The organism is Streptomyces sp. NPDC101219, from assembly GCF_044767675.1.
GTDB lineage: Bacteria > Actinomycetota > Actinomycetes > Streptomycetales > Streptomycetaceae > Streptomyces.
The window spans coordinates 463,913-519,718 of record NZ_JBIWOK010000003.1; the positions used below are offsets into that span (position 1 = coordinate 463,913).

At 73.1% G+C, this 55,806-nt stretch carries 49 protein-coding genes, 1 tRNA gene and 2 pseudogenes; 34 read left to right on the forward strand and 18 right to left on the reverse strand.

The genetic code is table 11. The features are described from left to right. Positions 1-318: 318 nt before the first annotated feature. The 6 genes from eno to ACIRPP_RS08300 all read left to right on the forward strand — a co-directional run bounded on the left by eno (position 319) and on the right by ACIRPP_RS08300 (position 7,214). Entirely contained in the window at positions 319-1,599 is a 1,281-nt protein-coding gene (gene eno, locus ACIRPP_RS08275; protein ID WP_403639028.1) for a phosphopyruvate hydratase, read from the forward strand. A gap of 111 nt (positions 1,600-1,710) precedes the next feature. Further along, positions 1,711-2,187 (forward strand): septum formation initiator family protein, encoded by a 477-nt coding sequence (locus tag ACIRPP_RS08280; protein WP_403639030.1) that lies wholly within the window; start codon positions 1,711-1,713, stop codon positions 2,185-2,187. A gap of 98 nt (positions 2,188-2,285) precedes the next feature. Beyond that, on the forward strand, positions 2,286-2,834 hold the full coding sequence (locus ACIRPP_RS08285; RefSeq protein ID WP_164442152.1) for a DUF501 domain-containing protein: 549 nt from the start codon (positions 2,286-2,288) through the stop codon (positions 2,832-2,834). After that, positions 2,831-3,787: a Ppx/GppA phosphatase family protein gene (locus ACIRPP_RS08290; RefSeq protein ID WP_164349915.1), complete on the forward strand. Its 957-nt coding sequence runs from the start codon at positions 2,831-2,833 to the stop codon at positions 3,785-3,787. The genes ACIRPP_RS08285 and ACIRPP_RS08290 overlap by 4 nt, the downstream gene beginning before the upstream one ends. A 466-nt stretch (positions 3,788-4,253) precedes the next feature. Further along, on the forward strand, positions 4,254-5,636 hold the full coding sequence (locus ACIRPP_RS08295) for an NAD(P)/FAD-dependent oxidoreductase (RefSeq protein WP_403639032.1): 1,383 nt from the start codon (positions 4,254-4,256) through the stop codon (positions 5,634-5,636). Positions 5,637-5,915: 279 nt separating this feature from the next. Further along, positions 5,916-7,214, forward strand: coding sequence for a class I SAM-dependent methyltransferase (locus tag ACIRPP_RS08300; protein ID WP_403639034.1), 1,299 nt, complete (start codon positions 5,916-5,918; stop codon positions 7,212-7,214). Between the two features lie 83 nt (positions 7,215-7,297). Here the strand turns inward: ACIRPP_RS08300 and ACIRPP_RS08305 are convergent, their stop codons facing one another. Next, positions 7,298-9,826, reverse strand: a complete 2,529-nt coding sequence (locus ACIRPP_RS08305) for an ABC transporter permease (protein WP_403639036.1) — start codon at positions 9,824-9,826, stop codon at positions 7,298-7,300. A 197-nt stretch (positions 9,827-10,023) separates the two neighbouring features. Next, entirely contained in the window at positions 10,024-10,794 is a 771-nt protein-coding gene (locus ACIRPP_RS08310) for an ABC transporter ATP-binding protein (RefSeq protein ID WP_403639038.1), read from the reverse strand. A gap of 392 nt (positions 10,795-11,186) precedes the next feature. Between ACIRPP_RS08310 and ACIRPP_RS08315 the strand changes: the two genes are divergently transcribed. The 3 genes from ACIRPP_RS08315 (at position 11,187) to ACIRPP_RS08325 (ending at position 13,890) form a co-directional block, all read left to right on the forward strand. Continuing rightward, positions 11,187-11,273: transfer RNA gene (locus ACIRPP_RS08315), tRNA-Leu, on the forward strand. Positions 11,274-11,606: 333 nt separating this feature from the next. Beyond that, a complete protein-coding gene (locus tag ACIRPP_RS08320; RefSeq protein WP_403639040.1) occupies positions 11,607-12,791 on the forward strand; it encodes an RCC1 domain-containing protein in 1,185 nt (394 codons plus the stop codon). 190 nt (positions 12,792-12,981) lie between these two features. Continuing rightward, the gene (locus tag ACIRPP_RS08325) at positions 12,982-13,890 is read left to right on the forward strand and encodes a Bax inhibitor-1/YccA family protein (RefSeq protein WP_403639042.1); all 909 of its coding nucleotides are present in this window, start codon (positions 12,982-12,984) and stop codon (positions 13,888-13,890) included. A 111-nt stretch (positions 13,891-14,001) separates the two neighbouring features. Here ACIRPP_RS08325 and ACIRPP_RS08330 read toward each other — a convergent pair whose 3' ends face one another. Further along, positions 14,002-14,229: a DUF4287 domain-containing protein gene (locus tag ACIRPP_RS08330; RefSeq protein ID WP_164337825.1), complete on the reverse strand. Its 228-nt coding sequence runs from the start codon at positions 14,227-14,229 to the stop codon at positions 14,002-14,004. Between the two features lie 102 nt (positions 14,230-14,331). Here ACIRPP_RS08330 and ACIRPP_RS08335 point away from each other — a divergent pair, with 102 nt between their 5' ends. Beyond that, complete coding sequence (locus tag ACIRPP_RS08335; RefSeq protein ID WP_164346484.1) at positions 14,332-14,643, forward strand: hypothetical protein; 312 nt, start codon at positions 14,332-14,334, stop codon at positions 14,641-14,643. 129 nt (positions 14,644-14,772) lie between these two features. Here the strand turns inward: ACIRPP_RS08335 and ACIRPP_RS08340 are convergent, their stop codons facing one another. The 3 genes from ACIRPP_RS08340 to ACIRPP_RS08350 form a co-directional block, all read right to left on the reverse strand. Beyond that, positions 14,773-15,552, reverse strand: coding sequence for a hypothetical protein (locus tag ACIRPP_RS08340; RefSeq protein ID WP_403639044.1), 780 nt, complete (start codon positions 15,550-15,552; stop codon positions 14,773-14,775). Between the two features lie 285 nt (positions 15,553-15,837). Beyond that, on the reverse strand, positions 15,838-17,058 hold the full coding sequence (locus ACIRPP_RS08345; RefSeq protein WP_403639046.1) for an acetyl-CoA C-acetyltransferase: 1,221 nt from the start codon (positions 17,056-17,058) through the stop codon (positions 15,838-15,840). A gap of 549 nt (positions 17,059-17,607) precedes the next feature. Further along, positions 17,608-18,645, reverse strand: a complete 1,038-nt coding sequence (locus ACIRPP_RS08350) for an SGNH/GDSL hydrolase family protein (RefSeq protein WP_403639048.1) — start codon at positions 18,643-18,645, stop codon at positions 17,608-17,610. A 182-nt stretch (positions 18,646-18,827) separates the two neighbouring features. Here ACIRPP_RS08350 and ACIRPP_RS08355 point away from each other — a divergent pair, with 182 nt between their 5' ends. Beyond that, positions 18,828-20,216, forward strand: a complete 1,389-nt coding sequence (locus tag ACIRPP_RS08355; RefSeq protein WP_192233423.1) for a cystathionine beta-synthase — start codon at positions 18,828-18,830, stop codon at positions 20,214-20,216. Between the two features lie 672 nt (positions 20,217-20,888). On the opposite strand, the gene ACIRPP_RS08360 is transcribed toward ACIRPP_RS08355, so the two are convergent. Next, on the reverse strand, positions 20,889-21,311 hold the full coding sequence (locus tag ACIRPP_RS08360; protein WP_403639183.1) for a hypothetical protein: 423 nt from the start codon (positions 21,309-21,311) through the stop codon (positions 20,889-20,891). 183 nt (positions 21,312-21,494) lie between these two features. On the opposite strand from ACIRPP_RS08360, the gene ACIRPP_RS08365 reads away from it, so the two are divergent. The 3 genes from ACIRPP_RS08365 to ACIRPP_RS08375 all read left to right on the forward strand — a co-directional run bounded on the left by ACIRPP_RS08365 (position 21,495) and on the right by ACIRPP_RS08375 (position 23,723). Then, a complete protein-coding gene (locus ACIRPP_RS08365; RefSeq protein WP_403639050.1) occupies positions 21,495-22,037 on the forward strand; it encodes a GNAT family N-acetyltransferase in 543 nt (180 codons plus the stop codon). A gap of 81 nt (positions 22,038-22,118) precedes the next feature. Beyond that, complete coding sequence (locus tag ACIRPP_RS08370; protein WP_403639052.1) at positions 22,119-22,961, forward strand: MurR/RpiR family transcriptional regulator; 843 nt, start codon at positions 22,119-22,121, stop codon at positions 22,959-22,961. A 174-nt stretch (positions 22,962-23,135) separates the two neighbouring features. Continuing rightward, entirely contained in the window at positions 23,136-23,723 is a 588-nt protein-coding gene (locus tag ACIRPP_RS08375; protein WP_403639054.1) for a hypothetical protein, read from the forward strand. A gap of 45 nt (positions 23,724-23,768) precedes the next feature. On the opposite strand, the gene ACIRPP_RS08380 is transcribed toward ACIRPP_RS08375, so the two are convergent. Beyond that, complete coding sequence (locus tag ACIRPP_RS08380; protein ID WP_403639056.1) at positions 23,769-25,451, reverse strand: diaminopimelate decarboxylase; 1,683 nt, start codon at positions 25,449-25,451, stop codon at positions 23,769-23,771. Positions 25,452-25,570: 119 nt separating this feature from the next. Between ACIRPP_RS08380 and hutU the strand changes: the two genes are divergently transcribed. The 4 genes from hutU to hutI are packed head-to-tail and all read left to right on the forward strand — an operon-like array spanning position 25,571 to position 31,027. Next, positions 25,571-27,235 (forward strand): urocanate hydratase, encoded by a 1,665-nt coding sequence (gene hutU / locus ACIRPP_RS08385; RefSeq protein ID WP_403639058.1) that lies wholly within the window; start codon positions 25,571-25,573, stop codon positions 27,233-27,235. Continuing rightward, positions 27,232-28,449, forward strand: coding sequence for an allantoate amidohydrolase (locus ACIRPP_RS08390; RefSeq protein WP_403639060.1), 1,218 nt, complete (start codon positions 27,232-27,234; stop codon positions 28,447-28,449). Before hutU ends, ACIRPP_RS08390 begins: the two co-directional genes overlap by 4 nt. Continuing rightward, on the forward strand, positions 28,446-29,810 hold the full coding sequence (locus tag ACIRPP_RS08395) for a formimidoylglutamate deiminase (RefSeq protein WP_403639185.1): 1,365 nt from the start codon (positions 28,446-28,448) through the stop codon (positions 29,808-29,810). The genes ACIRPP_RS08390 and ACIRPP_RS08395 overlap by 4 nt, the downstream gene beginning before the upstream one ends. A gap of 41 nt (positions 29,811-29,851) precedes the next feature. Beyond that, positions 29,852-31,027, forward strand: coding sequence for an imidazolonepropionase (hutI, locus tag ACIRPP_RS08400; protein WP_403639062.1), 1,176 nt, complete (start codon positions 29,852-29,854; stop codon positions 31,025-31,027). A gap of 54 nt (positions 31,028-31,081) precedes the next feature. On the opposite strand, the gene ACIRPP_RS08405 is transcribed toward hutI, so the two are convergent. Together ACIRPP_RS08405 and ACIRPP_RS08410 are read right to left on the reverse strand one after the other, a co-directional pair. Further along, positions 31,082-32,686, reverse strand: a complete 1,605-nt coding sequence (locus ACIRPP_RS08405) for a ricin-type beta-trefoil lectin domain protein (protein WP_403639064.1) — start codon at positions 32,684-32,686, stop codon at positions 31,082-31,084. A gap of 193 nt (positions 32,687-32,879) precedes the next feature. After that, positions 32,880-33,806 carry an RNA polymerase sigma factor SigF gene (locus ACIRPP_RS08410; protein ID WP_164332999.1) on the reverse strand — a complete coding sequence of 309 codons (927 nt, stop codon included), beginning with the start codon at positions 33,804-33,806 and terminating at the stop codon, positions 32,880-32,882. Between the two features lie 239 nt (positions 33,807-34,045). Here ACIRPP_RS08410 and ACIRPP_RS08415 point away from each other — a divergent pair, with 239 nt between their 5' ends. The 5 genes and pseudogenes from ACIRPP_RS08415 (at position 34,046) to ACIRPP_RS08435 (ending at position 37,632) form a co-directional block, all read left to right on the forward strand. Beyond that, positions 34,046-34,423 carry an STAS domain-containing protein gene (locus tag ACIRPP_RS08415; RefSeq protein WP_164333000.1) on the forward strand — a complete coding sequence of 126 codons (378 nt, stop codon included), beginning with the start codon at positions 34,046-34,048 and terminating at the stop codon, positions 34,421-34,423. 250 nt (positions 34,424-34,673) lie between these two features. Continuing rightward, positions 34,674-35,276, forward strand: coding sequence for an ATP-binding protein (locus ACIRPP_RS08420; RefSeq protein WP_403639066.1), 603 nt, complete (start codon positions 34,674-34,676; stop codon positions 35,274-35,276). 156 nt (positions 35,277-35,432) lie between these two features. After that, the gene (locus ACIRPP_RS08425) at positions 35,433-36,146 is read left to right on the forward strand and encodes an LPXTG cell wall anchor domain-containing protein (RefSeq protein WP_403639068.1); all 714 of its coding nucleotides are present in this window, start codon (positions 35,433-35,435) and stop codon (positions 36,144-36,146) included. 44 nt (positions 36,147-36,190) lie between these two features. Continuing rightward, positions 36,191-37,081: pseudogene (locus ACIRPP_RS08430) on the forward strand (hypothetical protein); the annotation flags it as partial. Positions 37,082-37,272: 191 nt separating this feature from the next. Beyond that, complete coding sequence (locus tag ACIRPP_RS08435; protein WP_362101777.1) at positions 37,273-37,632, forward strand: hypothetical protein; 360 nt, start codon at positions 37,273-37,275, stop codon at positions 37,630-37,632. Positions 37,633-37,707: 75 nt separating this feature from the next. Here ACIRPP_RS08435 and ACIRPP_RS08440 read toward each other — a convergent pair whose 3' ends face one another. Further along, on the reverse strand, positions 37,708-39,246 hold the full coding sequence (locus ACIRPP_RS08440; protein ID WP_403639070.1) for a peptide MFS transporter: 1,539 nt from the start codon (positions 39,244-39,246) through the stop codon (positions 37,708-37,710). 543 nt (positions 39,247-39,789) lie between these two features. Here ACIRPP_RS08440 and ACIRPP_RS08445 point away from each other — a divergent pair. Continuing rightward, positions 39,790-40,467, forward strand: a complete 678-nt coding sequence (locus tag ACIRPP_RS08445; protein ID WP_403639072.1) for a response regulator transcription factor — start codon at positions 39,790-39,792, stop codon at positions 40,465-40,467. 46 nt (positions 40,468-40,513) lie between these two features. Next, complete coding sequence (locus tag ACIRPP_RS08450; protein WP_403639074.1) at positions 40,514-41,788, forward strand: ATP-binding protein; 1,275 nt, start codon at positions 40,514-40,516, stop codon at positions 41,786-41,788. Positions 41,789-41,809: 21 nt separating this feature from the next. On the opposite strand, the gene ACIRPP_RS08455 is transcribed toward ACIRPP_RS08450, so the two are convergent. Beyond that, on the reverse strand, positions 41,810-42,307 hold the full coding sequence (locus ACIRPP_RS08455) for a GtrA family protein (RefSeq protein WP_403639187.1): 498 nt from the start codon (positions 42,305-42,307) through the stop codon (positions 41,810-41,812). A gap of 209 nt (positions 42,308-42,516) precedes the next feature. Between ACIRPP_RS08455 and ACIRPP_RS08460 the strand changes: the two genes are divergently transcribed. The 4 genes from ACIRPP_RS08460 to ACIRPP_RS08475 all read left to right on the forward strand — a co-directional run bounded on the left by ACIRPP_RS08460 (position 42,517) and on the right by ACIRPP_RS08475 (position 46,704). Next, the gene (locus ACIRPP_RS08460; RefSeq protein ID WP_403639076.1) at positions 42,517-43,656 is read left to right on the forward strand and encodes a 5-(carboxyamino)imidazole ribonucleotide synthase; all 1,140 of its coding nucleotides are present in this window, start codon (positions 42,517-42,519) and stop codon (positions 43,654-43,656) included. Continuing rightward, the gene (purE, locus tag ACIRPP_RS08465; RefSeq protein WP_403639077.1) at positions 43,653-44,183 is read left to right on the forward strand and encodes a 5-(carboxyamino)imidazole ribonucleotide mutase; all 531 of its coding nucleotides are present in this window, start codon (positions 43,653-43,655) and stop codon (positions 44,181-44,183) included. The genes ACIRPP_RS08460 and purE overlap by 4 nt, the downstream gene beginning before the upstream one ends. 14 nt (positions 44,184-44,197) lie before the next feature. Beyond that, positions 44,198-45,376, forward strand: a complete 1,179-nt coding sequence (locus ACIRPP_RS08470; protein ID WP_403639079.1) for a dipeptidase — start codon at positions 44,198-44,200, stop codon at positions 45,374-45,376. A gap of 182 nt (positions 45,377-45,558) precedes the next feature. After that, the gene (locus tag ACIRPP_RS08475) at positions 45,559-46,704 is read left to right on the forward strand and encodes a dipeptidase (protein WP_403639081.1); all 1,146 of its coding nucleotides are present in this window, start codon (positions 45,559-45,561) and stop codon (positions 46,702-46,704) included. A 24-nt stretch (positions 46,705-46,728) separates the two neighbouring features. Here the strand turns inward: ACIRPP_RS08475 and ACIRPP_RS08480 are convergent, their stop codons facing one another. Both ACIRPP_RS08480 and ACIRPP_RS08485 read right to left on the reverse strand, forming a co-directional pair. Further along, a complete protein-coding gene (locus tag ACIRPP_RS08480) occupies positions 46,729-47,121 on the reverse strand; it encodes a VOC family protein (protein WP_164351252.1) in 393 nt (130 codons plus the stop codon). A gap of 14 nt (positions 47,122-47,135) precedes the next feature. Beyond that, positions 47,136-47,495: a VOC family protein gene (locus tag ACIRPP_RS08485; RefSeq protein WP_403639083.1), complete on the reverse strand. Its 360-nt coding sequence runs from the start codon at positions 47,493-47,495 to the stop codon at positions 47,136-47,138. 109 nt (positions 47,496-47,604) lie between these two features. Between ACIRPP_RS08485 and ACIRPP_RS08490 the strand changes: the two genes are divergently transcribed. Continuing rightward, positions 47,605-48,114, forward strand: a complete 510-nt coding sequence (locus ACIRPP_RS08490) for a CGNR zinc finger domain-containing protein (RefSeq protein ID WP_403639085.1) — start codon at positions 47,605-47,607, stop codon at positions 48,112-48,114. A 261-nt stretch (positions 48,115-48,375) separates the two neighbouring features. Here ACIRPP_RS08490 and ACIRPP_RS08495 read toward each other — a convergent pair whose 3' ends face one another. Further along, positions 48,376-49,719, reverse strand: coding sequence for a UDP-glucose dehydrogenase family protein (locus ACIRPP_RS08495; RefSeq protein WP_403639087.1), 1,344 nt, complete (start codon positions 49,717-49,719; stop codon positions 48,376-48,378). A 188-nt stretch (positions 49,720-49,907) separates the two neighbouring features. Between ACIRPP_RS08495 and ACIRPP_RS08500 the strand changes: the two genes are divergently transcribed. Continuing rightward, positions 49,908-51,065, forward strand: a complete 1,158-nt coding sequence (locus ACIRPP_RS08500) for an acyl-CoA dehydrogenase (RefSeq protein ID WP_403639089.1) — start codon at positions 49,908-49,910, stop codon at positions 51,063-51,065. A gap of 77 nt (positions 51,066-51,142) precedes the next feature. On the opposite strand, the gene ACIRPP_RS08505 is transcribed toward ACIRPP_RS08500, so the two are convergent. Then, on the reverse strand, positions 51,143-51,787 hold the full coding sequence (locus tag ACIRPP_RS08505) for a dihydrofolate reductase family protein (RefSeq protein ID WP_403639189.1): 645 nt from the start codon (positions 51,785-51,787) through the stop codon (positions 51,143-51,145). Positions 51,788-51,862: 75 nt separating this feature from the next. Further along, positions 51,863-53,026: a phosphatidylserine/phosphatidylglycerophosphate/cardiolipin synthase family protein gene (locus ACIRPP_RS08510; protein WP_403639091.1), complete on the reverse strand. Its 1,164-nt coding sequence runs from the start codon at positions 53,024-53,026 to the stop codon at positions 51,863-51,865. A gap of 241 nt (positions 53,027-53,267) precedes the next feature. On the opposite strand from ACIRPP_RS08510, the gene ACIRPP_RS08515 reads away from it, so the two are divergent. After that, positions 53,268-53,633 (forward strand): four-helix bundle copper-binding protein, encoded by a 366-nt coding sequence (locus ACIRPP_RS08515; protein ID WP_403639093.1) that lies wholly within the window; start codon positions 53,268-53,270, stop codon positions 53,631-53,633. A gap of 68 nt (positions 53,634-53,701) precedes the next feature. Here ACIRPP_RS08515 and ACIRPP_RS08520 read toward each other — a convergent pair whose 3' ends face one another. Beyond that, positions 53,702-54,988 carry an LCP family protein gene (locus ACIRPP_RS08520; RefSeq protein ID WP_403639095.1) on the reverse strand — a complete coding sequence of 429 codons (1,287 nt, stop codon included), beginning with the start codon at positions 54,986-54,988 and terminating at the stop codon, positions 53,702-53,704. Positions 54,989-55,105: 117 nt separating this feature from the next. Here ACIRPP_RS08520 and ACIRPP_RS08525 point away from each other — a divergent pair, with 117 nt between their 5' ends. Together ACIRPP_RS08525 and ACIRPP_RS08530 are read left to right on the forward strand one after the other, a co-directional pair. Further along, positions 55,106-55,663: an acyl-CoA thioesterase gene (locus ACIRPP_RS08525; RefSeq protein WP_403639097.1), complete on the forward strand. Its 558-nt coding sequence runs from the start codon at positions 55,106-55,108 to the stop codon at positions 55,661-55,663. Positions 55,664-55,711: 48 nt separating this feature from the next. Beyond that, a pseudogene (locus tag ACIRPP_RS08530) lies at positions 55,712-55,806 on the forward strand (acyl-CoA thioesterase); the annotation flags it as partial.

A 55,806-nucleotide genomic window follows, 5' to 3' on the forward strand; every position in this document is an offset into this window, starting at 1 on the left:
CCGCCCCCCCCCCCACGGGCTCCCTGCCCCGGTGCGTGTTCCCCCGTACGCACCGGGGCGGGGTCATGTCCGGGCTCCCTGCGGGGCTCCTTCGCGGGGAACGGTCCCGGGCACTTTCCGGTCACGGTTGGCGGAACCTTCTTTGTTCCGCGAAGAAACAATCTAAGCTCTGCTCTGTCCCCGCGGCACCCCCGGGCGCGAGCCACGGATGTCCATGGGGTGGGCGACCGGATGGCCGATCGCCCGGAGCCGGTTAGGCTCGGTCTCGCAGAGCCACCGAGGCTCTGCCCACGCGTCACATCCAAGAAGGAGATGCTCGTGCCGTCCATCGACGTCGTCGTAGCCCGGGAAATCCTGGACTCCCGAGGCAACCCCACGGTCGAGGTCGAGGTCGGCCTCGACGACGGCAGCACGGGTCGTGCCGCCGTCCCCTCCGGTGCCTCCACGGGCGCCTTCGAGGCCGTCGAGCTGCGGGACGGTGACCCCGACCGCTACCAGGGCAAGGGCGTGGAGAAGGCCGTCCTGGCCGTCATCGAGCAGATCGGCCCGGAGCTGGTCGGCTACGACGCCACCGAGCAGCGCCTGATCGACCAGGCGATGTTCGACCTGGACGCCACCGACAACAAGGGCTCCCTCGGCGCCAACGCCATCCTGGGCGTCTCCCTGGCCGTCGCGCACGCCGCCTCCGAGGCGAGCGACCTGCCGCTGTTCCGCTACCTGGGCGGCCCGAACGCGCACCTGCTGCCGGTGCCGATGATGAACATCCTGAACGGCGGCTCGCACGCCGACTCCAACGTGGACATCCAGGAGTTCATGATCGCCCCCATCGGGGCGGAGTCCTTCTCCGAGGCCCTGCGCTGGGGCACCGAGGTCTACCACACGCTGAAGAAGGTCCTGAAGAGCAAGGGCCTGGCCACCGGCCTCGGCGACGAGGGCGGCTTCGCCCCGAACCTCGGCTCCAACCGCGAGGCCCTCGACCTCATCCTCGAGGCGATCAAGGAGGCCGGCTACACCCCCGGCGAGCAGATCGCCCTCGCCCTCGACGTGGCCGCGTCCGAGTTCTACAAGGACGGCTCCTACGTCTTCGAGGGCAAGGAGCGCACGGCCGCCGAGATGACCGAGTACTACGCCGAGCTCGTCGAGGCGTACCCGCTCGTGTCCATCGAGGACCCGCTGTTCGAGGACGACTGGGACGGCTGGAAGACCATCACCGCGAATCTGGGCGACAAGGTGCAGCTCGTCGGCGACGACCTGTTCGTCACCAACCCCGAGCGCCTGGCCCGCGGCATCGACGAGGCCGCCGCCAACGCCCTGCTGGTCAAGGTCAACCAGATCGGCTCGCTCACCGAGACCCTGGACGCCGTCGAGCTGGCCCAGCGCAACGGCTTCAAGTGCATGATGTCGCACCGTTCCGGCGAGACCGAGGACGTCACCATCGCCGACCTGGCCGTCGCCACCAACTGCGGCCAGATCAAGACCGGCGCCCCGGCCCGCTCCGAGCGCGTCGCCAAGTACAACCAGCTGCTGCGCATCGAGGAGATCCTCGACGACGCCGCGGTGTACGCCGGCCGCAGCGCCTTCCCCCGCTTCAAGGGCTGAGCGCCCGCTCCACAGGAAGCGTCGTCGTCACGTCCCCGTGCCCGGTCCCGTACCGTGTGCGGGGACGTACGCACGTAGACCCACGGACGACGGCGAACCGGAGGCGGGCACATGGCGGTGAAGGACCGGGACCGTTTCTCCACCGCGACCAGGATCCGGCTCATCGGTGAGCAGACCGCGGCCCGGGTCTACCGCTCGCAGACCAAGCGGCAGGCGCGCCGCTCCCGGCTCACCGGCCGGGCCGCGCTGCTCGCCCTGGTGATCTGCTCGCTGATCGTGGCCCTCGCCTACCCGATGCGGCAGTACGTCTCCCAGCGCGCCGAGATCGCCGACCTCCAGCGGCAGCAGGAGGAGGCCCGGCAGCGCGTCGAGGAACTGCGCGACCTGAAGGCACGCTGGCAGGACGACGCCTACGCCGAGCAGGAGATCCGCCGCCGGCTGCACTACGTCATGCCGGGCGAGACCGGCTTCGTCGTCGTCGACCCGGGCCCGGCGAAGCAGTCGCGCACCGACACGCGGGCCGCCGACCGCCCCTGGTACGCGAACGTCTGGGACGGGGTCGACAAGGCCGACGCCGCCGACCGGTGACCCCGCGCCCGTGACCGACGCCGCCGACCGGTGATCCCGCCCCGTGACCGCCGCCGTCCGGCGGCCTGGCACCCGTGACACCCCGAAGAAAGACAACGATGGACACTCCTCCGCCCACGACCCCGCGCACCGAGCCCACCGACGCGGACGTCGCGGCCTTCCGCCAGCAGCTCGGCCGGCCCCCACGCGGACTGCGCGCGATCGCCCACCGCTGCCCCTGCGGGCAGCCGGACGTCGTCGAGACGGCACCGAGGCTGCCCGACGGCACCCCCTTCCCCACGCTCTACTACCTGACCTGCCCCCGCGCCTCCTCGGCGATCGGGACGCTGGAGGCGAACGGCGTGATGAAGGAGATGACCGAGCGGCTGGCCACCGACCCGGAGCTGGCGGCGGCCTACCGGGCGGCGCACGAGGACTACATCCGGCGCCGCGACGAGATCGAGGTGCTGAAGGACTTCCCCAGCGCGGGCGGCATGCCCGACCGCGTGAAGTGCCTGCACGTGCTGGTCGCCCACTCGCTGGCCGCCGGCCCCGGAGTCAACCCGCTGGGCGACGAGGCGCTCGCCATGCTCCCCGAGTGGTGGCGCAAGGGCCCGTGCGTGACGCCGGAGGGTACGGCCGCCGCGGAGCAGGAGGGCGCCCGGTGAGCAGGGTCGCCGCCATCGACTGCGGTACGAACTCGATCCGTCTGCTGGTGGCCGACGCGCACCCCGGGACCGGTGAACTGACCGACCTGGACCGGCGCATGACGATCGTGCGGCTCGGCGAGGGCGTCGACCGCACGGGCCGGCTGGCGCCGCAGGCGCTGGAGCGGACCTTCGCCGCCTGCCGCGCGTACGCGGAGATCATCGAGCGGCACGGCGCGGAACGCACCCGCTTCGTCGCCACCTCCGCCTCCCGGGACGCGGAGAACCGCGACGACTTCGTGCGCGGCGTGGTGGACATCCTGGGCGTGGAGCCCGAGGTGATCACCGGCGACCAGGAGGCCGCGTTCTCCTTCACCGGCGCCACGAAGGAGCTGACCGGGCGGACCGACCTGCGCCGTCCGTTCCTGGTCGTCGACATCGGCGGCGGCTCGACGGAGTTCGTGCTCGGCGACGACCGGGTCCGCGCGGCCCGCTCCGTCGACGTGGGCTGCGTGCGGATGACCGAGCGGCACCTGGTGCGCGACGGGGCGGTGACGGACCCGCCGACGGCCGGGCAGGTCGCGGCGATGCGCGCCGACATCGAGTCCGCGCTGGACCTCGCGGAGAAGACGGTCCCGCTGCGCGAGGCGCACACCCTGGTGGGGCTGGCCGGCTCGGTGACCACCGTGTCGGCGATCGCCCAGGACCTCCCCGGCTACGACTCGGCCGCCATCCACCACTCCCGGATCTCCCGCGAGCGGGTCCGGGAGATCAGTGAGTGGCTGCTGCGTTCGACGCACGCCGAACGCGCCGCGATCCCCTCCATGCACCCGGGCCGCGTCGACGTGATCGCCGCCGGGGCCCTGGTGCTGCTGGCCGTGATGGAACGCGTGGACGCCCGGGAGGTCGTCGCCAGCGAGCACGACATCCTGGACGGCATCGCCTGGTCCCTGGCCGCCGACGGCCCGCGCTGAGGCGCGCGGGCAGGCCGGCGCACCCCGGTGCGCCGGCGGCCCGGGGGTGCTCCGTCGAGCGGGGGCCGGGAACAGGCGAGCGCTGGTGGGGGCCCTGAGAGGGCTTCGGGCGGGCTCTTCGCGAGAAAGTTCGTGAAGTTCTTCACAAGGAAAAGGGCCCGGTCGTGCGGAGAATGGGGGCCGGTTGGCCCTTTCGGGGGCTCAACACCCGTTTGAACATGTTCAGAAGGCGGCCGCAGGGCGAGCCCGGCAGGGCGCCGGGACGCCTGCGGCAGGGGCCTCACGAGGGCTCGGAACAGACGGAGAGGCAGCTCACGCGGCATTGACAACGTGGCGGCGGCGGGGCGGGTTCCCGTTCGCGGTCATGTCCTCGATCACAGAAGCCGCGGAGTGTAACACAGGGGCTGTCCGAGCTTGTGAAGGGGCGCACGAGGTACCCCCCTCGGGCGGGTGGATACTCGATGGCATGAGCACCACGGAGCGTCCCAGGATCCTCGTAGTAGGCGGTGGGTACGTAGGCCTGTACGCAGCTCGGCGCATCCAGAAGAAGATGCGTTACGGCGAGGCGACCGTCACCGTCGTCGACCCGCGGTCGTACATGACCTACCAGCCCTTCCTCCCGGAAACCGCCGCCGGCAACATCTCCCCGCGACACGTCGTCGTCCCGCTGCGGCGCGTGCTCCCCAAGGCGGAGGTCCTCACCGGCCGGGTCACCACCATCGACCAGGACCGCAAGGTCGCCACGATCGCCCCGCTGGTCGGCGAGGCGTACGAGCTGCCCTTCGACTACCTGGTGATCGCGCTCGGCGCGGTCTCCCGCACCTTCCCGATCCCCGGCCTCGCCGAGCAGGGCATCGGCATGAAGGGCGTCGAGGAGGCCATCGGCCTGCGCAACCACGTCCTCGAACAGCTCGACAAGGCCGACTCCACCACGGACGAGGAGATCCGCCGCAAGGCGCTCACGTTCGTGTTCGTCGGCGGTGGCTTCGCGGGCGCGGAGACCATCGGCGAGGTCGAGGACATGGCCCGGGACGCGGCCAAGTACTACAAGACGGTGTCCCGCGAGGACATGCGCTTCATCCTCGTCGACGCCGCCGACAAGATCCTCCCCGAGGTCGGCCCCAAGCTGGGCCAGTACGGCAAGGAGCACCTCGAGAGCCGCGGCGTCGAGGTCTACCTGTCCACGTCGATGGACTCCTGCGTCGACGGCCACGTGGTGCTGAAGAACGGCCTCGAGGTCGACTCCAACACCATCGTGTGGACCGCGGGCGTCAAGCCCAACCCGGCGCTGGCCCGCTTCGGCCTGCCGCTGGGCCCGCGCGGCCACGTCGACACCCAGCCCACCCTCCAGGTCACCGGCACCGACCACATCTGGGCCGCGGGCGACAACGCCCAGGTCCCGGACCTCGTCGGCCGCAAGGCGGGCAACGAGAACGCCTGGTGCCCGCCGAACGCCCAGCACGCGCTGCGCCAGGCCAAGGTCCTCGGCGACAACGTGATCGCCGGCATGCGGGGCTTCCCGCAGAAGCCCTACAGCCACGCGAACAAGGGCGCGGTCGCGGGCCTCGGCCTGCACAAGGGCGTCGCGATGATCGTCGTCGGCAAGATGAAGATCAAGCTCAAGGGCCGGCTCGCCTGGTACATGCACCGCGCGTACCACGGCATGGCGATGCCGACGTTCAACCGCAAGATCCGCGTCTTCGCCGACTGGACCCTCGGCATGTTCCTCAAGCGCGAGGTCGTCTCCCTGGGCGCGATCGAGTCGCCGCGCGAGGAGTTCTACGAGGCGGCCAAGCCCGCCCCGGTGGCCGCCGCCGAGCCGAGGAAGACCGAGGCCAAGGCCTCCTGACCGGCGAGCCCGGCCGGACCCCGCCCCGGGGGACGGCCGGCAGCCGCAGCAGTGACCCCCGAAGGGGCCGCCCGCCATCCGTGGTGCGGGCGGCCCCTTCGGCATGCCCGGGGCGCCGCGCCCGCACCGCCTCCCCCGCCGATGAGCCGGGGGAGGGAACAGGCGCCCCTCCCGGCGGCGTTTGCCCCGTCGAGACGCGCGCCGGGGGCTGCCAAGCCGCCCCGCGAGTGTTTACGTGGTGACGACATTCCGGGATTCCCTGTCACGGAGGTGCAGACCATGGCTGACGCCGCGCCGCGGCTGAAGGTCCACGTCGAACAGCTGCTGGGCACACCGCTTCCCGTCCGCATCCGTGCCTGGGACGGCTCCCAGGCCGGCCCCCCGTCCGCGCCCACCCTCGTGGTACGCAACCGCCGGGCCCTGCGCCGCCTGCTGTTCAAGCCGGGCGAACTCGGTCTCGCCCGCGCCTGGGTGGCCGGCGACCTCGACGTCGAGGGCGATCTCTACGCCGCCCTGGACCTGCTCGCCGGGCTGCTCTGGGAGCGCGACGAGGACGCTCCCCCTCTCGCCCGCTCCCTGCGCGACCCCGCCTTCCGCTCCGCCGTCCGGGGCCTGTTCGCCCTGGCCGGGCCCCCGCTGCCGCCCGCCCGGCCCGCCGAGGAGGCCCGCCGCCCCCGCCGCGGCCTGCACACCAGACACAGCGACCGGGGCGCCATCAGCCACCACTACGACGTCGGCAACGACTTCTACGAACTCGTCCTCGGCCCGTCGATGGTGTACTCCTGCGCCTACTGGCCCGCCCCGCCCCCGCAGGGCACCCTCGAACAGGCCCAGCGCGACAAGCTGGAACTGGTCTGCCGGAAACTGGCCCTGAAGCCGGGTCAGCGGCTGCTCGACGTGGGCTGCGGCTGGGGATCCATGGCCCTGCACGCCGCCCGCGAACACGGGGTGGCCGTCGTCGGCATCACCCTCTCCCAGGAGCAGGCCGCCCACGCCCGCAAACGCGTCGCCGAGGAGGGCCTGGCCGACCGGGTGGAGATCAGGGTGCAGGACTACCGGGACGTCGCCGACGGCCCGTACGACGCGATCTCCTCCATCGGCATGGCCGAGCACGTCGGTTCGCCCCGCTACCTGGAGTACGCCGGCCACCTGCACCGCCTCCTGGCGCCCGGCGGGCGGCTGCTCAACCACCAGATCGCCCGCCGCCCCGAGCGGGACGAGGGGTCCTACGACCTGGACCCGTTCATCGACGCCTACGTCTTCCCCGACGGCGAACTCGCCCCCGTCGGCACCACCGTGGGCCTGCTGGAGCGCGCCGGGTTCGAGGTGCGCGACGTGGAGTCGATCCGCGAGCACTACGCGCTCACCCTGCGCCGCTGGGTGGAGAACCTGGAGACGCACTGGGACCGCGCCGCCCGTCTGGCCGGCCCGGGCCGGGCCCGCGTCTGGCGGCTCTACATGGCAGCCTCCGCGCTCGCCTTCGAGAAGAACCGTATCGGCGTCAACCAGGTCCTCGCGGTGAAGACCCCCGAGTCCGGGACGTCCGGGCTGCCGCTGCGCGCCCGCACCTGGAACTGACGCGCCGTCCCCGTACATGCCGACGGGCCCCGTCCCTCCCGGAACGGGGCCCGCGTCACCGGCACACGGGTGCGCCGGCGCCGCTACTCGGACTTGATCGCCTGGAGCATGTTCAGCCGGGCCGCCCGGCGCGCCGGCCACAGCGCGGCCAGTACGCCCACCACGGCGGCCAGCGCCAGGAAGACGCCCATCCGGCCCCAGGGCAGGACCAGTTCGTAGGTGTCCATGCGGGCGCCCATCAGCTCACCGGCCGCCCAGCCGAAGAACACCCCAAGGCCGATGCCGAGCACCCCGCCGAACAGCGAGATCACCAGGGACTCCAGCCGGACCATCCGCTTGATGCCCCGGCGGTCCAGGCCGATCGCCCGCAGCATGCCGATCTCCTGCGCGCGTTCGAACACCGACATCGCCAGCGTGTTGATCACGCCGAGGACCGCCACGATCACCGCCATCGCCAGCAGGCCGTAGACCATGTTCAGCACCACGGTGAAGATCTGCGCGATCTCGTCGGAGAGGTCCTTCTTGTCCTGGACCTTGATGCCCGGGTTGCTGCCCAGGGCCTTCTCCAGCGACTCCTTCGTCGCGTCGGACGTGCCGTCCGCGGTCTTGACCATGACCAGCATGTCGGCCGGTTCCGACTCGTGCGGGGCGAGCGTCTCCGCGTCGATCATGATGCCGCTGATCATCTCGTTGCCCCGGTAGACACCGGCGACCGAGAGGCGCTCCTTCTTTCCGTCCTCGAAGGCGGCGGTGAACCGCGAACCCGTCTTCCAGCCGTAGGACTTCGCCGTGTCGTCGTCCACGACCACCCGCGTGTCGCCGACCTCGAAGGCTCCCGAGGCCACCTCGAACGAGGTCAGCTCGCCGAACGTGGCGCCGTCGACGGCGGTCAGGAACTCCGTCTTCCCGTCGATGCGGGACGCGGCGTTGCGCATGGGGCTGGTGGCGGTGACGCCGTCGGCCCGCTTCAGCTTCTTCTCGACGTCCGGGGACAGCGCGTTGCCGTTCGCCATGGACACCACGTAGTCCGCCTCGATCGCCGAGGCCGCCATCTTGTCGATGGACTTCTGCAGGCTGCCCGCCGCCACCGTCATCCCGGTGATCAGGGTGAGCCCGATCATCAGGGCGGAGGCGGTGGCCGCCGTGCGGCGCGGATTGCGCACCGAGTTCTGCCGGGCGAGCTTCCCGGACACCCCGAACACGCGCAGCACCGGGGCGGCCGCGGCGATCAGCGGACGCGACAGCAGCGGGGTCAGCACGAACACGCCGATGATCAGCAGCACCGCGCCGAAGCCCATCGGGGCCTGGCCGGAGGAGCCGTCCATGGTGGTGGCCACCAGGACCACGGCGACACCGGCCGCCGAGAACAGCGCGCCCAGTGTGTTGCGCAGCACCAGCGACTTGGTGGTCGCCTTGGCGTGCACGGCGCTCATCGCGGCCACCGGCGGGATCTTCGCGGCCCGGCGGCCCGGCAGCCAGGCGGCGAGCATGGTGACCAGGATGCCGACCGCGAACGCGGAGACGACCGTGCCCGCGCTGATCACCAGCGGCCCGTCGGGTATCGGGGCGTCCAGCGCGCCCATCAGGGAGCGCAGCCCGGCGCCGATGCCCACACCGGCGAGCAGACCGGCGACCGCGGCGACCGTGCCCACCACGAACGCCTCGATCAGCACCGACCGGGTGATCTGCCGGCGGGAGGCGCCGACGGCGCGCATCAGGGCCAGTTCCCTGGTGCGCTGGGCGACCAGCATGGTGAAGGTGTTGGCGATGATGAAGGTGCCCACGAACAGCGCGATACCGGCGAACACCAGCAGCGCCTGCTTCAGACCGCTCATCGAGGAGGCGATCATCTCCGCCTGGTCGTCGGCCAGTTCGGTGCCGGTCCGCATCTCCACGGCGTCGGCCGGCAGCGCCTTCTCCAGCTGCGCCTGCAGTGCGGTGTCGCTGACGCCGGCCTTCGCCTTCACGGCGATCTCGTCGAAGGTGCCGGTCTTGCCGAACAGCTTCTGCGCGGTCGCGGTGTCGAACAGCGCGAGGCTGCCGCCGGCCGCGACGTTGCCGTCGTCGGTGGTGAAGACGCCGGCGACGACCGGCTCCAGGACGGGGCCGTCGACGGACATGCGGACGGTGTCGCCGACCTCGTAGCCGGCGCGCCGGGCCGTCTCGGAGTCGATGAGGACCTCGCCCTCGCCCTGCGGCGCGCGGCCCGCGGTCAGCGGGTACCGGGGGTCCTCGGGCCCCCAGTAGTTGCCGCCCTGGGACTGGAAGTCGTCGCCGATCAGCTCGCCGTCCTTGCCGGCCAGCGCGGTGAAGCCGGTGACGATCCCGATGGCCTGTTCGGCGCCGGGCACCTCGGCGCTCTTGTCGACCAGGGCGCGGGTCAGCTCGCGCGCCTCGCCGACCCGGTCGCCCTCGGCGTCCTTCCAGCCCGGCGTGACGGCGACGTCGACGTGGTCGAAGCCCTTGGCGGACTGCTTCTGCAGGGCGGCGGAAATGGTGTTGGTGAAGACCAGGGTCCCCGACACGAAGGCCACGCCGAGCATCACGGCGAGCACGGTCATCAGGAGCCGGGCCTTGTGCGCGAGCACGTTGCGCAAGGCGGTACGGAACATGGGTGTCTTCTCGAGTCCAGACGGTGAGGGCGAAGGAGCGTGGGCGGGCGGGGCCCGGGAGCCCGCCGCGCGCGGGGGCACGGGGGCGCGGCGGTGCACGGGGGCACGGCGGAGCCACGGGCCGCGCGGTGGGAACCCGCGGAAGGCGGGGCGGGCCCGGGGCGGGCGGGGCGGGAGGTCGCGCGGGGCGGGCGGCGTCAGCTGGTGCGGCCCCGGGCGTCGAACTGCTTCATGCGGTCGAGGACCTTGTCGGCCGTGGGCCCGTACATCTCGTCCACGATCGCGCCGTCCGCGAGGAAGATCACCCGGTCGGCGTAGGCGGCGGCCACCGGGTCGTGGGTCACCATGACCACCGTCTGACCCAGCTCGCGCACCGAGTTGCGCAGGAAGCCCAGCACCTCGGCGCCGGAGCGGGAGTCCAGATTCCCGGTGGGCTCGTCACCGAAGATGATGTCGGGCCGGGACGCCAGCGCCCGCGCCACGGCGACCCGCTGCTGCTGACCGCCCGACAGCTGCGCGGGCCGGTGACCGAGCCGGTCGGACAGCCCGATCATCCGGATCACGGTGTCCAGCCACTCCTTGTCGGGCTTGCGGCCCGCGATGTCCATCGGGAGCGTGATGTTCTCGATCGCGTTCAGCGTGGGCAGCAGGTTGAACGCCTGGAAGATGAAGCCGATCTTGTCCCGGCGCAGCTGGGTGAGCTGCTTGTCCTTCAGCGACCCCAGCTCGGTGTCACCGATGCGCACGGAACCCGAGGAGAAGGTGTCGAGTCCGGCCACGCAGTGCATCAGCGTGGACTTGCCGGAGCCGGAGGGGCCCATGATCGCGGTGAACTCGGCCTGCTGGAAGCCGACGGAGACCCGGTCCAGGGCGACCACCCGGGTCTCGCCCTGGCCGTAGATCTTGGACAGCTCCGTGGCGCGCGCGGCCACGGCGGTGGTCCGGGCGGCGGGGGTTGCGGTGGTCACGGGATGGCTCTCCTGACGGGCGACGGGTTTCTCGGTGACGTGTTCCATCGTTCCGTCCGTTTGCCGCCGCGTAGTCACCCGCTGCTCCGGTTCCGGGGGGCGACTGAGGGGGGACGGGCGGGCGCCGTGTCATACCTGGGGATGACGTGCAACCCCGATGCGGGCGGATGACCGGAACAGGTGGCGCGCCCTTGTTCGGGCGGTGAAATTCCGTCATTCCGCACACGAGGCGTCCCCGCGCGCGCAACGCTGGTGGCAAGTGCTGATGGCGCGTACCGGGTGCTGATGCTCCCTCAGACATCAATAAAATAAGACAACATCGGCCCACCGCCCCGTAGTTCGCGCGAGGCGGCCCGATAGGCTCGGCACGCTCGAAGCGGAGCCCACGGCCTGCCCGGATGGTGGAATGCAGACACGGCGAGCTTAAACCTCGCTGCCCCTTCGCGGGCGTGCCGGTTCAAGTCCGGCTCCGGGCACCACCACGTCCTCGTCCGCCGGACGCGACGCCGCGCCGACGGGGTCCATGGCCGCTCCCGGCTTTGGGAGCGCAACGCACCCGCGACGCCCCCGGCGACCCTCGGGCCGGCCGTCCGCGCACCACCCCTCGCGCCGTTCCTGCGGGCGCCGGTGTCGTCCGCACACACCGCTCCCGGGGGCTCCGGCACCCCCCCGCGTGTTACTCCCGCGCGTGCCCTCCGGGGGCGTCGGCGTCCTCCGCGCGCCGGAGCCTCCCGGTCCGGCGTCCACTGATGCGAAGATCGGTCCTGCCCGGCCGGAAACGTGCGCCGGGCGCGAGCCGACGGGGGTGGGCGATGAGGCGTGGCGTGTGGCTGCGGACGCTGGTGGCGGGAATCGTGGTGCTGGGCGCCGCGGGGTGTACCAAGGCCGACCGGGCGGTGATGGCGGCGCCCGCCTGCCCCGACGGGAAGTCCGGACGCCCGCAGCCCGCGCGGGTCCAGTCCGGCGCCGTGTGGTCCGGGGCGCAGCAGTCCACCGCGCCGGCCGACGCGTGGGGCGGCGGGCTGGTGCGCGGCTGGACCGATGTGGTCTCCGTGGCGGACGACGGTTTCGCCACCGCCGCCGTACGGGCCGACGGCACCGTCTGGACGTACGGGGTCAACCACAAGGGCTCCCTCGGGCACGGTTCCGAGGCGCGCGTCCGGCTGGAGGAGCCGCGGCAGGTGGCCGGCATCACCGACGCCCGCTCCGTGCACAACGGCGGCAGTACGTTCTTCGCCGTCCGCGCCGACGGCTCGGTGCTGGCCTGGGGCTCGCAGAACATCCTCGTCAACGCCGGCCGCCGGGACGGCTACGCCGGAGTGACCCGGCCCCGTGCCGTGGCGGGCGCCGACGGTGTCCACGCGATGGCGCCGGACTCCCTCACCGCGTTCGCGCTGCGCTCCGACGGGCGGGTGCTCGGCTGGGGCGTCAACCTCACCGACGTGCTGGGCAACACCAACAGCACCCGCCTCACCCGCATCGACGGCGTCCGCAACGCCGTCGACCTCGCGTCCACCGGCGGCGCAGTGGTCGTGGCCACGGCCGACGGTGCGGTCTGCGCCTGGGGCAACAACGCCCACGGCGTGCTCGGCATCACCCCGCGCGGCGGCCAGAGCGGCCGGCCCGTCCTGGTCCGCGGCCTGAAGGACATCGTCCAGGTGGCCGGCGGCCACCACGTCGCCTTCGCGCTCGACCGGGACGGCACCGTCTGGGCGTGGGGCCGCGGCGTGAGCGGCACCCTCGGGGACGGGGACACCGCCGAACACCACACGGCCAGACCGGTGAAGGTGCCCGGCCTGCCCGCCGTCCGGCGGATCGCGGCCCACCAGTTCACCGGGTACGCCATCGACACGGACGGCGGCCTGTGGAGCTGGGGTTCGGGCGTGACCCTGGGCGACCACACCCGCGCCACCGGCGCCGCCCCCGAACGCGTCCCGCTGCCCGGCCCCGCCCTGGACGTCTCGGCCCGCCATGTGATCGTCGACACGGGACGTTGATCTCCGCCCGGTCCCGGGAAGGTACCGGCTCGGTCATGGTTCGACGCCCCCCGATGAGGGGAATCACGCGGACGCGTACCGTGTTGAGCAGCACAACGAGGGAAAGATCCTCCCCAAGCACTGGGTCATTCCCTTTGCCTACCTATTACTCTTGAGCCAAGGCCGCGCAGTGTGGCCATGGAGGAGTGAAATGAGGAGCAGAAACCCGGTCTTCTCGCGACGGGGGTTCAGCCGCGACAACGGCTACGCGGGCTTCAGCACCGCGCCGCAGGCCGGGGGTCCCGCTGTCGCCACGCAGGGCAACCCGTACGCGCAGTCGACGGGCAACCCCTACGCGCAGAACCCGTACGCGCAGAACCCGTACGCCCAGCAGGACCTGCAGCACGGTGCACCGCCGCAGGCACCGGCCGTCCCCGGCCGGATGACCCTCGACGACGTCATCATCCGCACCGCGTCGACCCTCGGTGTGCTCGTCGTCACCGCGGCGCTCGCCTGGGCCCTGCTGCCCGTGGACGACGCCAACATCAGCCGGTCGTACGGCATCGGCATCGGTGCCGCGCTGCTCGGCATGGTCCTGGCGCTCGTGCAGTCCTTCAAGCGCAAGCCCTCGCCGGCGCTGATCCTGACGTACGCCGCCGTCGAGGGTGTGTTCCTCGGCGTCATCTCCAGCGTCGTCGACAACCGCATCGCCGACGGTGCCGCCATGCAGGCGGTGCTCGGAACCATGGCGGTCTTCGCCGGTGTGCTGGTCGCCTACAAGGCGGGCTGGATCCGCGTCAACCGCCGGTTCTACGGCTTCGTGATGGCGGCCGCGCTCGGCTTCATCCTGCTGATGGGCGTGAACCTGCTGTTCGCGGTCTTCGGCGGCGGTGACGGCCTCGGCTTCCGCAGCGGCCCGCTCGGCATCATCTTCGGCATCGTCGGCATCATCCTCGGTGCCTGCTTCCTCGCCCTGGACTTCAAGCAGGTCGAGGACGGGCTGGCCTACGGTGCCCCGCGTGAGGAGGCCTGGCTCGCCGCCTTCGGCCTCACCCTGACGCTGGTGTGGATCTACCTCGAGTTCCTGCGACTCATCGCGATCTTCAGCAGCAGCGACTGACGCGACGCCGCCACCGGGCGGCAGTCGCGGAAGGGCCCCGGGATCCGTCCCGGGGCCCTTCGTCGTCGCGGGTGGCGGACCGGCGAGAGGCGGCCCGGCCCCGACGGCGCGCTACCGCAGTTTGCGCGCGGCCCTCCTCAGGTCGTACTCGTGGATGATCGCCTTGGCGTGGCCGTACGCCAGGTCGTACTCGTGACGGAGCCAGCTGACCTTCTCCTCGAAGCGGAGCGCCGGGCCTTCGTCGACGGTGCGCAGCCAGTCGGAGATCTCACGACCGGTGCACTGGGGGATACGGGCGAGCAGGTTGCGATGGGTCTCTTCGGAGAAGACTTGGGACATCGGCGCCTCCGGACGCAGGGGATGAAAGCCGGTCCTTCAGGTCACCGTGCCCGAGGGTGCGCCCGTTGGCAACAGTCCCGCCGCGCCGCGTACGCTCACCGCGTGGTTGATACGACGTCCCTCACCCGTGCCGTTGATCACTTCGCCGACCGTCTGCGGGCCGCCCCGCAGAGCCGGCTGCAACGAGGGGCGGCCGCCGAGGCGCTCGCCCTGGCCAGGGAGTTCGCCCGGCGGACCCAGCTGGCCGAGGAACCGGGGACCGAGCCCCGCGAGATGCCCGACGCCGGCATGTTCGCCGCCGCCGACCAGATCACCGTCGCCGGACACGACCTGGCGCTCGTACTGAAGAACGAGGACGAGGTCGCCGAGGCGGCCCGGCTGGTGGAGGAGGCGCAGAAACGCGCCGGGGTCTGAGGGACCCGGCGCGTGGGGGCCGCGGCCGGCGGGCGAGAGCGGTCGCTGCGGCTACGGGGGTGCGGCGGCTACGGGGGTCGCGGACGCCGCCGCGGGTACTGCAGGACGCCATGACGCGGTGCGTGGTGGCTACAGGGACGCTATGACGCGGTCCGCCAGGATGTACACGTTCTCCTCGCCGCAGGAGAACGTCAGGGTGTACGCCCCGGAGATGCCCGAGCCGCCCAGCAGGAACGGGGTCTCACCCGAGCGCAGGGCCGTCGCCAGGCGGTCCGCGGTCTCGCGGTGGCCCGGCGTCATGCACAGGGTCGTGCCGTCGGCGAAGACGTAGACGTCCAGGGTGCCCAGCGGGCCCGGACGGACGTCCGCGAGCTCGACCTGGGTGGCCGCCAGCTCCTCCAGCGTCGCCACGGTGCGCTCGTGGTCGTTGGGGACCGGCGGCGGGTTCGGCACGAAGTCCGGGTGCGAGGGGTGCCGGCGGCGGGCCGCGGCCAGCTCCGGCGAGTCGCCCGGGTGCTCGTCGGCGTCGGCACCCGGCTCGGCAACCGGCTCCAGACCCACGAAATCGGCCTGCCGGGGCAGGAACAGCTCGCTGTCGGCCAGTCCCAGCAGGGACGGCGCGTCGGAGGCGTCCCGCGCCTCCTGGGCGGCCCAGAAGGCCCGCGCCTCGGCCAGCTCCCGTTCACGCTCCTCCGCGAGGGCCTCGGCGACGGCCGCGCGTATCTCGTCGGCATCGGCGGTCCGGGCCGACGGGAGCAGGGCGCGCGTGGCGGCGGCGCGGCTCTCGGCGAGCTCGGTGTGCAGGGCCGCGACCTGTCGCCGCAGCACCAAGATGCTGCGCAGGACCGCGACGCCCACGGCGCCGGTGGCGGCCGTGGTGATCAGCAGGGCGATCGGCATGGCGCTCACTGACGTACTCCCGGTTCAAGGTCGACCCCCGACTTCCTACATCAGCTTGAAGGGCGGACTAACCATCTGTCAGTGCGTAACGTCACGAAACGGACAGAGTGTTGTTTCCGCGGGGGTGGGGGGTAGGGCTTTGACCTGCGAGGATCCCTGTGGCGGGAGGGATAGGTCACATCCTGAGGGAGATTGGATCACGAAACGGCCCGGAATCCCGGCGGTTCCGGGGTTCCGGGCTGAACGCTGACGGACCGTGCCGTCCTGGCTACGCTGCGGTGCTCGTCGCGGTGCTCAGCTCAGGCGCTCGATGACCATCGCCATGCCCTGGCCGCCGCCGACGCACATCGTCTCCAGGGCGAACTGCTTGTCGTGGAACTGCAGCGAGTTGATCAGCGTGGTGGTGATCCGGGCGCCCGTCATGCCGAAGGGGTGGCCGACGGCGATGGCGCCGCCGTTGACGTTCAGCTTCTCCAGCGGGATGCCCAGGTCGCGGTAGGAGGGGATCACCTGGGCGGCGAACGCCTCGTTGATCTCGACCAGGTCGATGTCGTCGATGGTGAGACCGGCACGGCGCAGCGCCTGCTGCGACGCCTCGACCGGGCCGAGGCCCATGATCTCGGGGGAGAGGCCGGAGACGCCGGTGGAGACGATCCGGGCCAGCGGGGTCAGGCCGAGCTCGCGGGCCTTGGTGTCGCTCATGATGACGAGCGCGGCGGCGCCGTCGTTGAGCGGGCAGCAGTTGCCGGCGGTGACCAGTCCGTCGGGGCGGAAGACCGGCTTCAGACCGGCGACGCCCTCCATGGTGACCCCGGCGCGCGGGCCGTCGTCCTTGGCGACCACGGTGCCGTCGGGCGTCGTCACCGGCGTGATCTCGCGCTCCCAGAAGCCGTTCTTGATGGCCTCCTCGGCGAGGTTCTGCGAGCGGACGCCGAACTCGTCCATCTCCTCGCGGGTGATCCCCTTCCAGCGGGCCAGGTTCTCGGCGGTCTGGCCCATCGCGATGTACGGGTCGGGCAGCAGGCCGTCCTCGCGCGGGTCGTGCCAGGTGGAGCCCTCCGACTCGGCGACCGCGGCGGTCCGGGCCTCGGCCTCGGCGAACAGGGGGTTGCGGGTGTCCGGGAGGCTGTCGGAGTTGCCCTTGGCGAACCGGGAGACCGTCTCGACACCGGCCGAGATGAAGACGTCGCCCTCGCCCGCCTTGATGGCGTGCAGCGCCATGCGGGAGGTCTGCAGGGAGGACGAGCAGTAGCGGGTGACGGTGCAGCCCGGCAGGTGGTCCATGCCCATCTGCACGGCCACGATCCGGCCCAGGTTGTTGCCCTGCTCGCCGCCGGGCAGACCGCAGCCGAGCATCAGGTCGTCGATGTCCCGCGGGTCCAGCTCGGGCACCTTGGCGAGGGCGGCCTGGATGATCGTGGCGGTGAGGTCGTCCGGGCGTACGTCCTTCAGGGAACCCTTGAAGGCGCGGCCGATGGGGGAGCGGGCGGCGGAAACGATCACGGCTTCGGGCATCTCGGCTCCTGAGCGAAGGGGCGGCGCGGCGCGCCGGTCGGGGTGGTGGTCGCGCGGCGGTGGGCATACCGTGCGGTCGGGCAGGGCTGCTTGGGAAGTTACCCGGACGTACGGGCGGGGTCACGGGGGGTGCGGTGTGAGATCGGCCGCAACTGTCTAAGCGCTTGCTTGGGCCTCCGGCGGTGGGGCGGGTGGGATGAACGCCGGGTGCGTCCAGCTTGCCCCTTGTGCGGGGGCTGCGCCCCCGCGCCCCCGCTTCGGCCTGGACGGCCTCGTCCTCAAGCGCCGGACGGGCTGGTTGTGGTCGGCCCGTGTCTCATCGCGCCGAGCGCTCGCTGGTCCGGCCCGTGTCTCATCGCGCCGAGCGCTCGCTGGTCCGGTCCGTGTCTCATCGCGCCGAGCGCTCGCTGGTCCGGTCCGTGTCTCATCGCGCCGAGGGCCCGCTGGTCCGGCCCGTGTTTCATCGCGCCGAGGGCCCGCCGATCCGGGCCGTGTCCGCGCGGGGGCGGGGCCCGTCGGTCCGGCCGCGACGGAGAGGGCCCCGGACCCTCAGGGCTGGCGGGACGGGGACGGGGTCGCCGGAGCCGGTTCTGTGGCGTGGACGCGGCGGCGCTTGCGGCGTTTGAGGAGGGCCCAGGGGCCACGGGGGCCCGAGGGCATGGCCGCGGCGACCTCCGTGCCGGCCTCCGACGCGGCCTCGGCCGCCGCCCGGGCCACCGGCAGGAAGCCCTCGCGGCGGGAGGCGTCGGGGCGCTCCTCCTCCGCGGGCCACAGGCCGAGCGCCGCGCACACCGTCGGCAGGACGGCCATCGCGGCCGTCGCGTAGCCCTCGACCGAGGGGTGGTAGCTGTCCGGGCCGAACAGCTCGCGCGGGTTCGCGGCGAACTCGGGGCCGAGCAGATCGCCCAGCGACACCGTCCGGCCGCCCTGCTCGACGGCGCCGATCGTCTGCGCGGCGGCCAGCTGCCGCGAGGCCCGGCGGGCCAGCCAGCGCAGAGGCTGCTGTACCGGCTCGATGGTGCCGAGGTCCGGGCAGGTGCCCACCACGACCTCCGCGCCCGCGGTCCGCAGCCGCCGCACCGCCGCCGACAGGTGGCGCACCGAGCGGGTGGCCGGCATGCGGTGGGTGACGTCGTTCGCCCCGATCATGATCACGCAGATGTCCGGCACCCGGGACGGGTCGGCCAGCGTCCGCGACACCTGCCGGTCCAGGTCGTCCGAGCAGGCCCCGGGTACCGCGACCGTGCTCAGTCCGACCGGCCGTTCCGCGATCGCCGCGACGCCCGATGCCAGCAGCGCTCCCGGGGTCTGCCCGGCCCGGTGCACGCCCTGCCCGGCGGCCGTGGAGTCGCCCAGCATGGTCAGCCGCAGCGCGGGCTGCCCGGGCACCGTGTACGCGGCGCCGTACAGGCCGTCCGCGTTCGGCACGTGGGGTGACATGCCGTTGCCCACCCGGCGCCGGGCCAGCTGCGCCTGGGCCACCAGCAGCCCGACGGTGGCCGCGCCGGCGAGGCCGATGCCCCCGCCGCCGTATGCCGCGCCGGCCGCGATCCGCCGGGCCGCCCTCGCCCTCGACATGCTCGTCATGCCTCGCCGCCACCTCCTCGAAGCCCTACACCCAGTGCTTGCCCCGTACGCACCGTCGTCCAATCTCACCTGTGGGTGAACGACCCGGGCGGGGTCGCTCCGGGCGCGGACCGTCTCGTCCCGGAAGGGCCTAGGCTGGCTGGACCACTACCACCACACTTTTGCGGCATCCGGAGACAACGGTGCAATTCCACGACTCGATGATCAGCCTCGTCGGCAATACCCCGCTCGTCAGGCTCAACAGCGTGACCAAGGGCATCAGGGCGACCGTCCTGGCCAAGGTCGAGTACTTCAACCCCGGCGGCTCCGTGAAGGACCGCATCGCCCTGCGCATGATCGAGGCCGCGGAGAAGAGCGGGGAGCTGCAGCCGGGCGGCACCATCGTCGAGCCGACCAGCGGCAACACGGGCGTGGGGCTCGCCATCGTGGCCCAGCAGAAGGGCTACAAGTGCATCTTCGTCTGCCCGGACAAGGTGTCCCTGGACAAGATCAACGTCCTGCGGGCCTACGGCGCCGAGGTCGTGGTGTGCCCGACCGCGGTGGCGCCCGAGCACCCCGACTCCTACTACAACGTCTCCGACCGGCTGGTCCGTGAGACGCCGGGCGCCTGGAAGCCGGACCAGTACTCCAACCCGAACAACCCGCTCTCGCACTACCACTCCACCGGCCCCGAACTGTGGGAGCAGACGGCAGGGAAGATCACCCACTTCGTCACGGGCGTCGGCACCGGCGGCACCATCTCCGGCACCGGCCGCTACCTCAAGGACGCCAGCGAGGGCCGCGTCAAGGTCATCGGCGCCGACCCCGAGGGCTCCGTCTACTCCGGCGGCTCCGGGCGTCCCTACCTGGTGGAGGGCGTCGGCGAGGACTTCTGGCCGACCGCCTACGACCGGACCGTCGCCGACGAGATCGTCGCCGTCTCCGACAAGGACTCCTTCCAGATGACCCGCCGCCTCGCCAAGGAGGAGGGCCTGCTGGTCGGCGGCTCCTGCGGCATGGCGGTCGTGGCGGCCCTCGAGGTGGCCTCGCGGCTCGACGAGGACGACGTGGTCGTCGTGCTGCTGCCGGACAGCGGGCGCGGCTACCTCAGCAAGATCTTCAACGACGAGTGGATGGCCGACTACGGCTTCCTGGAGGACGGCGGTCCCAGCGCCCGCGTCGCCGACGTCCTGGACGACAAGGCGGGCGACCACATGCCGTCCCTGGTCCACATGCACCCGGACGAGACCGTCGGCCAGGCCATCGAGGTGCTGCGCGAGTACGGCGTCTCGCAGATGCCGGTCGTCAAGCCCGGCGCCGGCCACCCGGACGTGATGGCGGCCGAGGTCGTCGGCTCCGTGGTGGAGCGGGAGCTGCTGGACCACCTGTTCAGCAAGGGCGCCTCGCTGGACGACCCGCTGGAGAAGCACATGTCCGCCCCGCTGCCGCAGGTCGGCTCGGGTGAGCCGGTCGAGGACCTGATGGCCGTGCTGGGCAAGGCGGACGCGGCGATCGTGCTGGTCGAGGGCAAGCCGACCGGCGTGGTCAGCCGCCAGGACCTGCTGGCGTTCCTCGCCAAGGGCGGCAAGTGACGGCGGGCGGCACGTGACGGCGGACCGGATCGCCGTCGTGCGGGGGCCTCGCCGGCCGGCTGGCGGCGGGGCCGACCGCCGCGTCCCGGTGCCGCCCCCGGCGCCGTCTCCCGCGCGGGAGACGGCGACCTGACGGGCGGTCGGCACCGGCGCCGGCGGCGCCGTCTCGCCCGTGAGGCGTGGGAACTGACGGATGGTCGGCACCGGCGTCCGCGGCGCCGTCTCGCGCATGAGACGCGGGAACTGACGGATGGTCGGCACCGGCGCCGGCGGTCTTCGCAGAAGTGGTACGCGCGTGTCACGTCCACGCAGCACGCGCTTAACACGCGTCCGGCAGATTGAGGGATGTCGGCGAGGGGCGGTGGCGCACCTCCCGGGCGTTCAGCGCCGGGGAGACTTCGCCCCCGGGCCGGCACCGAGCGGCGTCAGGACCTTCCGGAGCGGCTCCCGGATCTCCACGGACGCCCTGGACGCGCTCCGGCCCCGGCCGGGCCGCGTCCCTCGCGGGGACCGTCGTCGTCCCGTCCCCCGGCAACGGGGGAGCGGCGGTCCCCGCGCATCCCGCCCCCGGCCCACCGGGTCTGCGGAGGGCGCGTTCAGTCCTCCCGGCCCACCGGGTCTGCGGAAGGCGCGTTCAGTCCTCCCGGCCCACCGGGTCTGCGGAAGGCGCGTTCAGTCCTCCCAGCCGCCGTCCTTGCCGGACCTGCGGCCGCCGAAGAGGCCCGGATGGGTGCGGGCGGCCTGGACGAGGTTGACGCCGACGATGCCGGCCCAGGCCGCGAGCAGTCCGGGCAGCTGGCCCACGCCCCCGCCGATCGCGGACAGTGGCACCGCCAGCACCAGCGAGACGATGCCGAACCCGAACCGCTCGCCCCAGCTGTCCGTGGCCCTCGGCGCGCGGGAGTCCCGGGCGGCCGTCATCTGGTGCTCGGCCAGCTGACGGCGCACCCGGCGCTCCACCGCGCCGTCGATGCGCTGGTCGAGCTTCTCCAGGAACGCGTCGACCAGCGCGGACTCGTACTCCTCGCCCAGCTCCCTGCGGGCCTGCAGGGTGGCGTCGAGTTCCTTCTTCAGATCGGCGTCCCGCGCTTCCATTCCGGTCATGGCGTCCACGGTAGGCAGGCGACCCGCCGGTGGCACTGGGGTTAGCCCCCGTCTCCGACTCGGGTCCGCCGGGTGCCCGCGCGCGTCGGGTGCGCCGGGCATGAGGGGCCGGGGGGCGTCGCCGCCCGGATATCCTGCGGCGTCGTCCGGCACCGGCCAGAGAGGTCCCCCACCATGCAGAGCGCCCCGTCGCCCTTTCCCGCCCGGATCGAGCTCCGGGGAGAGGGGCTCGTCCTGCGGGACTGGACGGAGGACGACGTGCCCGCCATGCCCGCCCTCTTCGACCACCCGGACATCGCCCACTGGACGCCCCTGGTCAGCCCCTTCGACGAGGCCGCCGCCCGGGCCCGGCTGGCGCGGGACCGGCGCCTGCGCGGGGAGGGCAGCGTGATCCTGCTGGCCATCACGGTCGACGGCGGCGCCCCCTGCGGCGAGGTGATGCTGCGCCGCGGCGAGGCGGGCGTCGAGCTCGGCTACGCCGTGGGCCCGGCGCACCGCGGCCGGGGGCTCGCCGCGCGGGCGGTGCGGGTGCTGGCCGCCTACGCCCACGAGGAGCTGGGCGCGGACCGGGTCGTCCTCGAACTGGAGGCGGAGAACGCCGCCAGTGTCGCCGTCGCCACCCGCGCGGGCTTCCGCCCGCTGGACGTGCCGCTGATCGAGGGCGAGGAGAAGGGACGGCCGTACGCGCTGCAGACCTGGGGCCGGAATCTTCCCTGACCCGCGCGCCCGGCGCCCGGTGCGGTTGTATGGGGGCATGCAGGATCCGCGGGTTGTGAATAGGCCGAGGGGGAGCCGTCCATGAGCGTCACCGACAGCCCCGCCGCGCGGCTGCAGGCGCTCTTCGAGGGGCACCGGCTGACGCCGACGCAGCGGCGCATCGCGCACAGCATGGTGCGGCGGGCCGCCGACGTGCCGTTCCTGTCCAGCGTGGAGCTGGCCGAGCTGGCCGGGGTCAGCCAGCCCTCGGTGACCCGGTTCGCCGTGGCGCTCGGCTTCGACGGCTACCCGGCGCTGCGCCGCCACCTGCGGGAGGTGGCGCCCGCCGACCCCGCGCGCCCGGCCGCCGACGCCAACGAGTACCAGCAGGCCGTCGAGGCGGAGATCGAGAACCTGCGGCACCTGGCGGAGATGCTCGCCGACCCGGAGCCGGTCCGCCGGGCCGGCCGGGTGCTCGCGCACAGCCGCCCCCTGCCCGTCCTCGGGCTGCGCGCGGCGGCCGCCCAGGCCCACGGGTTCGCCTACTTCGCCGCCAAGGTCCACCCCGACGTGCGGCTGCTGAACGAGGGCGGCACGATGCTCCAGGACCGCATCGACGCCGCCGCGCGGGCGGGCGCGGACGCGCTGCTGTGCTTCGCCCTGCCCCGGCACCCGCGCGAGGTCGTCGACGCCCTCACCCACGCCAAGGGGGCGGGGCTGACCGTCGTCACCGTCGCCGACTCCGCCTTCGCGCCGGTCGCCAAAGTGTCCGACCTGCTGCTGCCCGCCGCCGTCGGCACCGGGCTGGCCTTCGACACGGCGTGCGCGCCGATGCTGCTGGGGCGGGTGCTGCTGGAGGCGATGTGCGACGACCTGCCCGACGCGCAGGCCCGGCTGGAGGAGTTCGACACCAGGGCGGCGTCGCGCGGGCTGTTCGTGGAGTGAGGGCGCACTGCGCCGTTTTCTCAGACTCGTCTCACCTTGCCTCGCTAGCCTGCCTGTCCGGGACGACTCTCCGGCCGTCTCCCGGACGCCCCGCCGGCCCCGCCCGGCGGGCCCCGGCGGGACGGGCCGGACGTGCAGGACAGACGTGTGGGACAGGAGAACAGGAGGCCGGACGTGACGCGCGGAGGACAGGGGCTGGCCCGGGTGGCCGTCGTCGTACGGGCCGGGGCCGCGCCACTGTGGTGGCTCGGGGTGTTCGCGGCGGGCATCGGCGTGCTGGTGCCCGGACTGACCGGGCGGCGGATCGGCGTGCTGGCCGGTGCGGCGCTGTTCCTGGTGGCGGTGGCCGCCGTGGCGTACGCGCGCCGGGGGCGCTACCGCGCGCTGGCCCGTTCGGCGGCCCGGGCGAGCAAGCACGACGTGCTGCAGGACCGGGCGGTGAGCGTGCGCAACTGGCGTCGCGGACACCGCTGGTGGCTGCTGCTCGCCTTCCTCGCCGCTCTCGGCAGCGCGTTCGCGCTGCCCGCCGCGGGCGGTCTGCTGCTGGCCGGCTGCGGCGTGGGCCTGTGGCTGAAGGCGGCCTGGGTCGGCCGCCTGGAGCAGGCCGACGACGTGCTGCTGTGGGTGCGGGTCGACTGGCTGGACGGCCGCGCGGGCGCCCCGGCCGGCAAGCGGGTCAAGGCGCACCGCACCACCGGCATCGCCGCCGGCGACGCGGCCCCGGGCGGGGCCCGCCGGCGCCGCGTCCCGGCCGCGGCCTGACAGTCGGGCGGCGGGGAGCCGAGGTCCACGGCCCCCCGCCGGGCCCTACGGCCGCGGTGCGGGCCGCCGGACCGCCGGGAAGCGGGTCAGCGCGTCCGGACGGCCACCGCCCGCCTCGGCGACGATCTCCTCGGGGGTTTGCTCGCCGCGCACCAGGGAGAAGACGACGCCGCCCCTGCCGTCGGGCGCGAAGCCGTGGACGGCCGGGCGGGGGAGTGAGTTGTAGGCGTAGTGGTGGGCGAAGTAGTACGCGCCGGTGTCCAGGGCGGCAGCGTAGTCGCCCTCCTCCAGCCGGGGCAGTGACTGGCCCTGGGCCAGCAGGTCGCCCGCGAAGCAGGCCGGGCCCGCCACGTCCTGCACCACGGCCGGGCCCTCCTTCGGCCGGCCCTCGGCGTCGTACGCGGCGATCCTCAGCGGCCACGCCCCCGGCGCGTACACGGTGCGCGTCGCCACCTGCACGCCCGCGTGCGTCACCGCCACCGGCCGCCCGCCGGCGCTCTTGGCGTACTCCACCCGGGCGACGACCGTGCCGTGCTTGGCGAGCAGCGACCGGCCGAACTCGGTGACCAGCCCGTACCGCCCGTCGAACAGGCCCGGCACCGCCTCGCTCAGCAGCCGCGCGTACTGCGCGTGGGTGGGGCCGGTGGCGTCGGAGGCGAAGTTCACGGGCAGCCCGCCGCCGATGTCGAGGGTGTCGACCTGCCGCCGTCCGGCGCGCCGGTTGATCTCCTCCGCGAGCGCGTACGCCTCCGCCACCCCGCGGGCCATCAGCGACAGCGCGACGCCCTGCGAACCGGTGTGCGCGTGCAGCCGGGTCAGCCACGGCCGGTCCAGGTACGCCCGTACGACCCACTCGCGCGCGCCCTCGTCGCGCAGCGCCACCCCGAACTTCGACGTGGCCGTGGCCGTGGACAGGGCCTCGATGGCGCCCGCGCCGACCTGCGGGTTCACCCGGAGACCGACGGGGGCGCGGGGCCCGGCCGGGGGTATCAGGCCGTCGAGGCGGGCCAGCTCCTGCGGGTTGTCCACGTTGACGGCGATGCCCAGAGCCAGCGCCCGGCGCAGCTCGTCGGGGGTCTTGGCCGGCGAGTCCAGCACGGTGTGCCGCGCGGGCACCCCCGCCGCCCGCGCGAGGGCCAGTTCGCCCGGGCTGGCCACCTCGGCGCCGATGCCCTCCTCGTACAGCAGCCGCAGCACCGGTACCAGCGGGGTGGCCTTCACGGCGAAGGCGTGCAGGACGGGCGTGCCGGGCGGGGTCACCGCCGCGAACGCGGCCCGCAGCGCCGCGGCCGACCGTCGGATCCCGGTGACGTCGAGGAGTGCCACCAGGGGGCGGCCGGGGTCCAGCAGCCCCTGTTCGACCGCGGCGCGCACCGCCGCGTCGCGCCGGGCCGCCACCTCCCGTGCCGTGCCGGGGCCGTCGTCGTGGCGGTCCCCGGTGCCGCCCGGGCGGGCGTCCCCGTCGTCGTTGCGCACGCCGTTGCCGGGGAGGGGTGGGCTCGCCGCACTGTCGGGGCGGGCGCTGTCGCCGTGGTTGTCGCGCACGTCGTTGCCGGGGAGGGGTGGGCTCGCCGCACTGTCGGGGCGGGCGCTGTCGCCGTGGTTGTCGCGCACGTCGTTGCCGGGGAGGGGCGGGCTCCCCGCACCGTCCGGGCGGGCGCCGTCCCCGTCGTCGTCGCGCACGCCGTCCTGGCGGAAGCCGCCGTCGTTCTTCCCGTCGGTGCCCATGGGTCCAGCCAAACATCCGGCGCCCGGCCGCGCCGACACACCGATGTATTGACTAGTTCTATTCAGGCGGCGAGGATGTGAATATCCGCAGTAGCCGTGGCCGTCCCAGGAGGCAGACCATGTCAGGACCCCGCACCGTCCGAGCGCCGCGCGGCACCGAACCGAGCGCCTTGGGCTGGCAGCAGGAGGCCGCCCTGCGGATGCTGCAGAACAACCTCGACCCGGAGGTCGCCGAGCACCCCGACAAGCTGGTCGTCTACGGCGGCACCGGCAAGGCCGCCCGCGACTGGCGCTCCTTCGACGCCATGGTCCGCACGCTGGAGACCCTCAAGCAGGACGAGACGATGCTCGTCCAGTCGGGCCGCCCCGTCGGCGTCATGCAGACCCACGAATGGGCGCCGCGCGTCCTCATCGCCAACTCCAACCTCGTCGGCGACTGGGCCACCTGGGAGGAGTTCCGCCGCCTGGAGGCCCTCGGCCTGACGATGTACGGGCAGATGACCGCCGGCTCCTGGATCTACATCGGCACCCAGGGCATCCTCCAGGGCACCTACGAGACCTTCGCCGCCGTCGCCGCCAAGCGGTTCGGCGGCACGCTCGCCGGCACCATCACCCTCACCGCCGGACTCGGCGGCATGGGCGGCGCCCAGCCGCTCGCGGTGACCATGAACGACGGCGTGGCGATCTGCGTCGACTGCGACCCGCGCGCCATCGACCGCCGCATCGAGCACCGCTACCTGGACGTGAAGGCGGACTCGCCGGAGCACGCCCTCCGGCTGGCCGTCGAGGCCCGCGACGCCCGCCGCCCGCTGTCCATCGGCGTGCTCGGCAACGCGGCCGAACTGCTGCCGGAGTTCCTCGCCATGGGCGCGCCCGTCGACATCGTCACCGACCAGACCTCCGCCCACGACCCGCTCGCCTACCTGCCCGCCGGGACCGCCTTCGAGGACATGGCCGAGGCCGCCGAGAAGGACCCGGCCGGCTTCACCACCCGCGCCCGCGAGTCCATGGCCCGGCACGTCGAGGCGATGGTCGGCTTCCTGGACGCCGGCGCCGAGGTCTTCGACTACGGCAACTCCATCCGCGGCGAGGCCCGGCTCGCCGGCTACGACCGGGCGTTCGCCTTCCCCGGCTTCGTCCCCGCCTACATCCGCCCGCTGTTCTGCGAGGGCAAGGGCCCCTTCCGCTGGGCCGCCCTCTCCGGCGACCCGGCCGACATCGCGAAGACCGACCGGGCGGTCCTCGACCTCTTCCCCGAGAACGAGTCGCTGGCCCGCTGGATCCGCATGGCCGGTGAACGCGTCCACTACCAGGGCCTGCCCGCCCGCATCTGCTGGCTCGGCTACGGCGAACGCGACCGGGCCGGCGAGCGGTTCAACGACATGGTCGCGAGCGGGGAACTCTCCGCCCCGGTCGTCATCGGCCGCGACCACCTCGACTGCGGCTCCGTCGCCTCCCCGTACCGGGAGACCGAGGCCATGCGGGACGGCTCCGACGCCATCGCCGACTGGCCGCTGCTCAACGCCATGGTCAACGTGGCCTCCGGCGCCTCCTGGGTGTCCCTGCACCACGGTGGCGGCGTCGGCATGGGCCGCTCCATCCACGCCGGGCAGGTCACCGTCGCCGACGGCACCCCGCTCGCCGGGGAGAAGATCCGGCGCGTGCTCACCAACGACCCCGGCATGGGCGTGATCCGGCACGTCGACGCCGGGTACGACATCGCGGAGTCGGTGGCGGACACCCGCGGCGTGCGCATCCCCATGCGTGAGGGTGACCTGGCGTGAGCTTCCACCGCATGTGGGCGGAGCTGCTGCCCGTCGGCCGCGACGCCGGGACCGGCGGCTACCGCCGCTACGCCTGGACCGGGGCCGACGCCGACTGCCGGGCCTGGTTCGAGCAGCAGGCCCGTGCCCGCGGCCTGGCCTACGAGACCGACCGCAACGGCAACCAGTGGGCCTGGCTCGGCGACCCGGCCGCCGGGGACGCCGTCGTCACCGGCTCGCACCTGGACTCCGTGCCCGACGGCGGCGCCTTCGACGGCCCCCTCGGCGTGGTGTCCGCCTTCGCCGCCCTCGACGCACTCCGCGACCGGGGCGCCCGGCCCACCCGGCCGCTCGGCATCGTCAACTTCGGCGACGAGGAGGGCGCCCGCTTCGGCCTGGCCTGCGTCGGCTCCCGCCTCACCGCCGGGCAGCTCACCCGCGAACAGGCCCACCGGCTCACCGACGGCGAGGGCGTCACCCTCCCCGAGGCCATGGAAGCCGCCGGGTACGACCCGGACGCGATCGGACCGGACCCCGAACGCCTCGACCGCATCGGCGCCTTCGTCGAACTGCACGTGGAACAGGGCCGCGCCCTGGACCTGTCCGGCGACCGCGTCGGCATCGCCTCCGCCATCTGGCCGCACGGCCGCTGGCGGTACGACTTCCGGGGCGAGGCCAACCACGCCGGCACCACCCGCCTCGCCGACCGGCGCGACCCCATGCTGCCCTACGCCGAGACCGTCCTCGCCGCCCGCCGGGAGGCCCAACTCGCAGGCGCCGTCGCCACCTTCGGCAAGATCAGCGTGGAACCCAACGGCGTCAACGCCATCCCCTCCGTGGTGCGCGGCTGGCTCGACTCCCGCGCCGCCGACCAGAGCGCCCTGGACGCCGTGACCGCGGCCGTGGAGAAGGCCGCCCGCGACCACGCCGCCGCGCACGGCGTGGACCTGGAGGTGGTCCGCGAGTCGTTCACCCCCGTGGTCGGCTTCGACCACGCGCTGCGCGACGAACTCGGCCGCATCCTCGCCCGGGACACCGGCCACCGGGTGCCCGTCCTCGGCACCGGCGCGGGACACGACGCCGGAATCCTCTCCGGGAGCATCCCGACCGCCATGCTGTTCGTACGCAACCCCACCGGCGTCTCGCACTCCCCGGCCGAGTCCGCCGCCGAGGACGACTGCGTGGCCGGGGTGATCGCGCTCGCCGACGTACTGGAGGGACTGGCGTGCAGGTGACGCAGGACAGCAGCACGGGCGGCAGCGCCGCGCGGACCTACTGGCTGGAGCACGCCTGGCTCGGCGACCGGGTCGAGCCGGGCGTCACGGCGGAGGTCCGGGACGGCGTCCTCACCGCCGTCGTCCCGGGCGTCACCGCCCCGCCGCCCGGCGCCGAGGTGCTGCGCGGACTCACGCTGCCCGGACTGGCGAACGCCCACTCGCACGCCTTCCACCGCGCCCTGCGCGGCACCGTCCAGGTCGGCAGCGGCACCTTCTGGACCTGGCGGGAGGTCATGTACTCGGTCGCCGACCGGCTGACCCCCGACAGCTACCACGCCCTCGCCCGCGCGGTGTACGCCGAGATGGCCCTCGCCGGGATCACCGCCGTCGGCGAGTTCCACTACCTGCACCACGGTCCCGGCGGCACCCCCTACGCCGACCCCAACGCGATGGGCGAGGCCCTGATCGACGCAGCCGCCGAGGCGGGCATCCGCATCACCCTCCTCGACACCTGCTACCTCTCGTCCGGCTTCGGGAAGCCCCCGAACCACCACCAGCTCCGCTTCTCCGACGGCACCGCGGACGCCTGGGCCGACCGGGCCTCCCGGCTCACTCCGCGGGACCACGCCCGGATCGGCGCCGCCATCCACTCCGTACGCGCCGTGCCCGCCGGGCAGTTGGCCACCGTGGCGCGCTGGGCCGAGGAGCGGCGGGCCCAGCTGCACGTGCACCTGTCCGAGCAGACCGCCGAGAACGACGCCTGCCGCCGGGCGCACGGCCGCACGCCGGCCCGGCTGCTCGCCGACCACGGCGTGCTCGGCCCGCGCACCACCGGCGTCCACAACACCCACCTCACCGACGAGGACGTCTCCCTCATCGGCGGCAGCGGCACCGGCACCTGCATGTGCCCCACCACCGAACGCGACCTCGCCGACGGCATCGGCCCCGCGGCGGCCCTGCAGCGCGAGGGGTCCCCGCTCTGCCTCGGCTCCGACAGCCACGCCGTCGTCGACCTGCTGGAGGAGGCCCGCGCCCTGGAGCTGAACGAGCGGCTGCGCACCCGCACCCGCGGCCACTGGACGGCCAACGCCCTGCTGCGCGCCGCCACCGCCGACGGTCACGCCGCCCTCGGCTGGGACCGGGCCGGCACCATCGCCACCGGCGCGCCCGCCGACCTCACCACGCTCGCCCTGGACACGGTCAGGACGGCAGGACCACCGCCCCGCCTCGGCGCCGAGACGGCCGTCTTCGCCGCGACCGCGGCCGACGTGCGCCACACGGTCGTCGCGGGCCGGCACATCGTGCGCGACGGAGCGCACACCCTCGTCCCCGACGTGCCGCGGGCGCTGGCGGACGCCGTCCGGGCCCTGCACTCCTGACGACCGCCCCCGCCCCCCGCCGAGCCACCCACGAGGACACCATGAGCAGCACCGCCATCACCGACATCGCCACGCTGGTCACCAACGACCCCTCCCTCGCGCGCGGAGACTCCCCCCTCGGGCTGATCCGCGACGCGGCCGTCGTCATCGAGGACGACCGCGTCGTGTGGACCGGTGCGTCCAGCAAAGCACCCGCCACCGACAACCGGGTCGACGCCGGCGGCCGGGCGGTCCTGCCGGGCTTCGTGGACTCCCACTCCCACCTGCTCTTCGCGGGCGACCGCACCGAGGAGTTCAACGCCCGCATGTCCGGCCGCCCCTACAGCGCGGGCGGCATCCGCACCACCGTCGCCGCCACCCGCGCCGCCGACGACGCCGAACTGGAGGCGAACCTCACCCGCTACCTCGCCGAGGCGCTGCGGCAGGGCACCACCACCTTCGAGACCAAGTCCGGCTACGGCCTGACCGTCGCCGACGAGTCCCGCGCCCTGCGCCTCGCGGCCCGCCACACCGACGAGGTCACCTACCTCGGCGCCCACATCGTCGCCCCCGAGTTCGCGGACGACCCGGCCGCCTACGTGGACCTCGTCACCGGGGAGATGCTGGACGCCTGCGCGCCGCACGCCCGCTGGATCGACGTCTTCTGCGAGAAGGGCGCCTTCGACGGCGACCAGGCCCGCGCCGTCCTCACCGCGGGCCGGGCCAGGGGCCTGCACCCGCGCATCCACGCCAACCAGCTCACCCACGGCCCCGGCGTCCAGCTCGCCGTGGAGGTCGACGCGGCCAGCGCCGACCACTGCACCCACCTCACCGACGCCGACGTGGACGCCCTCGCGCACAGCAGGACCGTCGCCACGCTGCTGCCCGGCGCCGAGTTCTCCACCCGGGCCGCCTGGCCCGACGCGCGCCGCCTGCTCGACGCCGGGGCCACCGTGGCGCTGTCCACCGACTGCAACCCCGGCTCGTCCTTCACGTCCTCCGTGCCGTTCTGCGTCGCCCTCGCGGTACGCGACATGGGGATGACGCCCGACGAGGCCGTCTGGTCGGCCACCGCGGGCGGTGCGGCGGCCCTGCGCCGCACCGACGTGGGACGGATCGCCCCGGGCGCCTTCGCGGACCTGGTCCTCCTGGACGCCCCCAGCCACGTGCACCTCGCCTACCGGCCGGGCGTCCCGCTGGTCACGGGCGTGTGGCGACGCGGCGAACGCGTCGTGTGAACCGCCCGGCCCCGGCCCCGGCCGCCTGCCGTGCGCCCGCGGAGGACGCGGCCGTCAGCCGCCCGCCCGCCACCGCTGGTCGGCACGCCCCGCCTCGGCCACGAGGGACACCGACCCGTCGCCGGCCGGCGTGACCGCGTGGCCGGGGGCGATCGCCGGCCGGATCACGCCGCGGGCGTCGACGGCGAACCGGAGGTTCTGACCGTTGCGTCCGTCGACGGAGTCGCACTCCCAGATGCCGACCCCGCGGTCCACCGCGCCCCGGCTGTCCAGGCAGTAGTCGGGGTCGGCGGCGGACTGGAGCACTCCGCGCCCGCTGTCGAACCGCCACCGCTGCGTGGGGGAGGAGTCGCAGGGCGCGGTGACGACGTCGGTGCGCTTCTCGAGGATCCCGCCGCGGATGTCCAGACACACGCCCCGGGCCACGTTGACGACCGGCGCGAAGGCGCCGCCCGGCGGTGAGAACGGGGGTGCCTCGCGGGTCGGGGACGGGGTGGGCCTGGGCGTGTGCGGAGGGCTGGGCCGCTTGGTCCGCGACGGTGACGGCGACGGCGTCTTCGCGGGCGGAGAGGGGGTGGCGGACGCCGACGGCGGCGGGGCCGTCACCGTCACCGGCGGCGGCACGGGCAGGGTGACGGACGGTCCGGCCGCGTTCTCGCCCGCGGGTTCCGCGGGCGGCCTCAGGAACAGCAGGAGCGGCAGCACGCCCACCCCGAGCACGGCCGAGGCCAGCACCAGGCGCCGGGACCGCGGCAGCGACCGCGTGGCGGCGAGCCGGGACCCGGCGGGTGCCGCGGTGCCCGCCGGATCCCGGCTCGTGTCGTCCGGCCCGGCCGGCACCGGGGCCCGGCCGGCCCGCGCGGCGTACGCCGTGCCGGCCCACGGCAGCAGGCCCTCCGCGAGCGTGGGTCCCGGGGCGTCGCGCAGGGCGCACAGCTCCTCGTACGCCGCCGTGCAGGCGGAGCAGCGGGCCATGTGCGTGTGCAGGTCCGCGCTGTCGCGCGGGGCGTCGGGGCGCACCGCCTCGGTGATCAGCCGCCGGAAGTCGGCACAGCGGGGATCGTCGGAGGCGGCCAGCCGCCCCCGCAGGCATGCCTGGCCGAGCGACTGCAGCGCGGACGCGGTGCCGTGGTCCACGTCCTGGCGGCCCACGCCCAGCAGGGCGGCCGTGCGGTCCGCGGACTCCCGCTCCACGACGCGGTACCAGAGCACCCCCTGCGTCCGGTACGGCAGCGTGCGGAACGCGGCCGTCATGGGCGGCACCGGGCCGGCGGGACCGGACGAGGTGAGCAGGAGGTGCAGCCCGGGGTCGAGCCCGGCGGCTCGCCCGTCGGCGGCCCTGGAGGCGGCGACGCGGGCGGTGAGCAGCAGCAGATGGTGGCGGAGCGGGCCCCCGGGATCGCTGCCGCGGGCGGTCTGACGGGCCGCCAGCGTGAAGGCCTGGGCGGCGAGCTGACGTGCCGTCGAGTCGCCGGTGGCGCACTCGCGGGCGTACGTGTGCACGGCGGGGCCGTGCCGGGCGCGGAGTTCCAGGAGAGCCGCGTAGGCGGCCGGGGTGTCGCCGCGCAGCAAGTCGGTCAGCCGGGTGTCGGATGCGCCCGCGTGCGGGCCGGGGAGCGCCGCGCCGTCACCGTGGACCGTCTCGTCGCCCGCAGCCATGCACGCCTCCTCGCGTCACCGGGCCCGTGCCCCGGCGTTCCTGACCTACCGGCCAGTTTGGCGAGCCCATAGTGGAGGAAGACGGCGCGCGATGAAAGGGGTGACCGTGGGTAACGAGAGCGCCCGGCGCCCGTCCGGAGCCCGGTGCCCCGCCGGGGCGGCCGGTGCCGGACGGACGCGGGACGCTGTCGGGTCACTCCTCGACGGTCAGCCCCTTGCGCAGTTTCACGAGGGTGCGCGACAGCAGCCGGGAGACGTGCATCTGTGAGATGCCCAACTCCTCGCCGATCTCCGACTGGGTCATGCCCGCGACGAAGCGCAGCGAGAGGATCTTCCGGTCGCGCGGCGGCAGCTCGGCGATCAGCGGCTTCAGGGACTCGACGTACTCGATGCCCTCCAGGCCGTGGTCCTCGTAGCCGATCCGGTCGGCCAGCGCGCCCTCGGCGTCGTCCTCCTCGGGCTGGGCGTCCAGCGAGGAGGCGGTGTAGGCGTTCGAGGCCGCCATGCCCTCGACGACCTCGTCGTTGGTGATGCCCAGGCGTTCGGCGAGCTCGGCCACTGTCGGCGCGCGGTCGAGCTGCTGAGCCAGTTCGTCACCGGCCTTGGCCAGGTCCAGCCGGAGCTCCTGGAGCCGGCGCGGTACGCGCACGGACCACGAGGTGTCGCGGAAGAAGCGCTTGATCTCGCCGATGATCGTGGGCATGGCGAACGTGGGGAACTCCACCCCGCGCGACAGCTCGAAGCGGTCGATCGCCTTGATCAGGCCGATGGTGCCGACCTGGATGATGTCCTCCATGGGCTCGCTGCGCGAGCGGAAGCGGGAGGCGGCGAACTTGACCAGGGCGAGATTGAGTTCGACGAGCGTGTTGCGTACGTACGAGTACTCGTGGGTGCCTTCGTCCAGGGCTTCGAGGCGCTCGAAGAGGGTCTTGGACAGGGCCCGGGCGTCGACCGGGGCGACCTCGTCGTAAGGGGGGATCTCCGGAAGTCCGGCGAGCAAATCCTCCAGGACGACTGCCTCGTCGTCCTGCCCGATGGGATCCAGATGTTCCGGAATGCGTGTCGACGTCGCTTGGTGGGTAGGCGATCCGTCGAGCCGGGGTGACATGATGTCCTCCATCGTTCTCGGCATATGGCTGCCGAAGCCAAATACGTGCACTGCGGTGTGCGGCGCCTCCAAAGCCGGCCGTGTCGGGTACGTGTCTTCACTAGCCCTACCCGCTTTGCCGAGCCTGCCGCAAGTGCGTTTTGTTGTTATATGTCCGTTTGCGGGGGATTGTTCGGCTGTCGGAGTGCGGTGGGAAGGCGTAATGTTCGAGAGCGTCAGCAAGCAGTCACGACGGCAGGAGAGAGAGCGGCATGGACCGCGGGACGGTCGGCAGCGCACAGTCGGGCCGGCTTCTGGTCGAGGTGCGAGAAGAGGGCCCCAGTGCCGTCGTGACACCGGCGGGTGAGTTGGATCACCACACCGCCGATCTGTTGCGCGAGCCGCTGGAAGGCTGCCTCGCCAAGGGATTCAAGAGGCTGGTCATCGACTGCTCCCGGCTGGAGTTCTGCGACTCCACGGGGCTCAACGTTTTGCTCGGCGCCCGGCTGAAGGCCGAGGCCGCCGGTGGCGGGGTGCACCTCGCGGGCATGCAGCCCGTGGTGGCGCGCGTGTTCGAGATCACGGGGGCCGATGCCGTGTTCACCGTCCACGACACGCTCGAGGCGGCTCTCGCCGACGATTCCGCGTGACCCGCGGCCGTCGGCCGGCCGCGGCCGCCGGGCTCCCCGGCCGCAGCGGTGAAGGGGCTTCCCCCGCCGTCACGTCTTTTCGTGCGAATACAGGGGTGTCCCGCGGGTGCCCCCGGGCAGGAGACATCCTGAACGCATCGGAAGCCATGGTGGCGGGGCCGGCGGGAACCGGCCGGGCCGCGCGCGGCGTGACGGACTGAGCATGGAAATTTTGAATGGTGAACTGGTGACACGGTGAGGTGAAGCGCTGATGAGCACCACCCGGCCCTACTCGCCGGGCGACCGCGGTGCGGAGCCCAGCGGCGCTTCCGGCGCGTCCGGGGGCGCCGCGCGGGTGTCGAAGGCGTCCGACGGGGGAAGGGCCGCGCCGTCGGGGCAGCCCGCCGCGGCGAAGGCGTCCCAGGCTCCGCCGGGCTCGGCGGCCGCGACGCCCCGGCCGGTGGGGCGGCAGTCCCGCAGACTGGACTTCGAGGACCAGAGCGGCGTCGTCCCGCTCGCGCGGGACTTCACCCGCCAGGCGCTGTACGCGTGGGGCTGGCTGCCCGCCGCGGGCGCCGAACAGCGGGCCGCCGCCGAGGACGTCCTGCTCGTCGTGTCCGAACTGGTCACCAACGCCTGCCTGCACGCCGAGGGGCCCGACCAGCTCGACATCACCTGCGACAACAAGGTGATCCGCGTCGAGGTCACCGACCGGGGCACCGGCCAGCCGTCCCCGCGCACCCCGCACCGCGCCGGCCGGCCCGGCGGCCACGGCATGTTCATCGTCCAGCGGCTCTGCCTGGACTGGGGCGTCGTCCGCACGCCGGGCACCGCGGGCAAGACCGTCTGGGCGGAACTCGGCGCGCCCGCCTGACACCTCCACGACCGCCTCACCCCGTCCTCGCCGGATCACCACGGATCCGGCGTGCGCCTTCTCTTCCCTCCTCCGGGCCCCGGGCGTACCTTGACGGCCCGATCTGATGCGCCGTCAGGAAGCGTGTCGGCAGGAGCGTCTGGAGTGAGGGGACCCGTGCCGTACCCGAAGCGAACCGCCGCGCTCGCGTCCGTCGCGGCCCTGGCCGGCTCGGCGGTGCTGCTGACCGCGCCCGTGGCCCGGGCCGACGTCGTGGATGTCGACTACCGGTGCCAGACACCCATCGGCGACAAGGGCGCCGTCTCACCCATCGACATCAAGGGGGTGAGGAGCGGCGGTGGTTACCGGATCACCATGTCCTGGCAGAAGGGCGTCTCCTCCAGCCCCGTCGAACTGGGCAAGGGGGCGATGAGCCCGAGCGCCACCATCGAACTGGGCGGCGCCGACAGCGGCACCCTGGAGGTGACCGGGCCGGCCAACGACGCCGCGATCCCCGCCGACACCCCCATAAAGATCAGCGACTTGAGCGGCACGTACACCCCGGAGAAGAGCGGCGAGGTCACCTTCACGGCCGGTGTGCTCACCATCGAGGCCCTCGGCACGACCACCACGTGCACCCCGACGAACGACCCCGGCCCGTCCCTCGTCCTCGACGTCACGGCGGGCGGCGGAGGCGGCGGCGCTCCGGGCGGCGGCGCGGAGGACGGTGGTACGGGCGGCACCGGCGACGACGGCGGCACGCTCCCGCGGACCGGCCCCGCGGACTCGGCGCTCGCCCTCGGCACCCTCGGCGGCACGGTGCTGCTGGTGGGTGCGGGCGGCGCCCTGTGGCTGGCCCGCAGGAACCGGGCGGCCCGGGCGGACACCTGACCGCGCCCGTCGCGCGCGGCACGGCCCGGGAGGGGGCGGGAGCGGTGACGGGGACGGCGCGGAGCACGGCGCTCGCGGTGCTGCTGCTCGCGCTGCTCCTGCCGCCGCTCGCGGCCCCGCCGCCCGCCGCGGCGGCCGACCGGCCCGGCGTCACGCTCTCCCGCGCCGAGGCGGGCACGGGCGGCACGGTCACCGTCCGCGGCGCCGGCTGGCGGCCCCGCGCCCTGCTGACGCTGCTGATCTGCGGGCGGTCCCTGCCGTCGACGGGCGTCCCAGACGGCACCGGCTCCTGCGCCGACGCGGACGGCCGCGCGGTGACCACCGACGCATCCGGCCGGTTCCGGCGCACCCTGCCCGTGGTGGAACCGCCGGTGCCCTGCCCGTGCGTGGTGCACGCCGAGACGGTGACCGGGGCGCGCGCGGAGGCCGACGCGGCACTCACGGTGGCCGGGCACACGGTGGAGCCGCTGCCCGCGGAACGGACCGGGGGACGGCTGTCCGTGCTCACCGACACCCGGCTGGAGGGGGACTCCGGCCTGCTGACCCGGTTCGGCTCGCCGCCCGCCCGGACCCTGGCGTTCACCGTCGGCAACGTGGGCACGTCCCCGGTGCGCGACCCGGTCTTCCGGGTCGGCACCTCGCGCGGCGTCCACGCCCCGCAGTGGCAGGACCTGCCCTGGCGCGGCACCGTCGAGCCGGGCGGCACGGCCCGCGTCGGCCTGCCGGTGGAGCTCACCGCGGGCGCGCACGGCGACTACACCGTCACCCTCACGTACGGCGGCCGGATCCTCGCCGAGGAACCCTGGACCGAGCCCCGCCCCTGGGGCGTGACCCTGTTCTGGGCCCTCGCCGCCCTCGTCGTGCCGGCCGCCCTGTACCGCGCGGGACTCGCCCTCGTGGACCGGCTGCGCCCGTGCACCCCCGCGGGGGCCCGGTCCGGGTGAGCCGGTCGGGTTTCCTCAGCTTTCGCTCAGAATCCGGCGCTGCGTTTGTTCCGACGATCATGAGGCGTATAACGTCGCGTTGTTCGCGTGAGTGAACGCCCAGTGATGTTGCGCCGGGCGCAACGGAGCACGTGACGACCGACCAACCGTGCTCCTCGTCCGGCGCCGGAAAGAGGAAGCGAATGTTCTGGGGGAAGAAGGCCGCCGGCGGTGCGCTGGCCGCCGTGCTGATGGCCACCGGTACGAGCCTGGTGACCGCGGCTCCGGCCGAGGCCGCCGCCGCGAAGTACGCGTGCAAGGCCGAGGTGCATCTGGACCTGGGCCGGCCCAAGGCCACGTCGTCGTGCAAGAAGTCCGGCTCCGGCAAGAAGGTGAGCAAGCACCGCGTCAAGCTGGTGTGCGACGTCGTCCGTGGGCGGGGCACCCCGCACTCGGTGCCGTGGACGCTCTACGGGCCGTGGAAGAAGCCGGGGCAGAAGTCGACCGTGAAGTGCGGGTTCAGCAGCTTCACCCGGTCCTGGAGCGTGCAGACGAAGGCCTGACGGCCGGACCGGCGCACGGCAGGGGCCGCCGCACCCGAGGGGGTACGGCGGCCCTGCCGCGTCCGCGGGGTGACGTCAGTGGACGTCGCCCATCCGGGACTTGACGTTGCGGCGGTACATGAAGACCGCCACGCCCGCGAGTGCGGCGAGGGTCGCCTGCACGGCGACCGCGGCGGAGCCGCTGAGGTCCACGCCGCCGACGGCCGGGTTGGACATCAGGCCGGTGACCGAGTCGCCCGCGGTGACCGCGAGAAACCACACGCCCATCATCTGGCTGGCGTACTTGGCCGGCGCCATCTTCGTGGTCACCGACAGGCCCACCGGCGAGAGGCACAACTCGCCCACGGTCATGAAGAAGTAGATGCCCACCAGCCACATCGGGCTGACCGCGGTGCCGTCGGCCGCCATGGCCAGCGGGATCAGGAAGAAGAAGAACGACACGCCGATCAGGATCAGCGCCATCGAGAACTTCACGATGGTGCTCGGCTCCTTGCCCCGGCGGTTCAGCCACAGCCAGACCGATGCGAAGACCGGGGCCAGCGCCATGATGAACAGCGGGTTCAGCGACTGGTACCAGGAGGACGGGAAGTCGAAGCCCAGCAGCGAACCGGAGGCCTTGCCCTCACCGAACGCCTGCACCGTGGAAGCGCCCTGGTCGTAGATCATCCAGAAGACGGCGGCCGCGACGAAGAACCAGATGTAGCCGGTCATCTTCGACTGCTCGTCGGCGGAGAGGTCCTTGTCGCGCTTGATGCGCAGCAGCACGCCCGCCGGGACGAGCAGACCGATGACGGTGAGCGGGATCATCGCCCAGTTCAGGGTGAAGTGACCGGTGAAGCCGACGATGCCGTAGAAGACGGCGGTGACGGCCGTCCAGACCAGGCCCTTGCGCAGCCAGGCGGCGCGCTCCTGCGCGGCCAGCGGTTTGGGGACGACGCTGCTGACCGGGCTCAGGTTGCGGGTGCCCAGCAGGAAGGCCGCGAGGCCGATCGCCATGCCGACCGCGGCCATGCCGAAGCCGAGGTGCCAGCTCACCTTCTGGCCGACGGTGCCGATGGCCAGCGGGGCGAAGAAGGCACCCATGTTGATGCCCATGTAGAAGATCGTGAAGCCGCCGTCGCGCCGCGGGTCCTGCGGGCCGTCGTACAGATGGCCGACCATGGTGGAGATGTTGGCCTTGAGCAGGCCGGAACCGACCGCGACGAGTGCCAGACCGGCGAAGAACGGCGCCTGGCCGCCGGGGAGGGCCAGCACCACGTGGCCGGACATGATGGTGACGGCGGCGATGGCCACCGTCCTGCGCGGCCCCCAGACGCGGTCGCCGAGCCAGCCGCCGGGCATCGCGAGCAGATAGACCATCGCCGAGTACACGGAGACGATCACGGTGGTGGTGGCCACGTCCATGGCCAGACCACCGCCCATGCTGTCCTTGCCCGCGTCCGGACCGCCGGACAGCAGGTAGACGGTGAGCAGGGCTTTCATGCCGTAGTAGGAGAACCGCTCCCACATCTCGGTCATGAAGAGAGTGGCCAGTCCGCGGGGGTGGCCGAAGAAGGTCTTCTCGGTGCCGGGGGTACCCGGGCCGGCCGAATCCTTCGTCAGGCTGGACGCCATGGTCGTTCCTCGTGGGTCGGGACGCGTCAGCGCGAAGGTGCACGCGCCCGGTGGGGGGAGCCGGCACCGGCGGGCCGTGCCGTCCACCCCACGCCCGGGGGAGTCCGCTCCGGATCGCGGAGCGGCGGACGGCGACCACCGGGATCCACGCCTTCCGCGCGGCGATGCGCGCGACAGGCCCGGCAACAGGTCGTTCCTTCCGGGACCGGCGGGGAGGGAACCCGCACCGGCCCGCACACAAAAAGGACCTTCAGCGTCGAATGCGCCAAAGGTCTCCATGGTGCAACAGGCGTTGGTTCACCATACGGCAGGACACTGCCGGATATGGAAGGGCTTGAGACACGAATCACAGGTTTCGGGGAACTTCGGTCACCCATTCGAAGGTCCTTTCATCCTCGCACCTCGCAGCCGCAGGCCCGACGGCGGGGACCGCGAGGGGGAAGCTGCGGCGGCCGGGAGCGCGGGACGGGCGGGGAACGGGTGCGGGGGCCGGGCCGGTGGATCACACCCCTGCCCTGGTGACAGCGGGACTACCATCACTCCATGACCCGTGTACTGCTCGCCGAGGACGACGCGTCCATTTCGGAGCCGCTGGCCCGCGCCCTGCGCCGGGAGGGCTACGAGGTCGAGGTCCGCGAGGACGGCCCCAGCGCGCTCGACGCCGGAATGCAGGGCGGCATCGACCTGGTGGTGCTGGATCTCGGGCTGCCCGGCATGGACGGTCTGGAGGTGGCCCGTCGGCTGCGCTCGGAGGGGCACGCGGTGCCCATCCTGATCCTGACCGCCCGCGCCGACGAGGTGGACACGGTCGTCGGCCTCGACGCGGGTGCCGACGACTACGTCACCAAGCCGTTCCGCCTCGCCGAACTCCTCGCCCGGGTCCGGGCCCTGCTGCGGCGCGGCGCCGCCGAACCGCAGCAGCCGCCCGCCACCCACGGCGTCCGGATCGACGTCGAGTCGCACCGGGCCTGGATGGGCGAGGAGGAACTCCAGCTCACCGCCAAGGAGTTCGACCTGCTGCGGGTGCTGGTCCGGGACGCGGGCCGGGTCGTCACCCGCGACCAGCTGATGCGCGAGGTCTGGGACACCACCTGGTGGTCGTCGACCAAGACCCTCGACATGCACATCTCCTGGCTGCGCAAGAAGCTGGGTGACGACGCGGCCAACCCCCGCTACATCGCCACCGTGCGCGGTGTCGGTTTCCGCTTCGAGAAGAGCTGAGCCCCCGCCGGGGCCGCTGCCGGACAAGAGACATGTGTGACAGGCCATGCGCCGCCGTCTGATCCAGTCCACGCTCGCCGTGGTGCTCGTCGTGATCGCCGTCTTCGGTGTCTCCCTGGTGATCGTCGAGACGCGCACCATCAGCGAGACCGCCCGTGAACGCGTGGAGTCCGAGGCGGTGCGGCTGGCCAGCATCGTCGACAGCCGGCTGCTCGTCGAGGAGAAGATCAGCGCCGAGATCCTCAGCGACCAGATCACCGAGGACCGCTACGCCGTCGTCGCGATCCCCGGGCGCGAACCCATAGAGATCGGTACGAAACCCGACGGCGACGTCATCAGCGCGTCCGCCCCCGGCAAGGAGGGCGAGACGGTCACCGTGCAGGAGCCGCGCTCCTCCGTGACCCGCGAGGTCGGCCGCACCCTGCTGATCATCGGCCTGGTGGCGCTGCTCGCGGTGATCGCCGCGGTGCTGCTGGCGGTGCGCCAGGCGAACCGGCTCGCCTCCCCGCTGACCGACCTCGCGGAGACCGCCGAACGCCTCGGCTCCGGCGACCCCCGCCCCCGGCACCGGCGCTACGGCGTGCCGGAGCTGGACCGGGTCGCCGACGTGCTGGACTCCTCCGCCGAGCGCATCGCCCGCATGCTGACCGCCGAGCGGCGCCTGGCGGCCGACGCCTCCCACCAGCTGCGCACCCCCCTGACCGCGCTGTCCATGCGGCTGGAGGAGATCACCCTCACCGACGACCCGGACACGGTGAAGGAGGAGGCGACCATCGCGCTGACGCAGGTGGAACGGCTCACCGACGTGGTCGAGCGGCTGCTGACCAACGCCCGCGACCCGCGCACCGGCTCCGCCGTCACCTTCGAACTGGACGAGGTCATCCAGCAGCAGCTCGCCGAATGGCGCCCCGCCTACCGCAGCGCGGGCCGCGCCATCGTCAGCTCCGGCAAGCGCAACCTGCGGGCGGTGGGCACGCCCGGGGCGGTCGCCCAGGTGCTCGCCGCCCTGATCGAGAACTCCCTGATGCACGGCGGCGGCACGGTCGCCCTGCGCACCCGGGTCACCGGCAACCAGGTCGTCGTGGAGGTCACCGACGAGGGGCCCGGGGTGCCCGGCGAGCTGGGCGCCCGGATCTTCGAGCGGGCGATCAGCGGCCACAACTCCACCGGCATCGGCCTCGCGGTCGCCCGTGACCTCGCCGAGGCGGACGGCGGGCGGCTGGAGATGCTCCAGGCCCAGCCCCCGGTCTTCGGCCTGTTCCTGTCCCGGACGCCCCCGCAGAAGTCGTCCGACGAGGACGGCCGCGGCACCGTCCGCTGACGGCTCGCGCGGAACCGGCGCCTACGGCACGGGCTGGCGGGGTGCGGCGCCCCGCGGGCCGCCCCCGGCGACCGGGCCCACGGCGGGCTCGCGCACCGGCAGCGCCCGGAACACCCAGCTGCGGTAGGACCAGAAGCGGAACAGCGTGGCCACGCCGATGCCGAGGAACTTGAAGATGTTGCTCTGCAGCGGGCTGTCCCAGCCGAAGCCGTAGGTCGCCGTGTAGAGCAGGCCGTTCTCGATGACCAGGCCGACCGCGCTGAACAGCAGGAACAGGGACATCTCCCGGGTGCGCCGGGACTTGTCGCGGTCGCGGTAGGTGAAGTAGCGGAAGCCCACGTAGTTGAAGACGATCGCCACGACGGTGGCGATCACGCTCGCCCGCACCACCTGCAGGTCGGTCACCTGGCGCACCAGGTTGAACACGCCCAGGTTGACCAGCACACCGGCCCCGCCCACCGCGCCGAACTTGGCCACTTCGCGGCAGAGCCGTCGGAGCCCTGTGGAACCGCGTTCCATCGCCAGCAGGCTCCCGTCCGTCGGATGCGTCAACCCAGCCATGCTAACCACCCGCTCGCGCGATCTTCCTGCGGACGGATGGACGAACGGGCCTCAAACCGCCGGTGGGCGGGCCGGGCGAGGGGCCCCGCCGGGCGTGACGTGCGGCGGACCGGGCGGGCGGGACCCGGCGGAACCGGCCACCGGGCCGCGGCGGATACTCTGGGGAGGTGACATTCCCGGTAGTCGGCATGATCGGCGGGGGTCAGCTCGCTCGTATGACACACGAGGCGGGCATCCCGCTCGGCATCAGGTTCAAGCTCCTCAGCGACACTCCGCAGGATTCCGCGGCGCAGGTCGTCGGTGACGTCGTCGTGGGCGACTACCGCGACCTGGACACGCTGCGCGCGTTCGCGCGCGGCTGCGACGTGATCACCTTCGATCACGAGCACGTCCCCACGGAGCACCTCCGGGCCCTGGAGGCCGACGGCATCCCCGTCCGCCCCGGCCCCGACGCGCTGGTGCACGCCCAGGACAAGGGCGTCATGCGCGCCAAGCTCGACGCGATCGGCGTGCCCTGCCCGCGGCACCGCATCGTCGCCGACCCGCGGGACGTGGCCGCGTTCGCCGCGGAGGGCGAGGGTTTCCCCGTCGTGCTGAAGACCGTCCGCGGCGGCTACGACGGCAAGGGCGTGTGGGTCGTCGGCTCCGAGGCCGAGGCCGCCGAACCGTTCAAGGCCGGCGTCCCCGTGCTCGCCGAGGAGAAGGTCGACTTCGTGCGCGAGCTGGCCGCCAACGTGGTGCGCTCCCCGCACGGCCAGGCCGTCGCCTACCCGGTCGTCGAGTCCCGGCAGGTGGACGGAGTCTGCGACACGGTGATCGCGCCCGCTCCCGGCCTCGACGAGGAGCTCGCGCTGCGCGCCGAGGAGATGGCGCTGAACATCGCCAAGGAGCTGGACGTCGTCGGCCACCTCGCGGTCGAGCTGTTCCAGACCCGCGACGGCCGCGTCCTCGTCAACGAACTGGCGATGCGCCCCCACAACTCGGGCCACTGGTCCATGGACGGCGCGATCACCTCGCAGTTCGCCAACCACGTGCGCGCCGTCCTCGACCTGCCGCTCGGCGACCCGCGCCCGCGCGCCCCGTGGACGGTCATGGTCAACGTCCTGGGCGGCGACTACCCGGACATGTACTCCGCGTACCTGCACTGCATGGCCCGCGACCCGCGGTTGAAGATCCACATGTACGGCAAGGACGTGAAGCCCGGCCGCAAGGTCGGTCACGTCAACACCTACGGCGACGACCTCGACGACGTGCTGGAGCGCGCCCGTCACGCAGCCGGATACCTGAGAGGGACGATCACCGAATGAGCCCGAGCCCGGTCGTAGGCATCGTCATGGGGTCGGACTCCGACTGGCCCGTCATGGAGGCCGCCGCCAAGGCCCTCGACGAGTTCGAGATCGCCTACGAGGTCGACGTCGTCTCCGCGCACCGCATGCCCCGCGAGATGATCGCCTACGGCGAGCAGGCCGCGGACCGCGGGCTGAAGGCGGTCATCGCCGGTGCGGGCGGCGCCGCCCACCTGCCCGGCATGCTCGCCTCGGTCACCCCGCTGCCCGTGATCGGCGTGCCCGTGCCGTTGAAGCACCTCGACGGCATGGACTCCCTGCTGTCCATCGTGCAGATGCCGGCCGGCGTCCCGGTCGCCACCGTCTCCGTGGCCGGCGCGCGCAACGCGGGCCTGCTCGCGGTCCGCATGCTCGCCGCCCACGACGAGGAACTCCTCGGCCGCATGCGGGAGTTCCAGCAGGAGCTGAACGACCAGGCGACCGAGAAGGGCAAGCGTCTGCGGGCCAGGGCCGAGGGCTCCGGCGCCGGCTTCGGCTTCGGCAAGTGAGCGGGGTGGGTGCCATGACGTCCCTCGACGACGCCCGCGCGCTGCTGGCCGAGTTCCCCGTGGTCGACGGACACAACGACCTACCGTGGGCGCTGCGCGAGCAGGTCCGCTACGACCTCGACGCCCGCGACATCGCCGGTGACCAGTCCGCCCATCTGCACACCGACATCCCCCGGCTGCGGGCGGGCGGCGTCGGCGCGCAGTTCTGGTCGGTGTACGTCCGCGCGGACCAGCCGGACCCCGTGCCCGCCACGCTCGAACAGATCGACTGCGTACGGCAGTTGCTGGACCGTCACCCCAAGGACCTGGCGCCCGCGCTGACCGCCGCCGACATGGAGGCGGCCCGGGCCGACGGCCGCATCGCCTCCCTGATGGGCGCGGAGGGCGGGCACTCGATCGCCAACTCCCTGGGCACCCTGCGGGGGTTGTACGACCTCGGCGTGCGCTACCTGACGCTCACCCACAACTACAACGTGGACTGGGCCGACTCGGCGACCGACGAGCCCCGGGCGGGCGGCCTGACCGCGTTCGGCCGCGAGGTCGTACGGGAGATGAACCGGCTCGGCATGCTGGTCGACCTCTCCCACGTCGCCGCCACGACGATGCGGGATGCGCTGGACGCCACCTCCGCGCCGGTGATCTTCTCGCACTCCTCCGCCCGCGCGGTCTGCGACCACCCGCGCAACATCCCGGACGACGTCCTGGAGCGGCTGCCCGCCAACGGCGGCGTCGCGATGGTGACGTTCGTGCCGAAGTTCGTGCTCCAGGCCGCCGTCGACTGGACGGCCGCGGCCGACGAGAACATGCGGGCCCACGGCTTCCACCACCTCGACACCACCCCCGAGGCGATGAAGGTGCACCGCGCCTTCGAGGAGCGCCACCCCCGCCCGGTCGCCACCACGGCCACGGTGGCGGACCACCTGGACCACATGCGCGAGGTCGCCGGCGTCGACCACCTGGGCATCGGCGGCGACTACGACGGCACCGCCTTCACCCCCGACGGTCTGGACGACGTCTCCGGCTATCCCAACCTCCTCGCGGAACTGCTGGACCGCGGCTGGTCCCGCGCCGACCTGGCCAAGCTGACCTGGCAGAACGCGGTACGGGTGCTGGGCGCGGCGGAGGACGTGGCCCGCGGCCTGCGCACCACCCGCGCCCCGTCGAACGCCACGCTCGCGTCCCTCGACGGCTGACGGTCCCCGGGCACCTCCACGGGGGCGCGGCGCACGGCGCCGGGCCCCCGGCCCGTACCTCGAACGCCCCGCCCACCAGGCACTCTCCCGGGGCGGCGTGCCACGGTGACCGTGTTGCGCGCACACGGACACGCGGTCGGCCACGGCGATCGCACACCGAGGTCACGAGTACGGAGCCCGTTATGGCCGATCTCCAGGACGAGCTGCACCCCGCCACCGAGGTCGGCCGTCCCGGCGAGCCGGCCGAGTCCGTCCTCGACGAGGTGGTCGTCGTCCCCCCGGATCCCGGCCTTCCCCTGTCCGCGCCGGACGACAGCCCGCTGTCCCGGGCCCGCGCCCTCCTCGCCGTCCATCCGGTCGCCGACGGCTACAGCGGACTGCCGTGGGTGCTGCGCGACCTCCCCTGGTACGACCTCGACCTCGGGTACCGGGCCGTCGAGGCGGACCTGCCGCGGCTGCGCGACGGCCGGGTCGGCGCGGTGTTCTGGTCGCTGCGGCTGCCCGACGACGGCGACGACGGGCGCGCGGTGGTCGCCGCCCTGGACCAGCTGGACCTGGCCCGGTCGGTGGTCGCCGCGCACGACGAGGGGCTCCTGCCGGCCCGCACCGCCGGGGAGATCGCCGACGCCCGCAACCGCGGCCGGATCGCCGTGCTGTTCGGGCCCGTCGGCGCCCCGGCGATGGGTGACTCGCTGGGGGTGCTGCGCGCCCTGCACGGCCTCGGGCTGCGGGTGCTCTCCCTGCACGGCACCTCCTGGGCGGGTCCCGCCGGGCTGACGCGCTTCGGCGAGGAGGTGGTGCGGGAGATGAACCGGCTCGGGGTGCTGCCGGACCTCACCGACGCCTCGGCGCGGACGGTCCGCCGGGTCCTGGACGTCTCCCGGGCGCCCGTGCTCTTCAGCCGCTCCGCCGCGCGCGCCCTGCGCCCCCACCCCGCGAACCTGCCCGACGACCTGCTCGCCGAGGTGGGCGCGGCCGGCGGGCTGTGCCTGGTGCCGCTGACCGCCGAGCAGACGGGCCCGACCGTCCGGGACGTCGCCGACCATCTCGACCACGTCCGCAGGACGGCCGGGCCCGAGTGCGTCGGCCTCTCCGGCACCTACGACACCGGCGCCGCGCACCCGCAGGAGCTCCCCGACACCTCCGGCTACCCGAAGCTGGTCGCGGAGCTGCTCCGGCGCGGCTGGTCGGAGCCCGAGGTGGGCCTGCTGACCTGGGGCAACGTCCAGCGGGTGCTGCGCGGCGCGGACTTCACCGCCCGCGCGGCCCGGCACCGGCGGCCCCCGTCGAGGGCCACTCTCGCGGGCCTCGACGGGACGGGCCGCTAGCGCCGGGCCGCCCGTAGGCCGCGGCTACGGCTGCTCGACCCGGCACAGACAGAACGGGTGCCCGGCCGGGTCGGCGTACACCCGGAAGCCCTTCTTCTCGTCGTCCTCCCGGTCCAGCACCCGCGCGCCGAGCGCCAGCACCTTGCCCTCCGCCTCGTCGACCTCCGCCCAGGTGCCCCCGGCGTCGAAGTCGAGGTGGAACTGCTGCGAGTCGTGATCGGCGCTCGGCCAGTCCGGCGGGGCGTACCCCTCGGCCCGCTGGAAGGCGAGCCGCGGCCCGGCGGGGATCTGGAGCACCACCCAGTCCGCGTCCTGTTCCTCGGGGACGCCGCCCCCGACGGCCGCGTAGAAGCGGGCCAGCTCACGGGGGTCGGGGCAGTCGACGACGACGGAGCGCAGACGCGCCACGGCGGCCATGGGTCCTCCCTGGGTCAGCAGGCGCAGAGGCAGAACGGGTGCCCCGCCGGGTCCGCGTAAACCCGGAAGGTCCGCGTGCGGTCCTCGGTGTCCAGCGGGCGGGCGCCCAGCCCCAGCACCTCCTTCTCGGCGGTGTCCAGGTCCTCGACCTCCAGGTCGAGGTGGAACTGCTGCGAGTGGTCGGGCGCGGGCCACCGCGGCGGCACGTGCCCCGGGGCGCGCTGGAAGGCGAGGAGCGGGCCGCCGGGCACCTGGACCTGCACCCAGTCGCCCTCGCCGTCGGGGGTGCCGCCGACCACGTCGGCGTAGAAACCGGCCAGGGCGCGCGGGTCCGGACAGTCCAGGACGACGGCGCCCACCTTGGCAACGGACATGATTCCTCCTCGGTTGTTACCTCAAGAAGCGAGTAACCGGTAACGGTTACTGCATGCTCCCGTATTGCCGGTAACCTCGCAAGGGGAGAACGAGAGGTACCGTCCACGCATGAGTGAGAGAGCGGCCCCGCCCGGTGGGTTGGCGCTGATCCAGGCCCTGGTCAACACCGTGGATCTGGAGTCGGGCGCCGACGCCCTCGACACGGCGGACGGGCGCGCGCCCTTCGGACTGACCGGCGACGACGTCCCCGCCGCCCGGGAACTGCGCGAGTCGCTGCGCGTCGCCCTGCTCGCCCACGCCGGCCATCCGCCGCACCGCCCGGTGACCCCGCTCGGCGACCTGCTCGCCGACGCCCCGCTGGTCGTCACCGTCGACCCGGCGGACGGTTCCGCCGCGCTCGCCCCCCTCGACGCCGCCCCCCTGCTCTCCCGGGTCGCCGCCGCCGTCGCGGAAGCGGTCACCGCGGGCACCTGGGACCGCCTGAAGGCCTGCGAGGCCGTCACCTGCCACTGGGCGTACTACGACCGCAGCCCCGCCGGACGGGGCCGCTGGTGCTCGATGCAGGTGTGCGGGGCCCGCGCCAAGATGCGCCGCTACCGGGCGAAGGAGTCGCGGTAGCGGAAGCCCGACGGCCCGGACGCGGAGCGCGCGGGCACGACGAGAGCGCCCAGAGTGGTGCCGGGGGCCCGGACGCGGGGCGCGCGGGCACGACGAGAGCGCTCAGAGTGGTGCCGGGGGCCCGGACGCGGGGCGCGCGGGCACGACGAAGGGCGTCCGGAGTGGCCGTGACCACACCCGGGCGGGGCCGCGTGGTGCAGAATGCAACAGGACGCCGGTTCGGCCGACTGAGCCTCGGCCGAACCGGCGTCCTTCGTCGTCTCAGGCGGTGGGCCGCCCCATCGCGCGGTAACGCCAGCCGGCCCGCCGCCACACCTCGGCGTCGAGCGCGTTGCGCCCGTCCAGGATCAGCCGCTCCGCGGCCACCTCGCCCAGCGCCGCCGGATCCAGCTCGCGGAACTCCCGCCACTCCGTCAGGTGCAGGACCGCGTCGGCACCGTGCACCGCCTCCAGCGCCGAGTCGGCGTAGCCCAGGGTGGGGAAGACGGTCCGGGCGTTGTCCATGCCCTTGGGGTCGTACACCGTGACCTGGCCGCCCTGGAGGTGGATCTGCCCGGCGACGTTCAGCGCGGGCGAGTCCCGCACGTCGTCCGAGTCCGGCTTGAACGTCGCCCCCAGCACCGCCACCCGCTTGCCGAGGAACGGCCCGCCGCCCAGCGCCTGCCGGGTCAGCTCCACCATGCGGCCGCGCTGGCGCATGTTGATGGAGTCGATCTCCCGCAGGAACGTCAGCGCCTGGTCCGCGCCCAGCTCACCGGCGCGTGCCATGAACGCCCGGATGTCCTTCGGCAGGCAGCCGCCGCCGAAGCCGATCCCGGCCCGCAGGAACTTCGCCCCGATACGGTCGTCGTAGCCGATGGCCTCCGCCAGCTTGGCGACGTCGCCGCCGGCGGTCTCGCACACCTCCGCCATGGCGTTGATGAAGGAGATCTTCGTCGCCAGGAAGGAGTTCGCGGACGTCTTCACCAGCTCCGCGGTCGGGAAGTCGGTCACCACGAACGGCGACCCCTCCTCGACGGGGCCCGCGTACACCTCCCGCAGCAGCTTCTCGGCCCGCTCGCTGCGCACGCCCACCACGATCCGGTCCGGGTGCAGCGTGTCCCGCACCGCGAAGCCCTCGCGCAGGAACTCCGGATTCCACGCCAGCTCGGCGTCCGCGCCGGCCGGGGCGTGCTCGGCCAGGTAGGCGGCCAGCCGGTCCGCGGAGCCCACCGGCACCGTCGACTTGCCGACGACCAGGGCGGGGCCCTTCAGATGCGGGGCGAGGGACGCGATCGCGGAGTCCACGTACGACATGTCGCAGGCGTACTCGCCGTGCCGCTGCGGCGTGTTCACGCAGACGAAGTGGACGTCGCCGAACTCGCCGACCTCGGCCCAGTCCATCGTGAACCGCAGACGCCCGCTGGAACCCTCGATCCCGGCGACGTGCCGGCGCAGCAGTTCCTCCAGCCCCGGCTCGTACATCGGGACCTCGCCGCGCCGCAGCTTGTCGATCTTCTCCGGCACGACGTCGAGACCCAGCACCTCGAAGCCGAGGTCCGCCATGGCCGCCGCGTGGGTCGCGCCGAGATAACCGGTCCCGATCACGGTGATCTTGAGGGCCATGGGTGCTCCAGGGGTATACGGCACAGTGCGCGCCCGAGCATATCCGGGCCCCGCGGGAGGTCAGCGACGGGCGGCGGGGGCGCTGTCGTCAAGCTCACCTATCCACGACCACGGGCGGAGCTCTAAAATTGGTGTTACTTAACAGTAGTTAGCGCCAGTATCGCAGCGTTTTTGGAGCGTGAGAGACCTTGGCCGGATCGGCTGACTTCGACCTGTACCGCCCGTCCGAAGAGCACGACATGCTCCGCGACGCCGTCCGCTCCCTGGCCGAGGCGAAGATCTCGCCGCACGCCGCCGCGGTGGACGAGGAGGCACGCTTCCCGCAGGAGGCACTCGACGCGCTGGTCGCGAACGACCTGCACGCCGTCCACGTGCCCGAGCAGTACGGCGGTGCCGGTGCCGACGCGCTCGCCACCGTGATCGTCATCGAGGAGGTCGCCCGCGCCTGCGCCTCCTCCTCCCTCATCCCGGCCGTCAACAAGCTGGGCTCGCTGCCGGTGCTGCTCTCCGGCTCCGAGGACCTCAAGAAGCGGTACATGACCCCGCTCGCCAAGGGCGACGCGATGTTCTCGTACTGCCTCTCCGAGCCGGACGCCGGCTCCGACGCCGCCGGCATGAAGACCAAGGCGGTCCGCGACGGCGACCACTACGTCCTCAACGGCGTCAAGCGCTGGATCACCAACGCGGGCGTCTCCGAGTACTACACCGTCATGGCGGTCACCGACCCCGCCAAGCGCTCCAAGGGCATCTCCGCCTTCGTGGTGGAGAAGTCCGACGAGGGCGTCTCCTTCGGCGCGCCGGAGAAGAAGCTGGGCATCAAGGGCTCGCCCACCCGCGAGGTCTACCTGGACAACGTCCGCATCCCCGCCGACCGCATGATCGGCGAGGAGGGCACCGGCTTCGCCACGGCGATGAAGACCCTGGACCACACCCGCATCACGATCGCGGCCCAGGCCCTCGGCATCGCCCAGGGCGCCCTCGACTACGCCAAGGGCTACGTCCAGGAGCGCAAGCAGTTCGGCAAGCCGATCGCCGACTTCCAGGGCATCCAGTTCATGCTCGCCGACATGGCCATGAAGATCGAGGCCGCCCGCCAGCTCACCTACGCCGCCGCGGCCAAGTCCGAGCGCGGCGACAGCGACCTGACCTTCCAGGGCGCCGCCGCCAAGTGCTTCGCGTCCGACGTCGCCATGGAGGTCACCACGGACGCCGTCCAGCTCCTCGGCGGCTACGGCTACACCCGCGACTACCCGGTCGAGCGGATGATGCGGGATGCGAAGATCACGCAGATTTATGAAGGCACGAACCAGGTCCAGCGGATCGTGATGGCCCGCAACCTGCCGTAACCGCGGCGGAGACGGACGGATGGGGGTGCCCTGGCGACGGGCACCCCCCACTGCCGTCCGGGCCCGCGGCGGGCGCATCACCTGCGCCAGAACAGGTGGTGCGCCACACCGCTCGGGCTGGGCACGACCTCCAGGTGATACCGGTCGAGCAGGTCGTCGGGGGAGTCCCACAGCCGCAGCCCGGAGCCCAGCTCCATCGGGGAGACCGCCACGTGCAGGGTGTCGACGAGACCGGCGTCGAGGAACTGCCGCACGGTGGTGACCCCGCCGCCGAGCCGGACGTCCTTGCCGCCGGCCGCCTGACGTGCCAGCTCCAGGACCTCCTCCGGGGCGCCGTCGACGAAGTGGAACGTGGTGTCGGACAGTCTGATCGACGGCCGCGGATGGTGGGTCAGGACGAACACCGGGGTGTGGAACGGGGGCTCGTCCCCCCACCAGCCCTGCCACGTGTGGTCCTGCCAGGGCCCGCGCTGGGGCCCGAACTTGTTGCGCCCCATGATCTCCGCGCCGATGTTGTTCGCGAAATCACGGGTGAAGTAGTCGTCGATGCCCCGGGTCCCGCCGGGCTCGGTGCGGTTCGGCCAGCTCGCGGTCGCGCCGGCCCAGGCGAAGAGCCGACCGGGGTCCACATGCCCGAAGGGACGCTCCAGGCTCTGGTCCTCGCCCGCGCCGATCCCGTCGCTCGACACGTTGAAGTTCTGCACTCTCAGCAGTTGCGGCACTGTCTCTCCCACTGACCGGAAAAATTGGTGACAGGGGGAGGACTCCCCGGGGCGGGGACACTCATCGCCTCCGGCTCACAGGAAACGCCGGATCGGGGTGACCGCGGCCTCGGCCAGACGCGCGGGCAGGGGGCGGTGCCGCCAGCGGCCCGGGTCGATCGGCTCGCTCAGCTCGCGGTCGGCGTCGAAGTCGGCGTCGAGCCGCGCGGTGAAGTCCTCGTCGAGGACGGCCAGCATGACCTCCTCGTCATGCTCCAGGGAGCGCCGGTTGAAGTTGGTGGAGCCGATCAGGGAGCACACCCCGTCCACCGTGATGATCTTCGTGTGGAGCATCGTCGGCTGGTACTCCCGCACCTCCACGCCCGCCTCGGCCAGGGCCGCGTAGTGCTGCCGCCCGGCCAGCAGGCAGGCGCGCTGGTCGGTGTGCGGGCCGGGCAGCAGGATCTCCACCCGCACCCCCCGGCGGGCGGCGGCGCACAGCAGGCCGATGAAGTAGGGGTCGGGCGCGAAGTAGGCCGTCGACAGCCGGAAGCGTTCCCGCGCCGAGGTGATCACCACGCGCAGCAGCGTCTGCATGTCCTGCCAGCCGAAACTCGCCGAACCGCGCACCACCTGGACCGTCGCGGTGCCCGGCTGCTCCTGGTCGGTGAAGCGGTCGCGGTCGTCGTACAGGTCGTCGTGGCACTCGGCCCAGTTCTGGGCGAAGGCCGCGGCTATCCCGTCCACGGCGGGCCCCCTGACCCGTACGTGGGTGTCGCGCCACTCGCCCGGGCCGCGGGCGTCGCCGCACCACTCCTGGGCGATGCCGACGCCCCCGGTGAACGCGGTGTGCTCGTCGGTGACCAGCACCTTGCGGTGGCAGCGGTGGTTCTGCCGCATCGGTGACAGCCGCGTGGGCTTGCGGAACCAGGCCACCTGCACGCCCGCCCGCTCCATCGCCGCCAGCAGCTCCGGCTCGATCTCCTTGGCGCCGAAGCCGTCCAGCAGCAGCCGTACCCGCACACCCGCGCGGGCCCGTTCGGCCAGGGCGTCGGCGAACTCCCGCGCGATGTCGCCCCGCCAGTACACGAACGTCATCATGTCGACGGTGTGCTCGGCGGCGCGGACGGCCGCCAGCATCTCGGGGAAGATCCGGTCGCCGTTGCGCAACGGGACCAGTTCGTTCCCCTCGGTGGCGGCGATGCCGAGAAGCCGCTCCAGGCGTCTGCGCAGTCTCTTCCGCTCCGTGTGTGCGGTCATGGGTGCCCTCCCCTGTGCCGTGCGACGGGTCTCCCCCTGGCGTCGCGCCGGTCCGGCCGGCGCGCCTCATCTCTTCTTGCCGGTGCCGGCGCTTCCAAGCAGACGCCTCCGCTCGGCGCGTCCGCGCGCGGGCGGGCGGAACGGACAATTCCGCCGTTCCTGTGGTGGTCATGGGACGAGGGGCGTAGGACGGAGGGGCGGGGGCCGACCCCCGGCCCTCGCCGGAGTCCCGGGAGGAACCATGACGCAGCAATCCCACGCCGCCACCCCGATGAGCCAGGAGATGCAGGACTGCATCGACGCGTGCATGACCTGCCACGGCATGTGCGAACAGACCATGAGCCACTGCCTGCAGATGGGCGGCGACGCCCCCGTCGAGATCATGCGCGCGCTCATGGACTGCGCCGAGACGACCCGGCTGTGCGCCGACATGATGATGCGCCGCTCGCCGCTCGCCACCGAGATGTGCGCGATGTGCGCCACGGCCTGCGACATGTGCGCGGAGGCGTGTATGAGCATGCCGGACGACGAACAGATGATGCGCTGCGCCGAGGCGTGTCGCCGCTGCGCCGACTCCTGCCGCGCGATGGCCGGCGCCACGATGTGACACCGCCCGCCGCGACCGCCGAGGGGCACCCCGCACGCGCGGGGTGCCCCTCGGCCGTCGACGCGCCGTCAGTTGCCCTTGACGGTGACCTTCTCGTCGTTGTTCAGCTCGTTCACCAGCTGCTTGACCTTCGCCTTGTCCCAGAGCAGGTTGCCGCCCGTGGAGCCCGCGACGGGCATGTTCATCGACGTGCCGTCGCCGCCGCTGACGCCCTTCATCGCCCAGAACATGTCCGCGAGGTCGAACAGGCCCATCTCCTTGTCGACGATCAGCGAGTCCAGTCCGGCACCCATGGTCGGGTACAGCTTGAACGGGTTGAGCACCGTGCTGGGCGTGGCCACCTGGCTCGCCAGGGCGGAGAGGAACTTCTGCTGGTTCTTGGTGCGGTCCAGGTCCGAGCCCGCGAGCGCGTACCGGGTGCGGACGAAGGCGAGGGCCTGCTGCCCGTCCAGCGTCTGCTTGCCCTTCTTCAGGTCGGCGCCGGACTTGGTGTCCTTGATGTCCTGCGGGATGTCCATCTCGACGCCGCCGACCGCGTCCACGATGTTCGCGAAGCCGGCGAAGCCGATCTCGACGTAGTGGTCGATGTGCAGACCGGTGTTGAACTCCACCGTGCGCACCAGCAGTTCGGGCCCGTCCTCGGCGTAGGCGGCGTTGAGCTTCACCTGCCGGCCGGTGCCCGGGTACGTCTTGCCCGAGTCGGAGCCCTTGAACGAGGGGATCTCCACGTTGGAGTCCCGGGGCAGCGAGATCAGCGTGGGCCCGTTGTCGCCGGTGTGCAGGATCATCATCGAGTCGGTGCGCTTGCCCTCGGCGGATCCGGTGCGCAGCTTCTTCTTCTGCTCGGCGGTCAGTCCGGCCCGGCTGTCGGAGCCGACGATGAGGTAGTTGGTGCCGGCGCCCTTCTCCGGCCGCTCGATCACCTTGGACAGGTCGACCTCGCGGTTCAGCTTGGAGTCGGCCCAGAAGTACGTGCCGACCATGGTGACAATCAGCACAGTGACCACGGTGATGGCCGTCAGCTTGATGCGCCGGCGCCAGTCGGGGGCGGGGCGCTGCGGATAGCGGCCGTCACCTCCCGGGCCGCCCGGACCGCCCGGTCCGGAGGGCCGGCCGTAGACCTGGCCGGTGTTGTAGTCGCTGCCGTAACCGTCGTCGTAGCCGCCGTGACCGTGGCCGTCGACGTAGGACGGCTGCGGCGGCACGGAGCCGTAACCGCCGTGTGCCGGCGGGGCCGTCGGGCCGCGCCGGACCTGCCGCATCACGCGGGCGCCTTCGGGCTGTGCGCTCGCGCTGCCGCGGCCGTAGCGGCTGCCGCGGTGGTCGTCGGGCCGTGCGTCGGGCCAATCAGTCATGCGCAACAGTGTGCAGGTCCGGACGCCGTGCCATACAGGGTCGTCGGAAAATAAGGTCAGCGCTGTTGCGAAGCTGACACAAATTCCCCGGATGTCGCCTCCCATAAGGTGGAGGCCATGACAGACCAGGCCCCCGCCCCGCAGACGGACAGCCCGGACATCCCGGGCAAGCCCACGTCCGCGTCCCGTACGACGCTCAGCCACATCATGACCCACAACGACACCAACCTGCTGGGGACGGTGCACGGCGGCGTCATCATGAAGCTGGTCGACGACGCGGCGGGGGCGGTCGCCGGGCGGCACTCCGGAGGGCCCGCGGTCACCGCGTCGATGGACGAGATGGTGTTCCTCGAGCCGGTCCGGGTCGGCGACCTGGTCCATGTGAAGGCCCAGGTCAACTGGACCGGCCGGACCTCGATGGAGGTCGGCGTGCGGGTGCTGGCGGAACGCTGGAACGAGTCCGCCCCCGCCACCCAGGTCGGCTCGGCCTACCTGGTCTTCGCGGCCGTCGACGCCGACGGCAGGCCGCGCCGCGTGCCGCCGGTGCTGCCGGAGAGCGAGCGGGACAAGCGCCGCTACCAGGAGGCCCAGATCCGCCGCACGCACCGCCTCGCCCGCCGCCGGGCCATCATGGAGCTGCGCGAGAAGCGGGCCGCCGAGGGCTACGGGGACTGAGCCGGGGCCCACTCCGGGCCGTGGTCCCGCGGTCAGGTGCAGCGCTGCCAGGAGGCCCAGATCCGCCGCACGCACCGCCTCGCCCGCCGCCGGGCCATCATGGAGCTGCGCGAGAAGCGGGCCGCCGAGGGCTACGGGGACTG

Excerpts from the sequence above, each read along its gene's own strand:
- ACIRPP_RS08280 (WP_403639030.1), top strand. The coding sequence starts at position 1,711 with ATGGCGGTGAAGGACCGGGACCGTTTCTCCACCGCGACCAGGATCCGG.
- ACIRPP_RS08285 (WP_164442152.1), top strand. The coding sequence starts at position 2,286 with ATGGACACTCCTCCGCCCACGACCCCGCGCACCGAGCCCACCGACGCG.
- ACIRPP_RS08295 (WP_403639032.1), top strand. The coding sequence starts at position 4,254 with ATGAGCACCACGGAGCGTCCCAGGATCCTCGTAGTAGGCGGTGGGTAC.
- ACIRPP_RS08300 (WP_403639034.1), top strand. The coding sequence starts at position 5,916 with ATGGCTGACGCCGCGCCGCGGCTGAAGGTCCACGTCGAACAGCTGCTG.
- ACIRPP_RS08305 (WP_403639036.1), bottom strand. The coding sequence starts at position 9,826 with ATGTTCCGTACCGCCTTGCGCAACGTGCTCGCGCACAAGGCCCGGCTC.
- ACIRPP_RS08320 (WP_403639040.1), top strand. The coding sequence starts at position 11,607 with ATGAGGCGTGGCGTGTGGCTGCGGACGCTGGTGGCGGGAATCGTGGTG.
- ACIRPP_RS08325 (WP_403639042.1), top strand. The coding sequence starts at position 12,982 with ATGAGGAGCAGAAACCCGGTCTTCTCGCGACGGGGGTTCAGCCGCGAC.
- ACIRPP_RS08330 (WP_164337825.1), bottom strand. The coding sequence starts at position 14,229 with ATGTCCCAAGTCTTCTCCGAAGAGACCCATCGCAACCTGCTCGCCCGT.
- ACIRPP_RS08345 (WP_403639046.1), bottom strand. The coding sequence starts at position 17,058 with ATGCCCGAAGCCGTGATCGTTTCCGCCGCCCGCTCCCCCATCGGCCGC.
- ACIRPP_RS08350 (WP_403639048.1), bottom strand. The coding sequence starts at position 18,645 with ATGACGAGCATGTCGAGGGCGAGGGCGGCCCGGCGGATCGCGGCCGGC.
- ACIRPP_RS08360 (WP_403639183.1), bottom strand. The coding sequence starts at position 21,311 with ATGGAAGCGCGGGACGCCGATCTGAAGAAGGAACTCGACGCCACCCTG.
- ACIRPP_RS08365 (WP_403639050.1), top strand. The coding sequence starts at position 21,495 with ATGCAGAGCGCCCCGTCGCCCTTTCCCGCCCGGATCGAGCTCCGGGGA.
- ACIRPP_RS08370 (WP_403639052.1), top strand. The coding sequence starts at position 22,119 with ATGAGCGTCACCGACAGCCCCGCCGCGCGGCTGCAGGCGCTCTTCGAG.
- ACIRPP_RS08380 (WP_403639056.1), bottom strand. The coding sequence starts at position 25,451 with ATGGGCACCGACGGGAAGAACGACGGCGGCTTCCGCCAGGACGGCGTG.
- hutU (WP_403639058.1), top strand. The coding sequence starts at position 25,571 with ATGTCAGGACCCCGCACCGTCCGAGCGCCGCGCGGCACCGAACCGAGC.
- hutI (WP_403639062.1), top strand. The coding sequence starts at position 29,852 with ATGAGCAGCACCGCCATCACCGACATCGCCACGCTGGTCACCAACGAC.
- ACIRPP_RS08405 (WP_403639064.1), bottom strand. The coding sequence starts at position 32,686 with ATGGCTGCGGGCGACGAGACGGTCCACGGTGACGGCGCGGCGCTCCCC.
- ACIRPP_RS08410 (WP_164332999.1), bottom strand. The coding sequence starts at position 33,806 with ATGGAGGACATCATGTCACCCCGGCTCGACGGATCGCCTACCCACCAA.
- ACIRPP_RS08415 (WP_164333000.1), top strand. The coding sequence starts at position 34,046 with ATGGACCGCGGGACGGTCGGCAGCGCACAGTCGGGCCGGCTTCTGGTC.
- ACIRPP_RS08420 (WP_403639066.1), top strand. The coding sequence starts at position 34,674 with ATGAGCACCACCCGGCCCTACTCGCCGGGCGACCGCGGTGCGGAGCCC.
- ACIRPP_RS08435 (WP_362101777.1), top strand. The coding sequence starts at position 37,273 with ATGTTCTGGGGGAAGAAGGCCGCCGGCGGTGCGCTGGCCGCCGTGCTG.
- ACIRPP_RS08440 (WP_403639070.1), bottom strand. The coding sequence starts at position 39,246 with ATGGCGTCCAGCCTGACGAAGGATTCGGCCGGCCCGGGTACCCCCGGC.
- ACIRPP_RS08445 (WP_403639072.1), top strand. The coding sequence starts at position 39,790 with ATGACCCGTGTACTGCTCGCCGAGGACGACGCGTCCATTTCGGAGCCG.
- ACIRPP_RS08450 (WP_403639074.1), top strand. The coding sequence starts at position 40,514 with ATGCGCCGCCGTCTGATCCAGTCCACGCTCGCCGTGGTGCTCGTCGTG.
- ACIRPP_RS08455 (WP_403639187.1), bottom strand. The coding sequence starts at position 42,307 with ATGGAACGCGGTTCCACAGGGCTCCGACGGCTCTGCCGCGAAGTGGCC.
- purE (WP_403639077.1), top strand. The coding sequence starts at position 43,653 with ATGAGCCCGAGCCCGGTCGTAGGCATCGTCATGGGGTCGGACTCCGAC.
- ACIRPP_RS08470 (WP_403639079.1), top strand. The coding sequence starts at position 44,198 with ATGACGTCCCTCGACGACGCCCGCGCGCTGCTGGCCGAGTTCCCCGTG.
- ACIRPP_RS08475 (WP_403639081.1), top strand. The coding sequence starts at position 45,559 with ATGGCCGATCTCCAGGACGAGCTGCACCCCGCCACCGAGGTCGGCCGT.
- ACIRPP_RS08480 (WP_164351252.1), bottom strand. The coding sequence starts at position 47,121 with ATGGCCGCCGTGGCGCGTCTGCGCTCCGTCGTCGTCGACTGCCCCGAC.
- ACIRPP_RS08485 (WP_403639083.1), bottom strand. The coding sequence starts at position 47,495 with ATGTCCGTTGCCAAGGTGGGCGCCGTCGTCCTGGACTGTCCGGACCCG.
- ACIRPP_RS08490 (WP_403639085.1), top strand. The coding sequence starts at position 47,605 with ATGAGTGAGAGAGCGGCCCCGCCCGGTGGGTTGGCGCTGATCCAGGCC.
- ACIRPP_RS08495 (WP_403639087.1), bottom strand. The coding sequence starts at position 49,719 with ATGGCCCTCAAGATCACCGTGATCGGGACCGGTTATCTCGGCGCGACC.
- ACIRPP_RS08510 (WP_403639091.1), bottom strand. The coding sequence starts at position 53,026 with ATGACCGCACACACGGAGCGGAAGAGACTGCGCAGACGCCTGGAGCGG.
- ACIRPP_RS08515 (WP_403639093.1), top strand. The coding sequence starts at position 53,268 with ATGACGCAGCAATCCCACGCCGCCACCCCGATGAGCCAGGAGATGCAG.
- ACIRPP_RS08520 (WP_403639095.1), bottom strand. The coding sequence starts at position 54,988 with ATGACTGATTGGCCCGACGCACGGCCCGACGACCACCGCGGCAGCCGC.
- ACIRPP_RS08525 (WP_403639097.1), top strand. The coding sequence starts at position 55,106 with ATGACAGACCAGGCCCCCGCCCCGCAGACGGACAGCCCGGACATCCCG.